This is a genomic window from Flavobacterium xinjiangense, from assembly GCF_900142885.1.
In the GTDB taxonomy this organism is placed as follows: domain Bacteria; phylum Bacteroidota; class Bacteroidia; order Flavobacteriales; family Flavobacteriaceae; genus Flavobacterium; species Flavobacterium xinjiangense.
The window spans coordinates 1-56,665 of record NZ_FRCL01000016.1 but is presented as its reverse complement, the minus strand read 5'-3'; the positions used below and the strand labels follow the sequence as shown (position 1 = coordinate 56,665).

The following is a 56,665-nucleotide window of genomic DNA, read 5'->3' as shown; positions in this document are numbered from 1 at the left end:
ATGGCGCAAATATAATTTCGCAGGTTGCAGTAACCACTGCCTTGAATGAATGCGATTACTGGCTTAAAAATTTTCTTTCCCATTTACACCGTATGCGAGATCTGGTTGTGACCGAAATAAATACAACTCCTGGTTTTAAAAGCAATTCTCCTGACGGATGTTATGTCGCTTTTACTGATATTACAAATACCGGAAAATCAAGCCAGGAAATTCATAATTTATTATTAAAAAATGCTAAAGTTGCAATAGTTCCTGGGCTGAAAGAATGGTTTGGTGAAGGTGCGAATGGTCATATCCGAATGAGTTTTGCTACTTCAGAAGAGATCCTAAAGGAAGCTTTTTTTAGAATTAAAAATACAATAGACGGTTTATGAAAGTAGTTATTATAGGAGGTGGAATTGCAGGGTTAACACTTGGTATTTTTTTAAATAAAAACAATAGTGAAGTCGTAATCTGTGAAAGAACATGGATACCCACAAATGGGCATGCTTTTTTAATGCATAGTGATGCAATAGCTATCCTAAATGAACTGAAATTGGCCGCCGAGCCAGAAGTAAAACATAAATCCATTAATTCCTACAGTCTAAAAAGACCGAAAGGAAATGAAATAAAGCATTTGAAACTCAGCAACTGGAATTGCATCAAGAGAGTTGACCTGATAAAGTATCTCTACGATTTGTTTCCAAAAAACCGCATTAAACTCGGAAGAGATTTTTCGCATTTTATTTATGAAAATGAGAAAGTTACCGCTGCCGTTTTTAAAAATGGTGACGTTGAATATGGTGATGTATTTGTGGGTGCCGATGGTGGAAATTCAATCGTACGGGAAGCTATTTTTGACAGTATCGAAACGACTCCAGTTGAAGTAAAAGAAATTGTAGGTGTTTGTAAATGCACCACTATTGAAACTAATTTTTTAAGCAATTTTAATAAATTCCAGCATAAGAATAAAGGATTGGCTTTTGGATTTATACCTACTTGTGAGGAAAATGAATACGTATGGTTTATACAGTATGACACTGCTATTACTGACTACAACGGAAATACTGCTGAGGAATTAAAACTATTTTCTAAAGATTTACTCGCTGATTTTTCGCAGGAAGCAAAAGCTATTCTGGATTCCAATACTTTTGAAACGAGTTACATCTGGAAAACACGCGACTTTAATTTATTACCTGCTTTCCATAAAAAAAATGTTGTTTTAATTGGTGACGCGGCACATCAGGCATTGCCATTTACCAGCGCCGGAACAACAAATGCTATCCTCGATGCCAAAGTACTTGCTGCTACTCTTTCTGAAAATTTAACTATTGAAAAAGCATTTACTTCCTTTTATGAAATCAGGAAAGACGACGTATTGCAGCACATCCAGTTAGGGCGCGATTTGAAAAATGAATTTATAAATCCAAGCAATAAAAGTGATGATGATATTACCGTTCCTCTAATCAAAAAAAGAGAAGTTGGAAGCATACCGGGGAAATCAAAACCCATTCAAGTCTTGTACTTTACGGATCCCATTTGTTCCACTTGCTGGGTAATACAACCCGTGCTTAGAAAATTGGAACTAGAATACGGAGATCAAATAAATATAAAATATTGCATGGGTGGATTGCTCCCTTCGTGGCAGGAATACAATAAACCCAAAAAGAAAAAATTGATTTCTACAGTGTCTGAAGCAGCCAAACATTGGGATGAAGTGTGCGCCTTTTATGAAATGCCAGGTGATGGTACTATTTGGAATGAAGACCCAATGACTTCTTCCTATCCTCCATCAATAGCATTCAAAGCTGCTCAAATGCAAAATGCAGATAAGGCTATTCTATTTTTGAGAAGCATCAAAGAGAAAGTATTTCTTGAAAAAAAGAATATTATAAAATGGAAACACCTGGAAAATGCGGCTTTTGATACCGGATTGGACTCAGCTAGATTATTAAAAGATTTTGAAGGGAAAGCTCCTGCGCTCTTTGAGGAGGATTTAAAATTAGCGCAACGTTTAGGGATTACAGGGTTCCCAACACTAATTTTTTACACCAGTGATTTTGATAATCAGCACGTAATTAAAGGCTATCAATCTTACGAAGCATTTGAAGAGATCATTAAACAATTAGTTCCCGATATTCAAAAAAATATAGTTGAAACAAACCCTTTGCATTTGTTTTCACGATTTTCAACGATGACTACTAAGGAGCTTTCTATAATTTATAATATAACGATGGAAAAAGCCGAAATGATCCTTGATGAGTTATATCAAAAAGGAGCCATTGACAGGTATCAAAATAAAAATGGAAATATATGGCTCAGCAAGGAAAAGCAGGAATATTAGTGTAGTACCATTGTTATTTATTTTTCCAATTTCATGAAATTTGTCACCTCTTCAAAACGGTCGCTCCAAGGCCAGAAATACTGCAGCACCATAGGAATGTGCTTTTTATTTAATGCAATTGGAGTTACTTGCGGTTGAAAAGAATGCAGTGCGTTCAAAAAACGGCTATTCCCTACTTTAATAGAAGTATATGTTTTATCCCCTACATAAATTAAAAAAGGAGGCGTGTTTTTATTTAGAAAATAAATTGGAGAGGCATCTTTCCATTTTGCAGGAGTTGTTGTCCAGGTTGCTATGTAATCATCTGTGGCAGTAGGGGGATTTTCTTCTAAATATTTTTTCATATCTAGCCCGGCTGCATCGTTTAGTATTATTCCGGATATCGTCGCTGAATCAATTCCGTATTTAGGATTCATTGCCGCCAGAGCCACAAGATGACCCCCTGCTGAATGCCCTGTCAGGTAAATCGCATTTGGATTCCCATTGTACTTACTACTATTGTTTTTTGTCCATTGTATAGCTTGAGCTACTTCCTGCGCCATAGCATCATAATTTGCATTAGGGCTCAAAGTATAATCAGGAATAACAGTAATAACGCCTTTGCGTGCAAAATTCCTCCCTAACAAATCATAAGTCCCTTTTCTTCCGCTATTCCAGTTTCCTCCGTGTACAAAAATTAAGACCGGAAGTTGTTTTGATTTAGAATTTCGAGGTACAAAAACATTCAATTTAGGAGTAGGTACAACAGTAGCAGCAGTCGATGTCTTCAAATAAGAAACATCAGTAAACTTTTTACTAGCACAACCCACAAACAAAAAACCAGATAATAAAACTATTACAGTACAAGATAAACGCATTTTCTTTTTTTACGAATATAAGATTTTAAAAAATCGCGAAAGTTAATTTATATTTAAAAAGCTGTTTTAGTGAGTAAAATGATTTCATATCCTTTAATTCCCCTACATTTACTTTTAAATTTCCATTTACCAATGCTGTTAAAGTTTTTTCTTTAGCAAATAATCACATAGTTTTTCTCCTATTTATTTTCAAAAAAAAATTAATTTAAATGAACATTACCAACACCCAAAGTCCGGTTAAAACGAGTTTAGCTCAAAACATAAGTCGTTTTATATTAGGAATATTCCTTACAACGGCTGGTATTAGTCACCTCACATGGAGTCGCACTGAGTTTTTAGCACAAGTACCTCCTTGGGTGCCTGTAAATGCAGATTTAGTCGTTTTACTATCTGGAGCTGTCGAAATTTCTCTGGGTTTATCGCTAATTCTATTATTTAAATATCGCACACAAATGGGTTGGATTGTCGCCACTTTTTTCATCCTTGTCTTTCCAGGAAATATTGCGCAATTGGTCGAACATAGAAATGCTTTCGGACTCAATTCAGACTTGGCCAGATGGCTCAGGCTTCCGCTTCAACCACTTCTCATTATACTGGTATTATGGTCAACTGGAGCCTGGCATTCCTGGAGATCAAATAAATAATAATAATAATAATACAGTTCGCATTCTAAACTAATACAACACCCTAAACATAAATGTATAATCTAAAAGATAAAAAAGTACTTATCACTGGTGGCGCTTCCGGTATAGGTAAATTAATGGGTGAAATCGTATTGAAACGGGGCGCACAATTAATAATTTGGGATATCAATCCTGCAGGAGTAAGTGCCACTACCAATGAGCTTTCAAGACTGGGAAAAGTAACCAGTTATGTAATCGATGTTTCTAATGCAAGCCAAATTAAAGAAACCGCAAAGCTCGTCAAAAAGGATTGTGGGGTTGTAGATGTAGTAATCAATAATGCTGGTATAGTGGTAGGGAAATATTTTCACGAACATACAAGTGAGGACATTAATAGAACAATGGACATCAATGCCAATGCGCCGATGCAAATTACCCTTGAATTTCTTATGGATATGATGCACCAAAACTCGGGTCATATATGTAATATCGCCTCATCGGCAGGATTAATTTCAAATCCAAAGATGTCCGTTTATGCTGCCAGCAAATGGTCCGTCATTGGATGGTCAGACAGTTTACGACTGGAAATGAAACAACTCAACAAGAACATTGGCGTGACGACCGTTACTCCTTATTATATCAACACAGGAATGTTTGACGGTATAAAATCAGTAGTACCCATTTTAAATCCTGATAAAGTTGCCCGAAAAATTATTGCTGCAATTGAGCACCAACGCATTTTTTTAAGTATGCCATGGAGCGTAGGTTTTGTCCGATTTTTTCAAGGTGTATTCCCTATTTGGTTTTTTGATTGGTTTGTAGGCAAAGTCATGGGCGTATATTCGACAATGGATCATTTCAAAGGAAGACAATAATGTGCTTCCAATTTTTATTTTTAAACCAAAACATATAAGAAAGCACGCCTTACACTGAAAAGATAATTATTTACTGAAGAACATTTTTGTCAAATAAACATAAAAAAAGCTGCATTATACTATTAATGCAGCTTTTCGTTTATATCTAAAAAAATTAATTGAATTGTGCCGTCACATATTCAATCAAACTTTCATCACTCATTTTACTAGCAGTACTTTCTTTTGCTTCAACATTTTTGTACTGTGGTGTCTCGTGTAAATATTTAACAAATTGTTCTTGTGCAACTCCAGGTCCGGTTACATGCAGTTCATCTACATTTTGCATGTGAGCAGCAATGTTTTTGAATAACTTGTGAAGTGAATCTCTTTCTGCATTATTCGCTGCATTTTCGCTTGAATTACGCACTTGAGGATCTACTTTTTCATGGGCTAAAATTACGAAATCGCCTGTATCCACATTTTCCCTACCTACAATAGATGCATGTTCGGAATCCATCCAAACACCAAACTGTTTTTTGTTTTTTTCTGACATAATATTTATTTTTTTTATTAATACTTTTATTTTTAAAGGTTCATAAAGCGCATTATAGAAGAAATTCCTATGGACAAAATCAGGCAAAAATCTCTAAAAATACGCAAAGCTGAATGACAGTCTTTAGGATTACAAAACCAATTAACTTATAGCAATGTAGTGGATTATATCGAAACAGTTGATTAATAAAAAGTTAATTGGCAGTATTTTGGGTTATTTTTTAATCGACTGACACCAGACATTCCCAAAAAATATAGCTTTCGATGGCAAAAAAAAGTCGTCTAGTGTAACAAAAGTTACTGACACCTGCTTCTCATTATACTACTTTTGCGTTATAAAATTTAAATTACATAATTTTATAACTAGTGAATTAAAAAAAGACATAAAAATGAAAATAGAAAGTATCATCAAAGAAAAAGAAGGCACCATCGTAGATGTGCGCTCCCATGAAGAATTTATGGGCGGTCATGTAGCAGATTCCATTAATATACCACTGAATGAAATTCCGAAACGAGTAGAAGAATTACGAAATCTTAAGGCACCACTGGTACTTTGTTGCGCATCCGGAAACCGCAGCGGGCAGGCACAGCTTTTTCTGACGGAACATGGAATCGAATGTTACAATGGCGGTTCCTGGTTAGATGTAAATTATATGCAATCAAAAAACAGTTAACAAAATGATCAACACACTCAAACAATTATTTGGTTTCGGACCAAAAACAGATTATGCCGATTTAGTAAAACAAGGCGCTATTATTCTGGATGTACGAAGTAAAGGGGAATACGCGGGCGGACACATCAGCAGTTCCATAAATATTCCGGTAGATACCTTAAGTAAAAACTTGGCTAAACTAAAAGATAAAAATCAGACTATTATTACGTGTTGTGCCTCGGGAATGAGAAGTGCCTCGGCTAAAAATATTTTAAAATCAAATGGCTACTCACAAGTGTATAATGGTGGCGGCTGGAGCAGTTTAAGAAACAAAATTGGAAGTTAACAACCCAGTTATTTTTTAAAAAATCATACTATTCGTATTTACAATTAGTTAATTAACAGTTGATTAAAACATAGTTTGTTTAATTTTATAGTATTAGAAAAGTAAGTGATGAGTTTGTAAGATAAAGTATCGAATTTAGTATTACTTACAAAATTAATCTTTAAAAAAAACAATCATGAGACCCGAAATTAGTAAAAACGAACCTTTTAAAGGAGCTGTACAAGCAAAATCAAATGCATCACATGGATTGAGAGATTTATTTGAAGTTGGATTAAAAGACATTTATTGGGCAGAAAAAGTATTGACTAAAACATTGCCAAAAATGGTGAAAAATGCATCATCCCCAGAATTAGTTAACTCCCTAAAAAACCAATTAACTGAGACGCACGAACACGTATCACGTTTGGAAAAAATATTTGAAGCAACTGGTATTGCGCCAACAGCAAAAAAATGTGATGCCATGCAAGGTATATTGAAAGAGACTAATAATCTGATTAAAGAGACTGATATTGGTATGGTACGTGATGCAGGGATTATTGCAGCGGATCAAAAGGTAAAACATTATGAAATTGCAACCTATGGAACTTTACATGCTTTTGCTAAAACTATAGGTGAAAATAAAGCGGCAGAATTGCTGGCTATGAATCTTAATGAAGAGAAAAAAACGGATGCTGCATTAACTGGAATAGCTATGTCTGCTATTAACAGACAAGCTTTTAAAGCGGATTCAATTACAAATACTTAAAACAAAATTTAACTGGAGAGACGTATTTATTACAGCTTCTGTATTTGCTAAAAAGCCTGCGCAAGCAGGCTTTTTTTTTAGATACTTACCATTTAAATTCGGAATTCAACCAATCCAAAGCGGTAACTTATTGTGCATTAAATATTGAAAAAACGTTTGCGGTAACCCTAAATAAAAATTACATTTGCAGCAGTTTAACTTTTACACACAAAATGAAGCCTAACACACAACAATTAAACGATTTAACTATCCAAGTCAGAAGAGACATTCTTCGAATGGTTCACGCTGTCAATTCAGGTCACCCAGGAGGTTCTCTAGGTTGTACTGAATTTCTTGTAACCTTGTACCAAAATGTAATGGAACGCAAAGAAGGATTTGATATGGACGGTATTGGAGAAGATCTTTTCTTCCTTTCAAACGGGCATATTTCTCCAGTTTTCTATAGCGTTTTAGCGAGAAGCGGTTATTTTCCGGTTTCGGAACTATCGACTTTCCGTTTGATTAATTCAAGATTACAAGGACACCCAACTACTCATGACAGTTTACCTGGAGTAAGAATTGCGTCTGGTTCGCTTGGACAAGGATTATCAGTAGGAATTGGAGCTGCTCAAGCAAAAAAATTAAATGGTGACAACCATATTATTTACACGCTTCATGGTGATGGTGAATTACAAGAAGGTCAAAACTGGGAAGCAATCATGTATGCTTCTGCAAAAAAAGTAGACAATCTTATTGCGACAATCGATTTAAACGGAAAACAAATTGACGGTACTACTGATGAAGTTTTAGCAATGGGAAGCATTCGTGCGAAATTTGAAGCATTTGATTGGGATGTTTTGGAAATTGAAAAAGGAAACGACCTGGAAGCTATTATTGCAGGTATGACAGATGCCAAATCAAGAACCGGAAAAGGAAAACCGGTTTGTGTATTGTTACATACTGAAATGGGTAACGGAGTAGATTTTATGATGAACACTCACGCTTGGCACGGTAAAGCACCAAATGATGCGCAACTTGACAATGCTTTAGGACAAAATTATAATACTGGAGGCAATTCAGACTACTAAAAATAATTATGAATTTTGAATTATAAATTAGTAGTGGTGAAACACATAATTTTTAAATTCTTAAATCATTTCAATCTTTAAATTGAAAAATGAAAAAATATACAAATACAGGAAGTAAAGATACTCGTTCGGGTTTTGGAGCGGGAATGACTGAATTAGGTCAAACCAATGAAAATGTTGTGGCACTCTGTGCTGATTTAATTGGTTCATTGAAATTTGACGATTTCAAGAAAAATCATCCAGAGCGTTTTTTCCAAATTGGAATTGCTGAAGCAAACATGATTGGAATCGCAGCAGGTTTAACTATTGGAGGAAAAATTCCTTTCACTGGAACTTTCGCTAACTTTTCTACAGGAAGAGTTTACGATCAAATCCGTCAATCCGTTGCTTACTCTGAGAAAAACGTGAAAATTTGTGCTTCACATGCCGGATTAACTCTTGGTGAAGATGGTGCAACACACCAAATCCTTGAAGACATAGGATTAATGAAAATGTTACCGGGAATGACTGTAATCAACACTTGTGATTACAATCAAACTAAAGCGGCTACATTAGCTTTAGCGGATCATCATGGTCCTGCTTACTTGCGTTTTGGTCGTCCGGTTGTTCCTAATTTTATGCCAGCTGACGAGCCTTTCGTAATTGGAAAAGCGATACTTTTAAGCGAAGGTACTGATGTAACTATTGTTGCTACAGGACATTTGGTTTGGGAAGCTTTAATCGCTGCAGAAGCCTTGGAAGCAAAAGGTATTTCGGCTGAAGTAATCAACATCCATACGATCAAACCTCTTGACGAAGAAGCAATTTTGAAATCATTGGCTAAAACAAAATGTATTGTTACTGCTGAAGAGCATAACATTCTTGGTGGTCTTGGCGAAAGCGTCTCTAGAGTATTAGCATTAAACACGCCTGCTCCACAAGAGTTCGTGGCTGTAAATGACAGTTTTGGAGAATCTGGTACACCAGAACAATTGATGGAGAAATACAAATTGAACAATCAAGCGATTGTTGAAGCAGTAGAAAGAGTTATCAAAAGAAAATAATCTTTCTCTTTATAAATATGAATCCCATTCGTTGCGACGAATGGGATTTTTTTTTGTAGTTTTTTTTGTAGTTTGAAGCTTCTGTTCTCTCAAAGACGAGTCTACAGTTTTTCTGATATAATAATTTAATGTCCTTATAATTCAATTTCATAATACAAAAAAAATCCAGTTCAATTGAACTGGATTACTAATTTAAACCTCATTTTTATTAATGACAATTTTTATCTAAATGCTTTTTAATTCTTGCAGCATCAGTTGTATTTCCATCACAACTTGGTATACTAGCAAATGGATAAGACAATCCAGTCGCAGGGTTTTTAATTTCTATTTTTGTACCATAGCCATCGCCATCATCATCAACATCCAAGAAATTAGGAATACCATCGCCATCTGTATCATCAGGATTCACAACACCAGTTGCTAGAATTCTCATAAAGCCATCACCATTCACATCCTCTTGATACGAAGGAATTCCATCACCATCTTGATCTGTTCGTTGAATTTCATATAATTTAAATCCAAATACAAGCGGAGCGTAAGATGGAATTGAGCCCTGACCAGAAGCAAAGTATGCCAAACCTGACGGAATAAACATGACACCAGCTCCAAAATCATTATAAGATACAGTTCCGTCGCTATTTGATGCATAAGTACCTGTTTTGAATTGTGGGAAAATTTCGCTCCAGGCTCTAAGTGGAATATCCAATGTAGTAAATAAACTAAAAAATTGTTGTGGATATTTAACTTCTTCAAACGGAGTTGCTGTTAATGTAGTAACGCCTGATGCCGTTATGCGTTCCAGATACTCCCCTTTATATGACGTTAACACACCATCTGCATTACACGGTGCAATTCCGGTTCCAGTTCTTAATACCAAATAATATAACTTATAAGTAATATCGTGTAGACTAACATTTCTAATCTTTAACTCGTATGTAGTTTGATCCCAAATTGATTTTTGAGTTCCTCCAGCGGGAATTTTTACAATCGAAATATCCTGATCATCTATAAATCCTGGATGATTAACAACTGTTATATAATTTGTTTTTAAATATTCTTCAATGTCGGTATTATCAGTAGCATTTTGTACTGCATAATCTCTAAGAGGCTCAATTGTAGGAGTATCATTCTTTGAACACGAAAATAAAGAGATTGTTGTAATTGATAAAATAAAATAATACTTAAATTTGTTCATTATAGCTAATTTTTTAAGTGCGCAAGATACAATATTGATTGATTTTTGTAAACTATTTAACTCCGATTTTAGAAAATTTATGAGAATAGATAAATATTTATGGTGTGTCCGATATTATAAGACTCGGAATATGGTTACCGAAGCTTGTAAAAAGAACCACATCACGGTAAATGGGCTGGTTGCCAAGCCTTCAAAGGAAGTTTTTCCTACAGATAAAATCACCTTCAGAAAAGACCAAATTACACAAATAATTACCGTTCTTGATATTCCAGAAAATCGTGTCGGGGCTAAACTCGTTGACATCTATCGAAGAAATGATACTCCTGCCGAAGTTTATCAGCATTTAGAACTTTTAAAACTCTCTAAAGAGCATTACCGTAAAAATGGCACTGGGAGACCTACCAAAAAAGATCGAAGAGATATTGACGAATTTGGGAATGAAATCGTGAATGAAGAAGATGCGGATTAGCAAATACATTTTTAAAACTTTAAACTAAAACAATGAACAAAAATATCATCTTAACGAATCAAGAAATTGAGCATAAAATAAAAAGAATTGCTTACCAAATCTACGAAACATTTGTAGACGAAGAAGAAATTGTCATTGCGGGAATTGCGACTAACGGTTTTACTTTTGCAAAAAAGATTGCCCAGGCACTAGAAACCATTTCTTCGCTTAAAGTCTCGCTTTGCGAAGTTCAAATCAACAAACAAAATCCGGAATTACCCATTCACACCTCTTTGTCAAAAGAAAACTATTCAAATAAAGGTTTGGTTCTTGTTGATGATGTGTTAAACTCCGGCACCACATTAATCTACGCAGTGAGACATTTTATAGACGTTCCTTTGAAAAAATTCAAAACCGCAGTTCTGGTAGACAGAAACCACAAGAAGTATCCGGTAAAAGCGGATTTTAAAGGAATATCCCTTTCTACATCCTTATTAGAGCATGTCCAAGTCGTTTTTGATGAAGATGGTACTAGCTACGCGTATTTAAGCTAAAATACTAACAATGTCAAGAACAACCTGATCAATGGTTTTATTATCTACATTCACTTTATACTGCGCCTGATTGTAATAAAAACTTCTTTCGAAAAGATGCATTGCAATAAACTCCTTCATTTCCTCATCATTTTTGTTGGCGATAAGGGGTCTTTTGCTTTTATTGGCAGACAATCTGTTGAATAAAGTTTCTATTGATGCTCTCAAATATACAGACACCACATTTTCTCCTTTTAATAACTCATGATTATTGGCATAACAAGGCGTTCCTCCTCCAAGACCAATAATCATTTCCTCCGAAGAATTTAATAATTCAAGAAAAGCTTCGTGCTCTACTTTGCGAAAATAAATTTCGCCATGCTTTTCAAAAATGCTATTTATGGACAAATTTGTTTTTTCTTCGATATATTCATCCAAATCTACAAACGGTATTCTGATGATTCTTGATAGTGTTTTGGCAATAGTCGACTTCCCACAACCCATATAGCCTAATAATATAATTTTTCTCATGGAATAAAACCTTATAAATTAAGGCGTTAAGATTTATTGTTAAAAAAAGACAAATTTATAATAAAATTGCTTGCAAAACTCCAAATAAAGTCCTTATATTTGCACCCGCATTCAAGGAAAGAATATGACTCGATAGCTCAGTTGGTAGAGCACATCACTTTTAATGATGGGGTCCTGGGTTCGAGCCCCAGTCGGGTCACAAATCTGTGATCAACACATAATTTCCTTGAAGCATTGACTCGATAGCTCAGTTGGTAGAGCACATCACTTTTAATGATGGGGTCCTGGGTTCGAGCCCCAGTCGGGTCACAAAAAGGTTGAGTAATTTATTACTTGACCTTTTCTTTTTTTAGGCCACGTGGAGAAACGGTAGACTTGCCAGCTTGAGGGGCTGGTGCTCGCAAGGGCGTGTGGGTTCAAATCCCACCGTGGTCACAAAAAAAAAATCCCATTTCTATAACGAAATGGGATTTTTTTTCTTTTTAAGTGTATTCAACAAACTTTTGCTGGATCAGGTGTAAAAGCTCACTTGTACTTCTGCAATAGCAAACTTATTTTATCAGTACTCTTTTATATTTAGGTATATTTTTTAAGACAGTACCAGTACCTCTAACCACCGCTCTTAAAGGATCTTCAGCAATAAAGACTGGTAAATCCGTCTTCAACGAAATCCTTTTATCAAGACCGCGAAGTAATGCACCTCCTCCTGCTAGATACAAACCCGTATTATAAATGTCCGCAGCCAGTTCCGGTGGTGTCAATGCAAGTGTTACCATAATCGCGTCTTCAATTCTCTGTATTGATTTATCCAAAGCTCTTGCAATTTCTCTAAAGGCAATCTTAACTTCCTTAGGTTTCCCGGTAAGCAAATCCCGTCCACGAACCATTATGTCATCAGGAGCATCCTCAAGTTCTTCCATTGCGGCACCAACATCAATTTTTATTCTCTCAGCAGAAGCGTCTCCAACATACAAATTATGCTGCGTTCGCATATAAAACAATATATCATTAGTAAAAACATCGCCAGCAATTTTTATGGATTTGTCACAAACTATTCCTCCGAGAGCAATAACTGCAATTTCAGTAGTCCCTCCTCCAATATCAACGATGAGATTGCCCTTGGGCTCCATAACATCTAAACCAATTCCAATAGCAGCTGCCATTGGCTCATGAATTAAATACACTTCTTTCCCGTTTACCCGTTCGCAAGACTCTTTTACTGCTCTCATTTCTACCTCGGTGATACCACTAGGGATACAGACAACCATTCGCAGCGCGGGAGTAAAGAAACTTTTCTTTATTTCAGGTATATTTTTTATAAACCAGCTGATCATTTTCTCTGAGGCATCAAAATCAGCAATAACTCCGTCTTTAAGTGGCCGTATTGTTTTAATATTCTCATGTGTCTTACCCTGCATTAAGCTGGCCTCTTTACCTACAGCAATAATTTTCCCATTTCTAATGTCCCTGGCCACCATAGAAGGACTATCCACTACTATTTTTCCGTCATAAATTATTAAAGTATTTGCCGTCCCTAAATCCATAGCTATCTCCACTATCATAAAATCAAATAAGCCCATAATATAGTTTTGTTCTTAAAAACGTTTTTATTGCTGTTTTATTCTCTATCATGATGAGATTCCATGAAGAAGATGAATGAAACCTCAGGTAAAAGCCAGCAGTTGTGCACTATTCAAGTGCGCGTTCAGCACGTCAAAAGCAATTATAAAGAATGTTTGACAGATGAGGCACATCGCGAAGCTTTTCGATTTACTCTTCTTTCCCATATATAACTTATTCGCCAAGAGATGAATATGTTTTACGATCTAAAATTCCTAATTCAATAGTCTGTTCCAATCCGTTTTATCAAATCAGAAAATAATGATTCGAAAATTGTCCCGTCAAAGCCTATCATAAATAAAAATGCTTCAAAAATAATCAAGTTTACTTGAAATTATTTTTGAAGCATTTTTATTTTAATACCAACTATTCTGGAAGGAGCTTTACTTTGTCAGAAGAACAACACGCTATAATTTTATTATCAGGTGATGCATCTCAATAAGTCCCATCTAGCCTTCCTAAAAATAGCAATAAAATTAAAACCCCAATTGATAAACCTGCAGCTGTAATAAAAAAAGTCCCTAAATATAAAAACATCCTGTTTTTATGTGCTCTTCTAATTAGCTCCATATCTCCTGTTCTAAATTTAATTTCAGTCATTTTTTTTCGAGATTAAAGTTACAAATATTCTAATAATAGAAATTTATTTTATACAAAGTAACAAGGATTGTATTGTTTTCACAATACCAACTTCTAGTGATATTTGCTTTATTTGTTATATTATTTTGCAAAAATACCTATCAGTGATGGAAAAAAATTGAGGTTTTCCTCATTCGAACGACTTTTTTTTACCTTTTTTCAAAATTAGTAGAGTACCACAGCCACCTGAATTGAATTGACAATTTCATAATATCTAACCCACTCACTAGCCATGTGATAAAACTTTTAAGTGGCTCTTATATTATGCCTAAATGAGATTTAATATCTACCAAAAATTCATAAAAAAAACGCCTTGGTAAACTACCAAGGCGCTTATAATTAAGAGTATTTAATTTTATTTTTTGAACATTTCCTGCAAAGGTTTTAACTGCTCTAAATCGACTTTAGATTCTTTCAAAACTGAAAGCATCGTCATGATATTATTGGGATTCATATCTTTTCCCAGAATTCTGACTACTGCAAAACCAGTTTCTTTTTTATTGGCGAAAAGCACAAACTCTTCGATGTGTTCATCCGAACCTACATAACTCACAGAAGCTCCTTCTTTGCCCGAACCAAACTTCATCAGCTGTTGGTACTTTTTATCCTTTAGAATCAAATTAACTTTTGCTCGTTCCAGTTCAAATTGCGCTTTATTCGTTCCATTGAGTTTAAAAGCCAATACATTCATCTTCTCAAAGGATTGTAAAGCTTCATTTTGTTGCAATGACAATTTAGCTTTATCCACATTCAATATACTTGGAGAAACATCTAAAGCAATAAAATTCTTGTTTTCTGTATTTTCTACAAAGTATTTCTGCAAAGTTGGTTCTGAGTTGCAACTAATCAAAAACAGACTAAAGAGAAGTGCAATACTATAAACGGCTTTCATTTTACTTTTTACCTTTTGTTGCTTTCTTCAAATCGTCTCCACCAGGAATTCTCATTTTATCAGTAAGAATAGAAATCTCACTCAAATCGAAATCACCCGTTAACGACATTAAAACCGTGTCATCGTTTTTAGCACCCTCAATAAACATAAGCAACTCTCTTATTTGAGAATCTTTCGCTCCTGATTTTACCAGAATTTTGATGTTTTTTCCGCTGTCATTCACACGCATCAACTCTTCCAGACCTCCTGATTTAATGTACTTTTCAGCCGAAGCTTTCATTTCATTTTCTACTCTGGTACTTTTAGTGGTAAAAACTTTCAAATTGTCTAACTTTTTTATCAGGTTCAAGTATTGTTGTGTTTCCTTATCAGAAGCATCTACTTTTACTTTGCTCATTAAGTCAAACATTTTTTTGTTGACTATAATTGACGTAACATCATCCTGACCATCGAATTTATCGAAGGCCGCTTGAGCGAAAAATGGACTTGAAACTAATACTACTACTAATGTTAATATAAACTTTTTCATTTTTTGATTGATTATTTTATTGTTTAAAAATTAATTCTTTTGATTCTTGGTATTCTTCAATGTACTTAACACTTTCTATGCCAACATTTACATGATTTGACAATAATGCTAATGCTTTTTGAGTTTGTCTAAAGGCAACTTCAGGATCATCATACGTTCCTAAATCTTGTTTCCCCTTTTCATCCTCGTAATTGTAATACACATACGTTCCTATTCCCATCAAAACGACAACTGAAGCAGCAATAGACAACCATGCTACATTTCGTTTTTTAAATTCGTTCGGAAAGTTCTGCTTAGAATGCAGTGCGATTTCTGGCGCAAACTTTTGGTCTGCCGCAAGAGACAAATAACCAAACAAAGGCTTGTACTGTTCTAAATGCTGCGCAACATTTAGTGAAGAAAAATAAGTACGTAATTCATTTTCTTCAGCAATACTGGTTTCCCCTTGAAAGTATTTTTCTATTAGTAATTCTATTTTATCTAATTCCATAATTATGCGTTTTTGTCATGCTTTCTCTTATCGTTTTTCTTGCTCTCGAAAGCGCTACACGAATAGCCGTTTCATTCATTTCTGTTATTTTTGCGATTTCAGCAAATTCATATTGTTCAATATCCCGCATCTGAATTAGCAGTCGCTGTTGTTCGGGTAACTGATTAATTATCCTCTCGACCCAATTTAAACTATCACTATCTTCTACTTTTTTATCTACACTTGGTTCTCTATCGGTAAAATTAGTATGAACAATTTTCAGATTTCCTGCTCTTTTTGATTTTAACTGATCCAAACAATAATTTTTTGTCAGAGTCATCGCAAAAGCTTCTACACTATTAAACCCATGCAAACTTCCATTTTTACTCCAAAGCTTTACCAAAACTTCCTGGGTAGCATCTTCGGCTTCCTCCGTGCTTGTCAACAATCGCTTTGCCAGCCGAAAGACTTTGTCTTTGAATGGAGTGGTTAGCTGCACAAACTCATTTTGGTTCATAAAGAGTAGTTATTAAATCGGTTATACAATCAAGACGATACATGTTTCTTTTTGTTACAAATAATAGAAAATAAAAACTAAAGTTACTATTTTTACGTTCATAATAGTTATTGAACCTACTAACATGAAAAAAACATTTCAATTTACGCTTATATTAATTGTAGCACTTTTTAGTTTCCAAGGTTGCCAGGATATGGACGATGTTGCTGCGCCAATGGATCTTGCAATCAAAGATTTTATTTGGAAAGGCCTAAACCAATACTATTTATGGCAAGCTGACGTGCCTAATTTATCAGACGACCGTTTTGCTTCTCAGGCAGAATTAAATACTTTTTTGTCAGGTTATTCTACTCCTGAAAGTTTATTTGATGCACTACGCGTAGATAAATCCGTTGATAGATTCAGTTGGATTGTAAGTGATTACTTAGAACTTGAGGGCGCACTTCAAGGAACAACAAAAAATGACGGAGTCGACTACGGTTTACGATATAAATCAGGAAGCACTACTGAAATATTTGGCTGGGTACGCTATGTTATCCCCGGTTCGGATGCATCAACAAAGGACATCAAGCGTGGAGCCATTTTTTACGGAGTAAATGGAACTCAATTAACCGCTAGTAACTATCAAACTTTGCTCGCAGCAGAAAGTTATACGCTAAATCTAGCGGATTATAATAATGGAGCCATTACCCCAAACGGAAAAACGGTTGCTTTAACGAAAACAATACTATCAGAAAATCCAATTCTATTAAATACCGTGATCACATCGGGCACTCACAAAATAGGGTATTTAATCTACAACGGTTTTTATGCCGATTATGACAACAAATTGAATGAAGCTTTTGGCACGCTAAAAACGCAAGGCATAACTGATTTAGTACTTGATTTACGTTATAATTCAGGAGGTTCTGTTCTTACGGCTACACGTTTAGCAAGTATGATTACGGGACAATATACCGGGCAAATATTTGCAAAGCAACAATGGAATAACAAAATCAACAGTTATTTTGAAACAAATAATCCGGATGCGTTAAAAAATAACTTTACAGATAAAATTGGCGCTACGCCAATCAACAGCTTGAATTTGACTAAAATTTACATTTTAACCACCAAAAGTACGGCTTCAGCAAGTGAATTGGTGATTAATGGATTGAAACCATATATGGATGTTGTTCAAATTGGCGATGTAACTACTGGAAAAAATGTTGGTTCCGTTACTTTATATGATTCACCTACTTTTGGTAAAGACAACAGAAACCCGAACCATCGCTACGCGATGCAACCAATTGTTCTAAAAATTGTAAATGCAGCTGGTTTTGGAGATTATTTCAGCGGATTAGTACCTACTTATGAGTTGAAAGAAAACCTGGGTAATTTAGATATTTTGGGTAACACAACAGAGCCTTTACTAAGCACTGCAATTGGTAAAATTACCGGAACAGCAAAAATGTTAAAACTGAGTCCTGAAAAAGATTTCAAATATTTTAATGACATAAAATCAATAAATGGTTTGCAAAATCAAATGTATATTGACAAAGCTCCGGAAGGGCTTTTGAAAGCATTGAAATAACTTTACGAGCATTATACTAAAACACCATTTTACAAGTTAATACTTAATAATCAATATTTTACATCACAACGTAATGAAAAACACAAGTAAATTAGTTTTGGCTTTGACTGTAATTGTTTCTTTTGCATTTATAAAGCCAAAGCATTCAGAACCAAAAAAAATAAATATTGTTATTGATGCAGGTCACGGTGGAACTGATTTTGGTGCGACATCAGATGCAATCACTGAAAAGAAAATTGTGGAACAAGTCACTAAAAAAATAAAATCTTTAAATAGTAATGTGGTAATTCACTTCACTAGAAATGAAGATAATTTTTTATCCTTGAACGATAGAACTGCTTTTATAAACAAACTTAAACCGGATTTAGTTTTGTCCCTACATGTAAATACCAGTTTAAATAATAAAACATCAGGCTTGGAGTTTTATGTGGCAAAAGAGACTGAATTTTTTGAAAAGTCAAGTAAGATTGCAGGAGAACTCATAAATAAATTCGCAACGAATAAAAATTTAAAAGTATCCAATGTAAAAACTGGTCCTTTTTACATTCTTAAAAAATCAGAAGTTCCAGCAGTAATTGTGGAACTTGGATATTTAACCAATGAAAATGACAAAAAATACTTGGTTGATGACAATGAACAAAATAAAATAGCGCAGTCAATTTCAGAATTCATTTCAGAAATGAAATAGAAAAAATACTAGATCTACAAAAAAAGGCTTTCAGTGATGAAAGCCTTTCTTATATACAAATTTTTCAATCGAAAGATTGAATTTGTGCTAACAAAAAACCCGTTCCTAATTATGGAACGGGAATTAAGAACTAACACTAAATATTTATTTTTTAGAACAAGAAATTCAAACCTAATTTAAAATTTCTACCTCTAGTACTGTATCCTCTGCTTTCAACAAAATCTTTATCAAAAATATTGTCAACTGCGCCAAAAATATTCAATCTGTTTTTGATTAAATCATAACGAACATTACCATTAACTAATTGATAGTCTTTCAAAATTTCTGAATTCAAAACAGGATTATAAGTTGGGGCTGGATAAGTGGTATATTCTAAATATCTGTCAGACACAAATTGGTATGCCACATTAAAAGCAAGGCGTGGCGTTGCTTGCACATCTACAGCAGCATTGACTTTATGTTTAGGATTCAAGATACGAGATTGTCTTTCTAATTCTGTAAAAGTATAATTGGCATTGAATTTTACTTTATCATTCAAAGCATAAGAAACCATTGTTTCAACACCTTTGGCTTTGTTTTTCCCATTTACATTAAAGTATTTGTAAGTCATCAAATCAAATCCTATAGCATCTTCCTCTTCCCTCTGAAAAGCTACTGCATTCAAAACTAATTTCTTATTCAATACGCTAACTTCAAAACCAACTTCGGCTGTAGCATCTTTCTCTGGAGATAAATTCAAATCACCATACGGAGAGTACAATTGGTACAAACTTGGCGTAATAAAAGCAGTGCTATAGGAAGCTATTACTTTTAAATTTTCAGAAAAAGTGTAAGAAGGATTAATATTATAAACTAAATTATTCCCGTATTTACTATGAATATTGTAACGTGCTCCTGCATTTAAGTTTAATCCAAAGTCTGAATTATAAACAGCAGTTACATAAGGATCAATCATATTGAATTTAGCCACTTCATTTGTAATCGCATCATACTGGCTCATGTTTGACATTTCGTGAAATTGAAATTGTGCTCCTGTTACTACAAATAATTGAGATGAAATTTCATATTTATTAAAGGCATCAACATTGACGCTTCTTGACTTTGCCTGGAATAAAGATCCGTAGCTAAAAATATCGCGATTGATTACATTGGCCCCAGAGTTAATTACAAATTCTCCTTTGTTGTATTTATATTTTGGAGAAAAACCAACTCTAAATTGCTCTGAAAGACTGAAATTTTTAAGATCATCTGCAAATGAACCTGCATCAAAATCGTTTTTCATTCGGTCATAATTAGCAAAGAAATCAAATGATAATTTTTTAGTTGGCGTAAAGCCAATTTTCACTAAAGAATTAACTCTTGAAAAAGCATCATTTTCAAATTTAGTATTTGAATTTAATGGTTTTGCTTCAGAAATCCCTGTAGTTTCAGTACTATTCAAAGAAGCAAAATAATTTACTTTTTCAAAACCACCGTTTACAGCAAAACCCTGATTGTAATCTTGCACACTATAATTTGCTTTTTTAGCAACTGTTTGTGTACCAATATTCATATATGCATTTCCAGCAATCGCTTTTTTACCTGCTTTTTTTAGTGTAATATTAATAACACCTGTCGCGGCTCCAGAACCGTATAAAGTGCTCGAAGCGCCTTTCATAATCTCAATACTTTCAATTTGCTCCACTGGAAGCAATCTCAAATCATACGATAAGCTAATCCCGGAAGCATCTGTTACCGGAACACCATCAATCAAAATTAAAACCTGATGATTTCTTCCTCCGCGAATGTAAAGTCCCAAATCCTTACCATTACGACTCTGATTTCCATTGATTTCAACACCTGCTACCGTACTTAAAACTGAAGCTACTGATTGTCCTGATTTTTTCTTCAAATCCTCAGAAGTAATTTTGACGATAACTTTCCCTGATTTTTCTTTTGACAAAGCAAATTTCGAATCGGAAACAACAACCTCATCAAGTTGTTTTGGCTCTTGATCTTGTGCATACGTGTTCATTGCAAATAACAATGCAATCGCACTAAAGCGAATGAATTTTTTGTTCATTTTTAAAATGTAAAATTTAATAAATTGGGGAGAAAAGCATAGAATGACCCATACCCAAACCTTTTTTCCCGAAAGTTTGATACTCGATGTAATAGGCAGGTCTCCTGGCTTGCGTCTTGTTGTTTACCTTCCCAAGAAACTGAAATAAATTCAGCTAACTCAGTGGTTTTGTAGATAACAACAAGCTTGATAGCTTACAGTTGCGGGTACAGCTCAGGATTTAGGATTCTTGATTTAGAATTCTTGATTTAGGATTTAAACCCTGAAATCTGAAATCTAAAACTTGAAATCTTTCACCTGATTCCCTTTTAATGGGGTTTGAAAATAAACAAACCTCAACCTCAATACGGCGGCAAAGATAAAATTATATTAAGTTAATAACCTAAATAATTCCGGATTTTATAATTCAATTTTAATTACAGCTCCAAAATCTACTTTATTCTGAAAAGCGTCTTTTAGTGGCAAATCCGAAATTTTACATAAAAAACTACGTATCACTCCTGCATGTGCCACAATAATAACTGGTTTTGAATTGGTTTTCTGAAGTTCATTATGCATAAAATCAATTACTCGATTGTGTAAATCCGTAAATGATTCGCCATTCGGCACGCGAACATTTACAAAATCAGTCATCCAAGGCGTAAAGTCATCCGGTGGAATTACATCCCAATTTTTCATTTCCCAATCGCCAAAATTCATTTCCATCAAACGAGAATCTTCATTTACAGCAGTAATTTCTGAATTGTCTTTGATGTAATTTGCCAAAAGAACACAGCGAAGTAAAGGACTGGAATACAGATTTGCATCTTGAGGCAATTGATTTAAAACAGATTGAAAAACAGCATCATAAGGCTCCATGATTTCCACATCGGATTGTCCATAACAAATTCCTTTTTCGCAAACCGTTTCTGTGTGACGTATTAAATAAACTTCCATAATGCAATAACTGATATATAAAAAACCACTTCGCAAACCTGTTGGGTTGCTCCCAAACAATCTCCGGTATACCCGTCAATCCATTTCTGAAAATAACGTGCTAAAAAGAATCGGGTCAGAAAAACAGGGATTAAAACCAACAGTATTTGCCACTGAAAATAGGACAAAATAACTAATGGAAGTAATCCAAAAAAGAAAGCTCCCACTACTTCTCTCCAAGAATAACTTTGTGCGATAGGTTTGCTTTTGCTGGAAGCATCCTCACGAGAATATTCATGGGTAAAAACAATCGATATCGCCGCTAATCGACTGATAGAATGCGCGGAAACAAAAAGTAACAGAATTATAAATTGTGGATTATAAATTATAAATTTAGGATTATCTGAGATATCAATTAATTGAGTCAATCCTTTAAATTTAAGGAATAACAACAGCACCATACCTATTGCTCCATACGCACCAATAGCACTGTCTTTCATAATTATCAGTATTTTTTCTTTGGTCCAACCGCCTCCAAAACCATCGCAAACATCAGCAAAACCATCTTCATGAAAAGCTCCGGTAACTAAAACGGAAGCAATCGTAGAGAAGATTACCGCAATTTCAGGTGCTACTAAATAATTAAAAATACAATATATCCCAAAAGCCACGCTACCTACAATCCAACCAATTAACGGAAAATAACGGGACGCTTTATTTAAATAATCTGGATTATGATCAATGGTTGCAGGACACGGAATCCTTGTATAAAACATTAATGCTGTAAAAAATATATGTAGTTCTTTTTTCATTTTTTTTATTTTGGCTAAAGCCAATTTATCTATTTACTAACAAATTAAATTTAAAGTTCCCGGCTACTCACACCCGCTGATTCGAAACTGGCCATATTATTTATGAATGCTACAGCCGACTCAATTATAGGAAAAGCAATCGCACAACCCGTGCCTTCACCCAACCTTAAATCGAGTTGCAATAGGGAACGAACTCCTAGACAATCTAATATTTTTTGGTGCCCTTGCTCCGCAGATGAATGGCAAAAAATAGCATTTTTAATAATGGACGGATTCTTTTTAAAGGCAATTAAAAAAGCAACACTACAGATAAAGCCGTCAACAAGAATCAACATATTGTCTTGTTTTGCCTGAAGCATTCCTCCTACCATTTGCATGATTTCAAAACCTCCGAAATAAGCTAACTTGCTGTCTAAATCATCTGAACCATCGTAATTAGCAATACATTTTTTAAGAATACTAATTTTTTGAATCAACTGTTCATCATTTACACCAGTACCTTTCCCTACGCAATCTTGAATTGGTAATTCTAAAATAATGCTCATCAAAACCGAAGCTGTAGCTGTGTTGCCAATGCCCATTTCGCCAAAACCAATACAATTACTGCCCGTTTTTGCAATAGAGGCAACAATTTCACTTCCTTTCATAAAACACAATTCAACTTCTGTTTTACTCATTGCGGCTCCATGCAAAAAAGAGTGTGTTCCCTTCCCTATTTTAGCCGAAATCAAATCCGTATTCATAGGGAAATCATAATTTACCCCAGCATCCACTATCGCCAATTGAATCTTATTTTGTTTACAAAACACATTGATTGCTGCGCCACCTATCAAAAAATTATTCACCATCTGTCTGGTTACATCTTGTGGATAGGTACTTACTCCATGATTTGCAATTCCGTGATCGGCTGCAAAAACAACCAGATTAGGTTTTATAATTTTAGGTTCTAAAGTTTGAAATACCATCCCAATTTGTTTGGCGAGCACTTCTAAAATTCCTAATGAACCTGTTGGTTTGGTTTTTTGGTCGATTTTATGTTGCAACACATTTGCAAAAGCAGCAGAATCTATCTCCTTTTTAGTATCAAAAAATACTTTCTCCACCTTACTTTCATGCAAAACAGTGATTTCCTCAACTAATGGAATTTCTTGCTTTTGTTTCCAATTCAGTTGTTGCAACATGGGTTGATTATCATAATCAGTGGCAGGTTTTCCCACACAAAAATACCCCAACGGCTCCATATTTTCGGGTAAACCCAATAATTGCTTGAACTGATAATAATTCAATATGGAAACCCATCCCATGGAATATCCTTGTTCCGTTAGGGAAAGCCAAATATTTTGTGCCGCACAGACAGAACTAAACTTTACTGCTTCATTACTGCCAACGGTTCCAATCGTAAAATTATTCAAAACGGAACGATCATAACAAATAACTAATCCCAATGGTGCTTCTTCTATTGCTTCCAGCTTAAGGGCTTTGTAGGCTTGTTTTTGTTGTTCGTCATCTGTTAGTGCAATTGCTTTTTCATCATAATCTAAAAACAAACCCTTTATGGCCTTCTTCATTTCAGCCGATCTGATCAGATAGTATTTTGTAGCATCAGTCAAACCCACAGAAGGAGCCCAATGTCCTGCTTGCAGTGCTTTTTCAAGAACAGCATCCGGTACTAGATCCTCCGTAAAATGACGGGTGTCGCGACGGGATTTTAAAATTTCATCTAAATAAGTCATCTTAAAAAAATTTTGTTTTTATATTTCTTCCCAAACGATGAAACAATAATTCTCATAGGTGATTTTAGTAAATTCAGGCAATTCAATCGCTCCTGAAAATAACGGACAATTAATTACCAAAGTATGAAACTCCCCGTTTTCACCACAAGGATCTATTCCTTTTTCGTGTAATTCTTGAGCTAGTTCTTTGTTCAAAATTTTCCCCAGATACTGTTCTCCCATTATTGTATTGCAAGAAACAATCATCGTTACAATGCCGTTTTCAAGCATTTGGTTTACCAAAACAATTCGGTCTTGTTGCCACAAAGGCAAAATTGCTTTTAGCGATGCGGCGGCACATACTTTATCTTCCCAATCTTTGTGCGGTTGCAAATCAATATCACCAAAAACGGCCGCTTCCAAATCATATTTAGCTTTTAGCATTTTTAAAACGGCAATAAATTTGGCTTCATAATCACCCCAAGTTGCCGGAATTCCTTCCAGAGGCAATCCCATTTTTTGGGCTTGCTGATTCAAAATAGACAAAGGCAATCCGTGAGAACGGGACACTTTCCCGTTCTCATTCATCATATTGAGTAACACTTTTGGAATAAATCCTTGCTGAATTGCTTGCATCATTGCATAACAACTGTCTTTTCCGCCACTCCAAGAAGTTACAAAATTCATATGTAGTTATTTATTGATTTTTAATTGAATATGTAATACGCTATCAGGCACTATTTTCGTTGAATTCAAATATTGTAAAATCATAGCTATTTCATTTTTTCCCTTTTATCGTTACAGGAATTCCAGAAACCATAAGCACAACGGTATCAGCCGTTGCAGCAATATATTGATTCATCCAACCTTGAAGTTCGGTGAATTTTCTACCAATGTGAGTATCGGCATGAACACCCATCCCTATTTCATTGGTTACAATAATAATAGTTGTATTTTCTTGATTGGCAATAGCGTCAAATTCAGCTTTAGCTTGTTCTAAGCACAAGGAAACATCGTTTTTAGTATCTACAAAAAAGTTCGTTAACCAAAGTGTGACACAATCGACAATCGCTACTTTACTTGAAAAATCAATTTCGCTCAAGTGTTTTTCTTTTTCGATATTAATCCATCGTTCGTCCCGATCTTTTTGATGGCGATCGATTCTCTTTTGGAAATCATCATCCCATTTTCGGGCTGTAGCCACATACGTTGGTTTAACCGATAGTTCTTTTGCTAAATTTTCGGCATAACTACTTTTACCGGAGCGTTCGCCGCCTGTTATTAAATATATCATTTTTATATTTTTTTAAATCCATACGGACAATGTCGACATCCATTGGTACAACAATGCCCTCTTTTTAGATGAAACCAAGCTTTAAAAACATAATTCCCATTTTCTAAATAATAGTCGATTCCTTCCACGAGATTAGTCGTTGTGGGTAAATCTTTAGCTTTATTATCCGTTGCTGATTCGGGCATTATTGTTGCAACATATTCGTCAATTTTAGTGGAGCAAGCAACTGTAAAGCAACTGGAACAGAGACAATCCACCATTTCTGACGGAGTAAAAATGGGCGGAAAATTGTTGCACCAGCATTTACTCCCTTCTGTTGTGTCACCACAATTAAAAGGAGTTCCGCAAGTAGAACAGTTTTTGACTTTAATGCTATTCATTTCGTAAAGATAGTATTTGTTCAATTTTTTACTGCTAAAAATAAACAAGAAATTTTATAAATTTGGTATACCTTTGTCCCTATCGAAAAATTAAACCATGAAATTCACCTTTAAATTAATCCTTTTTGTTTTCTTATTTTCAACTTTCGTTGGATGTAAAAAAAGCAAAAATCTTAACGTAAAAGAAAGCACAAATTCAAAAAATGCAATCGGATACGCCTCTAGCTTTTCTATAAATAAATATGAAGGATATTCAATAGTGACGGTTTCAAACCCTTGGCCTGAAGCAAATAAGGACTTCACTTATATACTAAAAGAAAAAAACGGCAGCATTCCTGATAACCTTCAAAAATACACAACAATTCCAATTCCTTTGGAATCTATTGTCGTTACCTCAACTACTAATATTCCTTTTTTGGAAATGCTTGGAGTTGAAAAATCACTGGTAGGTTTTCCTCACACCGATTACGTTTCCTCTGAAAAAACCAGAAAATTAATTGATGCAGGTGCTGTTAAAAACATAGGACAAAATGAGAAATTAAATATGGAGCAACTCATTGAATTGGCTCCTAACTTAATTATAACTTTTGGAGTTGACAATAACAATCCAATGATTGATAATTTACAGAAAAGCGGTCTTAAAGTACTCATTCAAGCTGACTGGATGGAGCAAACTCCACTAGGAAAAGCAGAATGGATTAAGCTTTACGGTGCTTTATTTGGAAAAGAAAAAGAAGCCAAAACGCTTTTTGACGAAATCGTTAAAAATTACAATGACGCCATACAATTGGTTGCAACCAAAAAACCTACAGCAACCGTTTTGTACGGATCTATGTATCAAGATCAATGGTATGTAGCACGAGGAAATAGCTGGGTAGCTCAATTTATGAAAGATGCAAAAGCCAATTATTTGTGGGCAAATGTTGCAGGAACAGGAAGTCTTAGTTTGCCTTTTGAAAAAATATTAGAGAAAGCAAAAACGGCGAAATATTGGATCGCAACAGGTTCTTTTAAAAGTATTACTGAATTCGAAAACAGTAATCCGCATTACAATCAGTTTGACGCTTTAAAATCTAAAAATGTGTATACTTTTGAAAGTAAATTAGGTGCATCGGGAGGAACGATTTATTATGAATTAGCACCAAGCCGACCAGATTTAGTATTGAAAGATTACATTAAAATCTTTCATCCTGAACTGCTTCCAAATTATACTTTTACTTTTGCACAAAAACTAAACTAAATTGGCGAATCAAAAACGAAATACGATTCTATTTTTATTGCTTGCTTTGGGACTAGTGCTATTGTTTTTTGTAAACATTAGTTTTGGTTCCATCACGATACCTTTTAAAGAAATTTATACTAGTTTAACTGGTGGTCAAGCGAGTAAATCCACTTGGGAATATATCATCATCAATTACCGTTTACCCAAAGCAATTACAGCAATTCTTGTCGGAATGGGTCTATCCATAAGTGGTTTACTGATGCAAACTTTATTTCGAAATCCACTGGCCGGGCCTTATGTTTTAGGATTGAGTTCGGGAGCGAGTTTAGGAGTAGCTTTTGTGATATTAGGTGCGAGCTTACTTCCTCATTTTTTAAGTAATATTTTGTTATCTTCTTATGGAGTGGTTTTAGCATCAACTATAGGAAGTTCCGTTGTATTACTCGCCGTTTTAATGGTTTCCCAAAAGCTTCGCGATACTATGGCCATCTTAATTGTTGGGTTAATGTTTGGTAGTTTTACCAGTGCAATAGTAGGCGTTCTTACGTATTTTAGTTCCGCTGAACAATTACAGAAATTTACGTTTTGGTCCATGGGAAATTTAGGCAACTTGTCTTGGTCTTCTATAGTAATTCTGACCGTTTGTGTGGGGATTGGTTTGTTATTAAGTCTGTTTAGCATCAAACCGCTAAACGCCTTATTATTGGGTGAAAATTACGCTCGCAGTTTAGGTTTGAATTTCAAGAAAACACGATTAATTATTATTTTTGCAACAAGCATTTTAGCAGGAAGTATTACGGCGTATGCAGGCCCAATTGCTTTTATAGGACTAGCAGTTCCTCATATAGCAAAATTAGTATTTCAAACCAGCAATCATTCGGTTTTATATTGGAGTACGTTACTTTTAGGCGCATCGATTATGCTTATTTGTGATGTACTTTCAGAATTGCCAGGATTAGAAATCACTTTACCTATCAATGCTGTGACTTCGATAATTGGAGCTCCGGTCGTAATTTGGTTATTGGTTAAAAAACGAAAAATGATTGCCTAATGGAAAACAAAATCATCTTACAAGCATCCCAAATCAGCATCGGTTATTCTCATAAAAAAGAGAAAATCGTAGTGGCTTCGGATATTTCTATTTCCTTAAAAAAAGGAAAACTGATTGCTTTAATTGGTGCCAATGGCATTGGAAAATCAACACTTTTAAAAACCATAACAGGAATCCAGAAACCGCTTTTGGGCGCCGTTTTCTTGAATGAAAAGAAAATCACTGATTACGAACCTTTGGATTTAGCTCAAAACCTAAGTATCGTTTTAACCGAAAAATTACCTCCAAGTAATTTAACCGTTTTTGAACTCATTGCTTTAGGAAGACAACCTTACACCAACTGGATGGGAACTTTATCTGACATTGATATTGTTAAAGTTAATGAAGCTATGGCATTGACACAAATTAGTCATTTAGCCACAAAAAAACATTATGAGATTAGTGACGGACAATTACAAAAAGTGTTGATTGCACGAGCTTTAGCACAGGATACTCCATTAATAATTTTGGATGAACCCACCACCCATTTGGATTTACTACATAAAGTAGCGTTATTCAAACTTTTGAAAAAACTTACTCATGAAACTGGAAAATGCATTTTATTTTCTACTCATGATATTGACATGGCGATACAATTGAGTGACGAAATGATTATTATGACTCCTGAAACAGTGCTTCAAGACGAGCCTTGTAATTTTATTTCAAAAGGAAGTTTTAATACCTTGTTCAAAGATGAGCATATTGTTTTTGACGCTGAAAAAGGAAAATTCATGATTGTTTAGTTTCAACATTTTATTCAGTCCAAAATCGTACTAACCATTCCCTTTCAATAAATTTATACTCACTGTTGCAAGATTTGAGTCCGGAAATCTTCTGAAAAAATTAGCATCCGGATATAATCCAGCTTCTGCAGCGATTTTGTGCAAAACAGGAATTTCTACTATATATTGATCCGAGAAACCATGCGTGGCATCATAAGCTGTAGCAGCGGTTTTACCTAAATTAGCAGCAGTCAAATTTGGAGCAATGGTATGCAATTCAATCATTAACAATCCAAATTTCCGAACATAAGGCGACCATTTATTCAAATGTTCCAATAGATTATCTTCAACTAAGCTATTACTGATTCGCTCTCCTCTATGCACAAATGCTCCTGTAGAATGACTTACTCTGTCTTTGGTAATCTGTTTTGGTATTTCCCAAATTCGGTTATGATCCAAGAAGGTTCTCACATTCAGTAAATCTTTCAAATCAATGTTATAATTTTCCAATAAGTCATTGGCTAACAAATCCGGTTGACCTATATCTCCCCAAATTACTTTGGCCCAAATATCGGCTTTAATTAAATTGGCTCGGGTTACTTTCAACGCTGCTTGATTATAATCAGCACCAACAAGGAATAAAGGATAATCATCCAGCATTTTTCCGCGACGGGTTTGTCTCTCGATTACAGTATAAATATGTTCTATAAATGCACCATTGCCACAACCCATATCTAGAATTCCTTTCGGCTGATCTTCTATTGGTAAATTGAATAATTTAATGATAATCTCATCCACAACTTTAAAATAAGTATCATGCGCGCCTCCGCTACCCCAAACATTCATTTCTCTGTCCACATGAATTTCCTCTCCTCCTTCTGCTATATCTCGCAAAAGATTTGGATTACCAAAAAGCAAATCATCCATTTTACTGAAGGTAGGTAAATAGGAAACCGTCACTCCGTAAGCCGTGGCTCTTTTGGCAAAAAATAAACCAGTTTCGGTAAACTGATAATTCCCTTTTTTTTGCGTAAACCAACCCAAATGAACAAAGAAATCAAGTATGATTTTAAAATTTTCGGGGGATTTATGAAATTCCTCGGGACGGAAGGAAATCTCCATAAAATATTTATGAAACATACCGCTCATGCCCAAGCGAACTAATGTTGGCCCAACTAAACATCCTTCAATATGCATTAAAATTTGACGCTGAATTGTATTTGTCAACGGATCATTCGAAAAAGAAATGGCGTAATTGCTTTTGTGTTTTTCGAAAATAACGCGCAACCTTTCAAAAGGAGCCTCTTCAAATAATCTAGGGTGAAATTGCATCGAAAAATGCAGTAAATCAATCACATCTTCGTATAAATGAAACATCGAAAAAGCGATTTTACTTTTGTCATTGATGCTAAATTTAATGGCATTTGTGGCGTTGTTGATATCATAATCCAGAAATCCCTGTGAACATAAATTTCGCAAACCCACATTCAGATAGCCTTCGTTTGCTTTAAAATTTGATGTAAGCTCCTCCAGCGTCACTTCTTTTTTATCAAGAATATAAGCAAGCACGCCACTTTTATATAAAGAAAAAGCAACCGGCGCAATAACCAACCCATCCAAATGTTTGAAAATGGTATTTCTAAGAATAACTTTATCTATCATAAAAGTAAATTTAAAGGAAGAAAAACAGAAATAAATCATGTGATGTCTTACTCAAATATATAAAATTTACTTCAAAATAGTATGCTTTACACCATCGTAACTTTTCAACTTAGCGTTTAGTGCTAATTTGTCTTTTCGCTTCGCCAATAACAAAAGCGACCGAATTTGCAATGTTAAAACTTCTAATTAATGGCGACATGGGAATTGTCAGATGATTTTCAAACAAGCCTAGAACTTCCTCGCTTAGCCCTTTACTTTCTTTACCAAAAACTAACCAGTCCCCATCCTGAAAATCAGTCTCCAAATACGATTTTTCGGCGTGCGAACTCATTAGAAAAACTCTTGATTTATCTTTAATGTGAGACATCCATTCGGCCACATTTTGATATTCCGTGACATCTAGATGTACCCAATAATCCAAACCGGAACGTTTCAGGTTTTTATCATTAATGACAAATCCAAAAGGATGAATCAAGTGCAAACGGCTTTCGGTTCCTACGCACAATCGGCCTATGTTTCCGGTGTTATTTGGTATTTCTGGTTCTACTAAAACGATGTTTAACATATTATACTTTATTAAAAGATTGAAAAATTAAAAGATTGAAAAATTCAGATCAAATCCGTTAAATCTCTATTTGAAAATTTTCTACTTCCTTAACTTCCCCAGCCTGTAAATCATTGAGATGTACGTTTCCAATTCGAACACGAACCAAGCGTAACGTGGGAAAACCTACAGCGGCCGTCATTTTACGCACTTGGCGAAATTTCCCTTCATTGACAGTAATCGAAGCCCAGGATGTTGGACCGTGGCGTTCATCCCGTATTTTTTTTCCTCTGGTTCCAAACGCAGGAATTTCACGGATCAAAGACGCTTTGCAGGGTTTTGTAATATACTTGGTTCCATTAAAACCAATTTCAACTCCTTTTTCCAATTGCTCAATGGCTTCCTGATGGATAATACCATCAACTTGAACGTAATATTCTTTGTCAACTTTTTTGCTTCGAATGATTTCGCTCATCATCCCATCCGTAGTCAATAACAACAATCCTTCTGAATCTTCATCAAGACGACCTATTGCCATTGTTCCTTTGGGAAAATCATGCAATTCACCCAACAGTTTCTTTTTACGCTTCAGCTCATAAATAAACTGACTTAAATAACCATAAGGCTTGTAAATGATGAAATGCGAATGAGTCATTATATTTTGTTTTAAAGATGGCAAAGATAGTTTTGTTTTAGCAGGATATAAAATTGAGCATTGACACATTTGTCTTTACAAACCAAAAGCTATGTTAAATGATTCAAATTCTTAATTTAAAAGACGTAACATTATAGAAGTTAAGAGTATTAACTTAAAAAATAAAGATTATGGAAAGCAACGATTTAGGTTCAAAAAAGACAAATAACAAGCAAAACACAAACGAAGGTTTCAGCGGCGAAAACTTGCCCGAAGATTATAATCCAGCAGCATCAATACTTAAAGAAGAAGTGGAAACTGATGCTAATGGCGATCAAAAAATTGTTCAAAGAGCCCGCAATGTAGATGGATCTATTGCTTCTATTCCGGAAACGGAAGAGAGAAGCTGGAATGAAAATGAGAGTTTAAGTAGAGGTGTTTCTACTGAAAAGGAAGCAATGAAAACTGTTGAAAACGAAGACCATAACTCGGATATTACAGCGCACCGTTATCCAAATTCACATCCTGACAATCACGAAGACAGAGGAAATATAAAACTTGATGAATAACCAATTGTTTTGTTTGTAAAAAGCCAATAGGAATGTAAATTCTTATTGGCTTTTTTTTATTTTTACGCCCAACAAAACATAAAAATAAAAAACACAATACTAGCTAAAAGCACCAAATCTATAAATACTAAAACTTGTCGTAGTATTTATGTTTCCAAAACAAAAAAAGGAAACTTTTGCTTACTTTTACTTCACAAACAAAAATACTTCTATGTCAAATATGTTTCCGTTTTTATTAATTTTTATTATTGCCCTCGCCATTGGTGTTTTCATTGGCAAACTTATTTTCTCTGCCCGATTCCAATCGGAAAAAGTAAGTCTCGAGGAGAAATTAATCGCTTTAAATTCCCAATTCAATCAACAAAAAGAACAAATCTCTCTTGACAAAACAACTTTTGAAAAACAACTAGAAAATACTATTGCCGAGAAAGAAACCATTCGTAACGAAAAAGACAGTCTGGCCATTCAGCTTTCGAAAAAAGAAGTGGATTTTGAGAATCTTTGGGAACGCAACAAGGAACAAAAAGAGGAAGTTGAAAAACTACAGGAAAAATTCACAAAAGAATTCGAGAATTTGGCCAACAAAATATTAGAAGAGAAATCCAATAAATTCACGGAACAGAACAAGGAAAATATGAAAAACATCTTGACCCCTTTGCAAGATAAAATTCACTTGTTCGAAAAGAAAGTCGAAGACACGCACAAAGAAAGTATTGATTATCATGCCGCTTTGCGCCAACAAATTTTAGGATTACGCGAAATGAATATCCAAATGAGCAAGGAAACCATTAACCTGACCAAAGCTTTAAAAGGCGACAGTAAGATGCAGGGAAATTGGGGCGAATTAGTTTTGGAACGTGTTTTAGAAAAATCAGGCTTAGAGAAAGGACGCGAGTACGAAGTGCAACAAGCCTTTACTACTGAGGATGGAAATCGTGTTTTCCCTGACGTCGTAATCAATTTGCCTGACGGCAAAAAGATGATTGTCGATTCTAAAGTTTCTTTGACTGCTTATGAAAAATACATCAATGAGGAAGATGATGATGTGAAAATTAGTTTTCTAAAAGAACATGTAAACTCTATCAAACGTCACGTAGAACAACTTGGTAATAAAAATTACCAGGATCTTTATCAAATAGAAAGCCCTGATTTCGTACTGCTTTTTATCCCTATCGAACCCGCTTTTGCAATGGCATTAAACGAAGACACTACTTTATACAACAAAGCATTCGAGAAAAATATCGTTATTGTTACGCCTGCTACCTTATTAGCTACTTTGCGAACAATTGACAGTATGTGGACCAACCAAAAACAACAGGAAAACGCGCTCGAAATTGCCCGTCAGGCTGGAGCACTGTATGATAAATTTGAAGGTTTTGTTGGTGATTTGATCAAAATTGGAAAGAAGATCGACGAAAGTAAAACAGAATACAGCGGAGCCATGAATAAACTCGTAGAAGGAAAAGGAAACTTAATCGTCAGCGTGGAAAAATTGAAAAAAATGGGAGCAAAAGCGAAAAAAGCGCTGCCGGAAAGCATATTGAACAGAGCCGAAAAAGACGAAAACCAATTATTAAACTAAATAGGATATGAGAAAAATACTAGGAATTATTGCAGGTGTTATTTTATTTTCGATCGTATGTTATTTTACTTTTTTATACTATGCAACCTATAGCGAAGGAGTTCGATCCGGACAATTAATTAAATTTAGCCATAAAGGGGTGGCATTCAAAACATGGGAAGGAGAATTGAGCCAGGGACTCTCAGGTGCTCAAATCTTTTCTTTTTCGGTAATGGATAAAGACAAAAAAGTAGTTTCTGATTTGAAGGAACTGGAAGGTCAATATGTAAAATTATCCTATGTTGAGCGCTATAAAACTTTTCCTTGGTGGGGAGATACAAAATACTTCATCCTTGAGGTTAAAAAAGAAAATTCTCCTTATATCAGTAAATAAGCTAGTATGAATACTACTTTTAAAACAGTGGCGTCCTCAAATATTAGCATTTCAGAATTGATGCTGCCGTCACACACCAATTTTAGTGGTAAAATTCACGGCGGCTATATTTTATCCTTATTGGACCAAATCGCTTTTGCCTGTGCCTCAAAATTTTCAGGAAATTACTGTGTAACAGCTTCTGTAGACACGGTAAATTTCTTAAAACCTATTGAAGTGGGTGAGCTGGTAACTATGAAAGCTAGCGTGAATTATGTAGGCAACAGTTCTATGATTATTGGTATTCGAGTAGAAGCCGAAAACATTCAAACCGGAAAAATAAAACATTGCAATTCCTCTTATTTCACAATGGTTGCCAAAAACAAAGAAGGCAAAAGTGTAGCTGTTCCCGGTTTAATTATTTCCAATCTTAATGAAGTAAGACGATTCTATAATTCTCTGAAGCAAATAGCTTTAAAAAAGGAGAGAGATTATCACGAGGAAGTCTTTGATTACAGCTCCGAAGAAAGCCTGACGAATATAAAAAAATATAATGTTCAGCTGGAGTTAAAAAAGAGTAAATAGTAAGGAACCAAATAAAGGAATATAAAGCGATTTATTTTAATAAAAATGAGGCTTCAAGCTAACATTCTCTGCTCATTTGATTAGTTTTTAATTCATTTTTTTTGTAACTTTAAGTAGTTTAATTCATAAACGATCATGAAAAAAATTACGCTCCTTTTCCTGATTATTATCACCTATACCGCTTCTGCACAAGAAAAAATGGGCACTGACAGAGGGATTATAATTTTTGAAGCATCTGTACCATTTTTTGAAGAAGTAAAGGCCATAAATCAAAAAACTGCCTGTATTTTGGTTACAAAAACAGGTGCAATAACTTGTATGGTTTATATCAAAAAATTTCTGTTTGAAAGAAGTTTGATGCAAGAACATTTCAATAAAAATTATTTAGAAAGTGACCGTTATCCTAAAGCAATATTCAAAGGTATAATTGAAAAATTTGACCTGAAAAATATTGATTCAGACTCTAAAGAATATATGATAAATGGAAAGATGACCATTCATGGTAAATCAAAAAAAATTATAATCTACGGAACCATCAAAAAAGTAGGTGAAGGAATTCAACTTGTTTCCACTTTTCCTTTAAACACAGATGATTTCGGTATTGAAATTCCTTTTATAGTACGCAGTAAAATAGCGAAAAACGTCAATACGCAAATCACTTGTGTTTTACAATAGTTTTATTTTCTTAAACAATCTCTAAGCGCTTCTTCCAAATTTTTGAATTTAAATGTAAAGCCTGCACGTTCGATTTTTTCAGATGAAATTCTTCTTCCTGTCAAAACAATTTTCGACATTTCTCCCATTGCCAATTTTATTAAAAAAGCAGGAACATTGGGTAACCAAAGAGAATATCCAAGAACTTTTGCCAGAGTTTTAGAGAAAAGCAAATTGTTCGTATTGTCATTTACAGCTGCATTATAAGGACCAGCCATCATAGGATTAACCAGAGCATGAACATACATATTACATAAGTCATCAACATGTATCCAAGGCATATATTGCTTGCCTGACCCTAGGGCCGCGCCTAATCTCCACCTAAAAATAGGCAATAGTTTTCTCAGAAAACCATCTTCTTTACCCAATACTAAGCCCGTACGGATTTTAACAGTGCGGATGCGCAAATATTCAATAAAATCAATAGATTCTTCCCATTTGTAACAGGTAAACCCAAGAAAATCATTAGCATTAGGTGTTTCCTCTGTACAAATCTTCTTTCCGTTTACTGCTCCATAAATCCCTATTGCTGATGCCGAAACAAAGGCTTCAAGTACCTTATTATTTTTCTTCAGAACGGAATAGATCAGTTGTGTTGATTGTTCACGACTATTAAGTATTTCATCCTTCCTTTTTTTGGTCCATCTTTTCTCCGCAATATTCTCCCCCGCCAGATGTATTATAAAATCTGCTTTTAGAACAGCATCCTCTTCAATATATTGGGTGGCGACATCCCATTTGTAATAAGAAATTTCTGCAGTATTCTGTTTTTTGCTTCTGCTTAAAATGGAAACACTATATCCCTTTTCGATAAGCAAACTAGTTAAATGTCTACCTATAAATCCGGATCCGCCGCTTATTAATACATTTCTTTTTATCATACTGTAAAGCTAAGCATTTATGGGGAATCTAAAATATATATTAAATTTTGTTTAACAATATAATTATTTAGTTAAACATTTTGTACCTTTATACTCTAATTACAAATTCAAAAAAAATGGCTGCTAAAAAATCAATACCGACAAAAGAGAAAATAGTTTCGATGTACATGGATTATGTACTTGAGAATAGTGAAAAACCAAAATCTGTTTATCATTTCACAAAATTAAACAACTTCAGTGAAACCGAGTTTTATTCCTTTTTCGGAACTATCGAAAGTATAGAAAAAGAAATTTTTAAAATATTTTTAGACAAAACAGTTGAATTACTGAATAAGAACCCTGACTACGAGAACTACGATATGAAAAGTAAAATGCTGAGCTTTTACTTTACTTTTTTCGAGATTTTAACCGCTAACAGAAGTTACGTAGTTATGGTTTTGAATGAAAATAACAATCAATTAAAGAAACTAACACAGTTATCTGGTCTAAGAAGCAGTTTCAAAAAATACATAACTGACATCATTTCTGATGATTACAGGGTTCAACAAGAGAAGCTTCAAAATTTTCAGGAAAAAGCAATACAGGAAACTTCATGGGTACAACTTTTACTGACACTAAAATTTTGGCTAGACGATTCCTCTCCTTCTTTTGAAAAAACGGATATATATATCGAAAAATCCGTTAAAGCAACGTTTGAATTAATGAATATAGCACCCTTAGAAAGTTTAATCGATTTTGGAAAATTTATTTTCAAAGAAAAAATATACAACAAATAATGAAAACGATAGATTATATTCCAACATCAAAAATTGAAAGAGCAACAAAACTAGTACAAACCGGTGCGAAAGTTGGTGTTAACTACCTCAAATATTACGGTGAAAAAATAGTTAATTCTGATTTGACCCGAGATAAACTCAATGAAAACAATGCAGAGGACATTTATGACGGATTAAAAAGTCTCAAAGGAAGTGCGCTGAAAGTAGCTCAAATGCTCAGTATGGACAAAAGCTTTTTACCACAAGCTTACGTGGAGAAATTCTCATTGTCACAGTTCTCCGTTCCGCCACTTTCTGCTCCATTGGTATTGAAAACATTTAAAACCAATTTCGGAAAAACACCCTACGAAGTTTTTGATGAATTCAATGCCAATTCTGTCAATGCGGCAAGTATTGGTCAGGTTCATGTGGCTGTAAAAAACGGTAAAAAACTAGCTGTAAAAATTCAGTATCCAGGCGTTGCCAATAGTATTTCCTCTGATTTGTCGATGGTGAAACCTATTGCGATCCGAATGTTTAACCTGCAAGGAAAAGATTCCGATAAATATTTTAAAGAAGTCGAAGATAAACTTATTGAGGAAACCAATTATCTATTGGAACTGGAGCAAAGCCAAGAAGTTGTTAAGGCCTGCAAAAAAATAGAAAATTTAGTTTTCCCAGAATATTATTCTGAGTATTCATCCGAGAAGATTATTACGATGGATTGGATGACAGGAATTCACCTTTCAGAATTTACCAAAACGAATACAAATCAAGAAACTGCAAATCAAATTGGTCAGGCGCTATGGGATTTTTATATGTATCAGATTCACATTCTGAAAAAAGTCCATGCTGATCCGCATCCCGGTAACTTTTTGGTAAACAAAGAAAATCAACTGGTAGCATTGGATTTTGGGTGCATGAAGCAGATTCCAAATGACTTTTATACTCCTTATTTTGAGTTGATTGACAAAAAAGTCATTAATAGCCCCAAAATATTCAATGCAAAATTATTTGAATTAGAAATTCTTCGAAGAGATGATTCGAAAGAAGAAGTGGAATATTTCACTGAAATGTTCCATGACTTACTGTCCTTGTTCACAAAACCGTTTCAAGCGGAAACGTTCGATTTCTCTGACGAAAGTTTTTTTGAAAGTATTGCACAATTAGGAGAACGATTTTCAAAAGACACCAACCTGCGCAAAATGAACGGCAATCGAGGGTCTAAACATTTCATTTATATGAACAGAACCTTTTTTGGATTGTACAATTTGATGTTTGATTTGAAAGCGACAATTGTGGTCAATGAATATGAAAAATACAAATAGTGAAAAAGGAAAATCTGCCTTCAAAAATATGTCTGGTTTGCAACCGGCCTTTTAGTTGGCGGAAAAAATGGGAAAAGGTTTGGAAGGAAGTCAAATATTGTAGCGAAAAATGCAAGAGAAACAAAAAGGATTAGTTTGGTTTAGAAACGATTTGAGAGTTCAAGATAATGAATCTTTGACAAATGCTATACAAGAAAATAAAACGGTAATCGCGGTTTATTGTTTTGATCCAAGGCATTTTGAAAAAACGAGTTTCGGCTTTAAAAAAACAGAAAAATTCCGGGCCAAGTTTCTCATTGAATCAGTAAGTACATTGAAACAAAATCTGGAAAAGATGAATATTTCGCTTTTAGTTTATCATCAAAAACCTGAAGATGTTATACCGGAAATTGTTGCTAAAAATGAAATCGATTATATTTATTTTCAAAAAGAATGGACAAGAGAGGAAATGGACGATTTAGAGAATCTAAAATCTAAAGTTCCAGATTCGACAAAGTTTAAAAGCACATACAATCAGTTCTTATTTCATCCTGAAGACATTCCATTTGAAATTCAATCGATTCCAAATGTTTTTACACAATACAGGATTCAGTGTGAAAAATCAACTACAGTCAGACCAGAATTTTCGGTTCAGTCGCTCTCTGAAGAAAACTGCATACAAAACGAAACAGTAATTCCAACGATGGAAACTTTGGGCTTTACTGATTTTGAAATCGATTCCAGAACAGCATTTCCTTTTCGTGGTGGTGAAAACGAAGCAATGAACAGATTGGAGAATTATTTTTGGAAATCAAAAAAACTGAGTGTTTATAAATTGACTCGCAACGGATTATTGGGCACAGATTTTAGTTCAAAATTTTCTCCATGGTTGGCTAATGGCTCTATTTCGGCAAAAACTATCTATTGGGAAATCATTAAATATGAAAAAGAAATCGAGAAAAATGATTCGACTTACTGGTTGATTTTTGAATTGATTTGGAGGGACTATTTCAAATATGTTTCGCTGAAAAATGGGAATTCAATTTTTAAAATTGGAGGGATTTTAGATAAAAAATACGATTGGATAACCAATCAATCAGCTATAAATCATTGGATAAACGGCACAACAGAAGAGCCTTTTGTCAATGCCAATATGATTGAATTGCAACAAACAGGTTGGATGAGTAATCGCGGCAGACAAAATGTGGGTTCCTATTTTGCAAAGAATCTTCTGTTAGATTGGCGCATAGGAGCCGCTTATTTTGAGGCCATGCTACTTGATTATGACGTACACAGTAATTATGGAAATTGGATGTACGTTTCAGGTGTTGGAAACGACCCACGAGATCGCAAATTCAATATTTCGTTACAAGCTAAAAACTATGACGGTGAGTCAAAATTTCAAAACTTGTGGTTGCAACAAAAATTATTCTAAAAATTATGAATACTAATAAAAAACATATCAATGTAGTTTGGCTCAAAAGAGATCTTCGTTTAAACGATAACGAAGCGATTTTTAATGCGACTCAAAACAAAATTCCAACATTGCTGCTGTATGTATTTGAAAAATCTTTAGAGAATGATGCACACTACAGCCCCAGACATTGGAACTTCATTAAACAATCAATCGCAGACATAAACAACGAACTCAAAAATTCCAATACTCATGTGTTAGCTGTTACCTCAGAGGTATTGCAGGTGTTTAATACTATTCAGGAAACATACAAAATAGATTCTGTTTTTTCACATCAGGAAACAGGGTTGAAAATTACCTACGAAAGAGATAAAACATTTAAAAGATTCTGTAAAAACAATCAAATAAGCTGGATTGAAAATATAAATAACGGCATCTTTAGAGCATTGCGTAACCGAACAAATTGGGTCTCAAAATGGGAAAGTTATATGAATGAACCCCAATTTATATTTGATTCCGCGGCAGAGAATTATTTAGATACAGCGTCTATATCCGAACTTGAAAAAACATTAGAAAAAACAAATTTAGAAACAGTTCCAGATGCCATTTTTCAGAAAGGTGGAACTACAATGGCGGGTAAATATCTCCAAACATTTTTTGACGAGCGTTACCATTATTACAGCTCCAATATTTCAAAACCATTATTAGCCAGAAAAAGTTGCAGCAGGTTATCCCCTTATATTGCTTGGGGAAATATTTCCTCCAGACAAGTTTTACAAAAAGCAGCTGCCTTCAGACTGACCTGCACACACAAGAAACAAATTGACTCTTTTGTTTCCAGGCTGACATGGCAGGCTCATTTTATTCAAAAATTTGAAATGGAAGAAATTATGGAATTCGAAAGTGTCAATAAAGGTTTCCATTCACTGAAAAAGAAAATAAATAAGCAATATATAAACGCTTGGAAAATGGGTCAAACAGGATTTCCCTTAATCGATGCTTCGATGCGTTGCTTGAATGAAACGGGTTACTTGAATTTTAGGATGAGAGCCATGTTAGTTTCATTTTTTACGCACAATTTATGGCAACCTTGGCAAGAAGCAACGCATCATTTATCACAAATGTTTCTGGATTTTGAGCCCGGAATACATTTTCCGCAGTTGCAAATGCAGGCGGGTGAAACCGGAATCAATATGTTACGTATATATAATCCGATAAAGAACAGTTACGAACACGATCCTGATGGTGGATTTATAAAAAAATGGGTGCCGGAATTACGCAATTTGCCTCGTGCATTTGTACATGAACCATACAAAATGACCTATTTAGACCAGCAGTTTAATGACTTCGAAATAGGAATCAGTTATCCGAAACCAATAGTAAATATAGAAAGAACGAGAAAATTTGCTAGTGATTTTTTATGGAAAATGAAGAAAAACCCATTGGTGAAAGAAGAAAGTTCACGGATATTAAAACTTCACACTATGGCTGATATTGGAGATAGTGAGTAATATATTAATGGTAATAAAAATATAATTTATGAATACAAAAAAAGAACTTACCGATTTAGACAAAGACCGAATTATAGAAATGGCTTGGGAAGACCGAACCACTTTTGATGCGATTTTGATGCAATTTGGATTAAAAGAACAAGAAGTCATTGATTTGATGCGAATTGAAATGAAGCCTTCCAGTTTTAGGATGTGGCGCGAACGCGTTCAAGGCCGCAAAACAAAACATGAAAAACTGAGAGATTTCAGAGAAGGAAGGTTCAAATGCACAATGCAAAGACAGATTAACAACAATAAGATTTCGAAAAGATAGCAGCGTCAAGATAAAATATTTTAAATAACCGATTGAATAAAAAACATGAAAAACATAGTAATCGTTGGAGGCAGCAAAGGAATAGGAAGCGCCATTTTGCTGCAACAATTAGAGACAAACATAGTTTACAACATTAGTAGAAATGCTCCGGCCATCACACATCCAAACCTTAAACATTTTGCCGTAGATGTATTGCAGGATTCACTTCCGGATATAGAAAGTGTCGATACGCTGATTTACTGCCCGGGCTCTATCAATTTGAAACCTATAGCAAGTTTGAGTATCGATGATTTCAGAAATGATTTTGAAATTAATGTTATTGGAGCTGTAAAAACTATTCAGAAATATTTACCTGTATTAAAAAAAGGAACTGATCCATCCATTATTTTGTTCAGTACAGTAGCCGCAAAACTGGGGATGCCCTTTCATGCGAGTATTGCTACTGCAAAAGCAGGTGTGGAAGGATTAGTAAAATCGCTGGGAGCAGAGTTGGCATCGGTAGTACGCATCAATGCCATTGCTCCCACGATTACCGAAACATCACTTTCGGCAAATATTTTAAGAAATGATCGTATGAAAGAAAATATGGTAGAACGTCATCCCATGAAAGGATACTTAAAACCGGAAGAAGTAGCTAATATGGTAAACTTCCTCATTTCTGAAAATGCAAAATCGATCTCCGGTCAGGTATTTGAAATGGATTACGGAATTGTGACATTCAAAATTTAAAAATTATAAAAAACACATCTATAACTTTAAAAAAAAATCGAAAATGATACTTAGCAAAATGAAAAGCTACGAGAAAATCGAGCAATATGATACGGAACTAACGGAATCATTAGCTGAAAATTACAAAACAATAATTGAAAATTTAGGCGAAGACGTAAATCGAGAAGGTCTTGAAAAAACGCCTGAAAGAGTAGCTAAAGCTATGCAGTATTTGACACATGGTTATGAATTAAATCCATTAGAAATTCTAAAATCGGCCCTGTTCACTGAAGACCATCAACAAATGATTGTGGTAAAAGACATTGAAGTGTATTCAATGTGTGAACATCATATGTTACCGTTTTTTGGAAAAGCACACGTGGCTTACATTCCCAATGGTAAAATTGTAGGCTTGAGCAAAATCCCAAGGATAGTTGATGCCTTTGCCAGAAGAATGCAAGTACAGGAAAGACTGACAGATCAGATCAAGAATTGTATTCAGGAAGCCTTAAATCCGCTAGGTGTTGCAGTCGTCATTGAAGCGCAACATATGTGCATGCAAATGCGAGGGATTCAAAAACAAAATTCAGTTACAACAACCTCTTCTTTTACCGGTGCGTTTGAAAAAGACAAAACCAGAAAAGAATTTATTAGCTTAGTTTCCAATAAATTGAGTTAAATTTAAATATTATTCGCCGTATTAAATAGTGGCTAAAAATAGAATAAATCAATTATACGAATTGACACTGATTTTTTGAGCAGCAACTGAAATTTGAGCTAATTCGTATAATTTATTGAAAAAAGTAAGCGTTTTTGAACAAGTGCAATAATTTAAATTCAAAACCATGAAAATTCTCTTAACAGGTGCAACAGGGTATATCGGGAAGCGACTTTTACCAATTTTGGTGGCGCAAGGTCACGAAATCGTATGTTGTGTCAGAGACAAAAACAGGTTTTACATTCCAAAAGAATTTGAAAAAAATATTGCAGTTATAGAAATCGATTTTCTTAAAGCAGAAACGCTTTCTGCCATACCGGAAGACATCGACGCAGCGTACTACTTAATGCATTCTATGTCTACTTCTTCTGATAACTTTGATGATTTAGAAAGTATTTCTGCTACAAATTTTGTGCAACGATTAAATCATACGAATGCGAAACAAGTCATTTATCTGAGCGGAATTGTAAATGACAAATCACTATCTAAACATTTATCTTCACGGAAAAAAGTAGAAGATATCTTGAATACAGGCAAGTTTGCGGCCACGACGCTTAGAGCCGGGATAATTGTAGGTTCTGGAAGTGCGTCATTTGAAATCATTAGGGATTTAGTAAATAAACTTCCCGTTATGATTACTCCAAAATGGCTCAATACAAGATGCCAGCCCATAGCAATTCCAGATGTGCTGGAGTTTCTCTCTAAATCATTGCTAAATCCTTTGACTTACAATCAAAATTTTGATATTGGCGGACCCGATATTCTTACTTATAAGCAAATGTTATTGGGCTATGCCAAAGCAAAACACCTAAAAAGATGGATTTTCACCATTCCTGTGATGACTCCAAAATTGTCTTCTTATTGGTTGTATTTTGTAACCTCAACCTCTTATAAACTAGCTTCAGCTCTTGTAAGCAGTATGAAAGTCGAAGTAATATGCAGAGATCATCGAATTAATGAAATCTTGAATGTAAAACCCATGACGTATGAGCAAGCTTTGTCTCGGGCGCTGGTAAAAGTGGATGAAGATAAAGTGGCGTCCAGCTGGAAAGACTCCTTAGTCAGCGGACGTTTTAGCAGCAATATATCTGAATATCTCAAAGTTCCTAAAAAAGATTGCTTCATTGATCGCCGAAAAATGGAAATAGTAGACAAAGACTACACCATCAATAAAATCTGGTCCATTGGTGGCGATTCCGGTTGGTATTATGGTGACTGGCTTTGGGGATTACGCGGATTCATTGATAAATTATACGGAGGAGTTGGTTCACGAAGAGGACGAACGAACCGTCATGACATACATTCTGGTGATGCATTGGACTTTTGGCGTGTCTTGTATGCCAATAAAGACGAGGGAAAGCTAATTTTATTTGCCGAAATGAAATTACCGGGAGAAGCTTGGCTCGAATTCAAAATTATCGGAAACACTTTGTATCAATCCGCTACTTTCAGACCTAGAGGGATTTGGGGTAAACTATATTGGTATTCCGTTTTACCTTTTCACGGGTTTATTTTTAATGGAATGCTGAACAAATTGATTAACTAATTTTCTTTTTTAAAACATATAAGTCATTTAAGTTAATCTCTAATTACAGCTTGTCATTCCGAGGAACGAAGAATCTCAACCGTAATTTTTCATTCCTGATCAAACTCCCACTAGGTCCGAATAAAAATACTAAAGCAAAATATTTTCAACCATATAAGAAATATAAGTTCATTGCAGTTTCCCTTCTCAATTGAACAATTTATCATTCACTGGAATGACAAAAAAATGGCAATGCTTTTTTAGTAATCAATATTGTCCGGTAAAAATAGGGTATAGTCCCCCTACGGGACAAATTTTATATTTCGAGCTATCTTACTACCAACATATAACCTCTACGAGGTACGCTCCGTTAGGAGCAAAATATCGGTAGCAAATTAAATAAGCAAGACCCTAAAAAATGTCCCGTAGGGACTATGTCTACTAGGTTTTCTCAATTTAAAAAAGTTTTTATCGGACAACAATGTTTAGTAATGGAAATAAAAAATAATTTTACTTCAAAATTCCAGCTTTATAAGTGGCAATCGCTCTGTCTCTAGCCATAGCGTGCTCTACCATTGGTTCTCCATATCCTAAATCGAATTCTTTGATCCATTTGCGGATATACATTCCTTTCTCATCAAACTTTTTTTGTTGAATCTCCGGATTAAAAACTCGGAAATAAGGTGCAGCATCGCAACCTGTTCCTGCTGCCCACTGCCAGTTTCCAACATTGGCAGACAAATCGTAATCCAATAATTTTTCAGCAAAATAGGCCTCTCCCCATTGCCATTGAATCAATAAATGCTTGCAAAGAAAACTCGCCACAACCATTCGCACTCTGTTGTGCATGTATCCAGTTTCATTGAGCTGACGCATTCCCGCATCAACCATAGGGTAACCAGTTGTGCCCGAACACCACCGTTTGAAATCGGCTTCGTCATTACGCCATTGAATCCCGTCATACGCTGATTTAAAGTTTTGGGTAACGACTTTTGGAAAACTGAATAATATTTGCATGAAGAATTCTCTCCAAATCAGTTCACTCAAAAAGACATCGTTTTTATGAAAAGCCCAATTAACTAATTTCCGTATGCTTACAGTTCCGAAACGCAGATGCGGCGACAGATAAGAGGTTTGATCCAAGGCTGGAAAATCCCGAATATCTTGGTAATTTGAAATAAAATTTAAGTTGTGCGGTTTTACCTTTATAGGACTTTCTTCGAAGCCGATTTGTTCCAAAGTTGGAAAAGCAAAACTGTTTTTATGGAAGCCGGAAAAATAGGCTTCGGTATCATATTCCTGAACTGGAGCCATTGATTTGTATTTCTCTAACCATTTATTTTTAAAAGGAGTATAAACGGTGTACGGCAATCCATCTGCTTTTGTGATTTCTTTTTCTTCGAAAATGACTTGGTCTTTAAAAGAATAGGAGATTGCATTGTTTGCCTCCAATATTTCACAAATGGCACTATCCCTCTTTATGGCATATGGTTCATAATCTTTATTGAAAAAAACTTCCTTTACATCAAATTCTTGTAAAAGTGATTGCCAAACTTCAGTAGTTTTTCCTTTTTTTATCAAAATAGAACTTCCTATTTCTTGTAATCGGTTATTTATTTTCGAAAGGCTTTCATGAATAAATCCTACTCTGGTATCGTTTTTTGGCAAACTGTCTAAAATGGAATCATCAAAAATAAACAACGGAATTACAGGCTGTTTAGATTTTAAAGCATGAAATAATCCAACATTATCTTCGAGACGCAAATCGCGTCTGAACCAAAAAATAGAAACTTCTTGTTTGCTCATTACTTTGCATTAAACATTTCGTCCACCTTAGTCACGCGGTAAGCAAAAATGGATTTCAATTTATTTTTAACCACCAATGTATTCATGATTCGGCCCAGAAAGCCAAGTGGCAGTCCGTAATGCACCACATCCGTCATTTTGGTTCCGTTTGGTGTTGCTTCAAAGAAATGTTTGTGGTGCCAGAAACTGTATGGACCAAAACGCTGTTCGTCTATAAAATAACTATTTTCCTTTACTTGGGTTATTACAGTCATCCACGACAAAGTAATCCCAAAAAGTGGCGTTACTTTATATTGAATGATTTGTCCCGGATACATGGACTTATGGTCAAAATCCGTGATTTGAAAACCCATTCCCTCCGGCGTGATTTTCTGAAGGTTCTTTGGGCTTGAAAAAAAAGCCCAACATTCTTCTACACTTGCATTTACATGTTGAACGGTTTCTTGTTTGTATATTTTCATGATTGCTGATTAAGAAAAAATTCTTGATTGGTTCACCTGAGTTGCGTGAGGGATAAAAGTGGAGCTCTTTTTATAGCTGGTCTCGTTTTTTTGAACGAGACCAGGGATAAAAAAGCGGGAACGGATAGCCCGACCCCGCTGTATCGTTAGTGAAAGCGGGGTCACGCCCCAATTGAACTTTACATTTTATAGTATTTGAACGGCACAAATAACATCCCAAAACACTCTCCATGCTCTTTTCCCAAATGCTTATGATGTATTTTATGTGCTTTACGCAAGCCTATCAAATATTTATTATTGGTGTTTTTGAACCACTTGAAACGTTGATGTATCAAGACATCGTGTATCATGAAATAACAAAATCCGTAGAATGTGATTCCGAGTCCAATGAAGAACAGGTAATTCATGCCGCCTTGTACACCAAAGTAAAAAAGTACGATGCTGGGTACGGCAAAGATCACAAAAAAGATATCGTTTCGTTCGAATACATTTGCATATTTGGGCTGGTGATGATCAGCATGAAAATACCACATCAATCCGTGCATCACATACTTATGTGTCATCCAGGTCACGCATTCCATAAAAAGGAAAACACCTAAAAAGATTAAAAAGGAAATCATTATTTTTATTTATTTAGAATATACATTTTAAAAATATGCGCTGTTTTTTATACTAATCGTAACTTGTAAGTTACGAAAGATTGTGCCAGTAATCCGGCTTTGGTATAATTAGAAACCCGAATTCTTGCATTCCCTATTTCATGACAAGGCGTGTTTTCGAGTTTTTTCAAGAGCTTTTTATAATAGACAAATGCGGTGTAAACTCCAAATTTAGCTTCAATCGGTAATTTCAAAATTCCTTGATAAGCAACTCTGAAATCTTCTTCTATTTCGTTTATTATAGTCCTTTTTGCATTCTCATCAAATGAGTTTAAATCTACTCCTGGGAAATAATTCCTGTTTAAGATTAAATTATCATCCTTAAGATCTCGCAAAAAATTAACTTTCTGAAAGGCTGAACCTAAACGCATGGCTTCTCCTTTTAACAAATTGTATTTTTCATCATTTCCATCGACAAAAACCTTGAGACACATTAAACCCACCACATCAGCTGATCCATAAATATAATCGTCATACTCCGCTTTGCTATTGTAATCTGATTTAATCAAATCTAATTTCATACTCTTGAGAAAAGCCTGAATCAATTCATCAGAAATATTATATTTTTTTACCGTTTGCTGGAAAGAATTCAAAACTGGGTTTAAACTTATACCTCTGTCAATACCTTTGTAGTACTCCTTTTCGAAATCATTGATCAAATCTTCTTTGTCGTATCCATGAAATGAATCTACTATTTCATCAGCAAAACGCACGAAGCCGTAGACACTGTAAATAGCATCCCTAATACTTGGCGACAGCATATATACTGCCAATGAAAATGAAGTACTGTAGTTTTTTGTAACTAACTTGCTGCATTTGAAAGATACATCATCAAATATTTTTTTCATATTTATTGATCTGAAAATTGCTTATTAATTAATTCTGATACTAATTTTCCTGAGATTAGAGCTGGCGGAACTCCAGGTCCAGGAACGGTCAACTGACCGGTGAAATATAAATTCTTTACTTTTTTACTTTTAAGTTTTGGTCTCAAAAAGGCGGTTTGTAATAACGTATTTGCCATTCCATAAGCATTCCCTTTATATGAATTGTATTCTGAAACAAAATCATTTTTACAGAACGACTGCTTAAAGATAATATTATTTTTAACGCTTTGCTGTGTTAAAGCTTCAAAACGGTTTATTATTTTGTCAAAATACTCTTCCCTTAGCTCCTCAGTATCATTGATTCCAGGTGCCAACGGAACTAGGAAAAAACCCGATTCCATTCCTTCCGGCGCGGCCGTTTTATCCGTCAAAGATGGAAAATTGGCATAAAACAAGGGATCTTTAGGCCACTGTGGCTCATCGTAAATATCCTTTGCATGCTGATAAAAATCAACATCAAAAAACAAGGCATGATGTGATATATTTTCTATTTTTTTATTGAAACCCACATAGAACAATAAAGATGACGGAGCAAAAACTCTGCTATCCCAATATTTCTCTGAATATGCACGATGTTCCTGATCTAATAATGTTTCCGTGTGATGATAATCCGCACCGCTTAAAATCAAATCTGATTCAATCGTTTCACCATTTACAATTATCGCTTTGGCCGTTTTATTATCAACAATTATTTTTTCGATATTTGCGTTGGTATGAAAAGTCACTCCTAACTCACGCGCTAAACTTTCCATTGCACGAATGACATCGAACATTCCTGTTTTAGGATGCCAAGTTCCAAGACCAAAATCAGCATAATTCATAAAACTATAGAACGATGGCGTATCTGATGGTTTTGCTCCAAGGAACAGCACAGGGAATTCGAGAATTTGAATTAATCGTTCGTTTTTAAATTTCTTACGAACGTCTTTGCTGATGTTACTAAAAAACTGCCCCACTTTTTTAGCGGTTTCCACAGTCACCAATTCCAAAGGTGAAATCCCTGGCCGGTACACTAAATCTTTAATTGCGATATCATAATTGCTTTTGGCTTCAGCAATAAATTCACTCAAAATCTTCCCGCTTCCTTTTTCAATTTCTTCAAAAGCGAATATGATATCTGTTAAATTATCTGCAATGGTAATAAAATCATCGATTCCGTAATACACTCGATATGCCGGTGATAACTTTATGAGCTCATAATAATCGCTTGTTTTCTTTCCAAAATCGGCAAAAAAACGATCAAAGACATCCGGCATCCAATACCAGCTTGGTCCCATATCAAAAGTAAAACCGTCTTTCTTTAATTGTCTTGCTCTACCGCCTACTGACGCATTTTTTTCAAAAACTTCAACCTGATGCCCGCTTTTTGCCAAATAACAAGAAGCAGCCAAAGCTGAAAATCCGGAACCTATAATTGTAATTTTATTTTTCATTTGTTTAGCAAATATACGAAATGTTTAAACAAAAACAATTAAATTTTAGCTACTAATTCTGAAATCGAATCAAAAATAGATATTTTATCCGAAAGTCCTTCCTTTTTTATAAACTCAACCAATCGACCTGTTAGCCATAACTCAGTGGTATCATCTATCAATTCATCTGTCATTTTAGCCACATATTCATTTACAGAATCTCTCTCTGGCTGAACGGTAAAATAAGAAATGAAAACAATGGAATTAAAATGCTTTTTTAAATCTTTTAAATTCTCAATAGGCATACTTTCACCCAGGTAAATCGCTTTGTAGCCATGCAATAAAATTTCATAATGCAAATACATTAATCCCAACTCATGTATTTCATTCATTGGAAGGGAAAGAACAAAAACTTTATCCAATTTCGTTTGCTTTAAAACTTGCAGTTTCTCAGTATTCACCAATAGTTTTTGCTTGATTAGATAGCTGATAAAATGTTCGTGAGCAGGCGTTATTGTATCCGATTGCCAAAGCAAACCAAGTTCATTCATCAAAGGGATGAAGACTTCGTGAAACACTTCTTTGAATGATTTATCTGCAATTAACCAATTGTAGGTGTTGAAAAATAATTCTTGGTCAAAGTTCATCATTGCCATCTTAAAAGCACTGATAGCATGACTTTTTGCCGTTTTACTAGAAATTATTTCTCGAACTAGGGAAGGTATTTTGTCTTGTGGATAGGTGGCAATTTTTGATATCTTGTATCCATAATCATGTAACAAAGTAATATTTAGCAGCTTTTGCAAACTGGCCAAATCGTACAACCTAATGTTAGTATCCGTACGCATGGGTTGGAGTATATCATATCTTTTTTCCCAAATTCGTATCGTATGCGCTTTTATCCCTGACAGGTTTTCAAGATCTTTAATACTGAATACATTTTTAACATTGTTCATCGTTTATCAAAATTTAATAAACAAATGTAAAATAATAATTTAACATTCTGCTCAAAATAAATAAAAACTATGCGTAATACTATAAATCAACGTTGTTGTAAACATTTAACTTATCCAAATTAAGAATTGTTCGTGAATTATCAGCACTTCTAGTGTACATCGGTTCAAATTTGGCACCGTAAACAACCTCGTCAAAAGTATACGAGGTACGAGCGGCAACAGTATTACTAAACATATCGTCAAAGGTTTTTATAAAGACGAGTATCTCACCACTAGTATTTTTAAAATCGGCTGCGGTGAAATTATAAAGCGGACTGTCTTCTGTAATTGGATGCACTAAGGTCCAACTTAAAGTCAATGCATTTATCTTGTCCAATTCTAATTCCAAAGCAAAAAATTTATTGGTTCTTTTCCCATTTTCCTCCACGCTCATCCCAAGAGTCATTTTGGCTTCAGCATCCGTAAAATTTGTATTTTTAAATGGTGTGGTTCTAATCATCAAACCGGTAATTTCTCCATATGGCGCAATTACAGCGTTATGAGAAAACTTCAAAAAAGCGGTAGGCTTACTAAATCGACCAAAAAATAAACCCGTAGCAATGGCAAAACTCAATAACCCTATTAGTGCTTCGGCTGCAGAAAGTGCACTGGTTAAAAACCCAGAGGGACTAATATGTCCGTAACCCACTGTGGTAAAGGTTTGCGCACTGAAAAAATAAGCCTGTCCAAATTTGACCCATTCACTATCTGTAGTTGAAATCCCATTCAGATGTTCGATTCCAATTCCGTAATAAACAGAGGCAAATACAAAATTGATCGCCACGTAAAACGAGAGAATGATCAGTATAAATTTCCACCCTGACATATCAATCATGGTGTGATACCAACTGATACGATGCAAAAAATGCATTCCCTGCTTCTCTACATTAGCCGTACCATTTTTATTAACGAAACGGCCGCCATAACTATTGGCGTTAGTTCCAAAACCAGTATTCTTGTCGGCTTTTGCTTTGGCATTTATTGTATTCAAGGGAAGATCTTTTTAATAATTATTTGATAGTAAATTTAGGTAAAATCCCGTTCAAAAAAAAGATGCTTTTTCTGCTTAAATTAAATTCTAAATATACCCGTTACTCCATTTTTTTATTGGCAAATAAAACTGAAAATAATCGAAGACCTTTCACGGCTTAATTTCAATTGTAAATATGAGAAAATCAAACATAAAAAACACTCAAAATAACTGAAAATCAGTACCTTTATGTGTATTTTTTTTAATTTATTTAAAACAAAAGGTTATGTATAACGAGATGCTAAAAGATAGAATTGAGGCAGGTTTATTACTTTCAGAAAAATTAAAAAAATATAAAAATAGCAACACCATTGTTCTTGCAGTTCCAAGAGGCGGAGTACCTGTAGCAGCTGTAATTGCCAAAAGTTTGCAACTTCCATTGGATATTGTACTGTCCAAAAAAATTGGACATCCTTATAATAAAGAATTTGCTATTGGTGCCGTCTCCATGGATTCTATGATTATTGATGAGCATCCTGATGTTCCCCAAGAATATATAGAAACAGAAATTGTGAGACTCCGAAAATTGATGCGAGAAAAATATGAAATCTATATGGGTAATCGTACCCCTCTTGATATAAAAGGCAAAAATGTAATTGTGGTAGATGACGGCATAGCAACTGGTAACACGGCATTGGTTAGTATAAATATGCTCCGAAAAAGAAATTCCGCAAAAATTATTGTTGCAGTCCCCGTGATACCCTATGATACGGTGCCCGTATTTGAAAAAAATACCGACGAGTTTGTTTACCTAATTGCGTCCAAAAATTTTAGAGGAGTTGGTGGATTTTACGAAGACTTCAATCAGGTCGCAGACGACGAAGTGATTAAGTTGTTGAGCGTTGAAAGCCCCATTGAATAGCATTTTTAAATCTATTATTGTTCCAATTAAATACAATCGATTATGAAAAAATTAGAGATCGATATCCCTCTATCTTCTGTAATCCTTAAAGGGGATTTAGTCATTCCTGAAAACCCCATCGGAATTGTTATTTTTTCCCATGGAAGCGGCAGCAGCAGGTTCAGTTCCAGAAACAGAATGGTGGCAGAACTGATTCAGAAACATAATATTGCTACATTTTTGTTTGATCTGCTTACCGAAAAAGAAGATCAAAATTATGAAAACCGCTTTAATATTGATTTACTGACCAGTCGATTGATAGAAACAACTGATTGGCTTGTGGAAAACAAAAACGTAAAAGATTTACCTGTAGGCTTCTTCGGGGCAAGCACAGGAGCGGCATCTGCATTAAGAGCAGCAGCCTATTTTGGAAAAACTGCAAAAGCGGTAGTTTCCCGTGGTGGCCGTCCTGATATGGCAATAACAGAATTATCTATGGTGACTGCCCCTACTCTGTTAATAGTTGGCGGACTCGATGTTCCTGTAATCGGAATGAATAAAATGGCCTTTGACGAGTTACAATCAGTAAAAGAAATGAAAATTATTCCGGGAGCCACGCATCTTTTTGAAGAACCCGGGAAGTTGTTAGAAGTTGCCGATTTGGCGATAGCATGGTACAAAAGATATTTGACAAAAAAAGACGATTGATAGCGATTCTAAATTTGGAAAAAATATATTAAAAAATAGAGAACAATGGCAACAGTAAATTTAGATTTAGTTTTTAATGGCAATTGTAAAGAAGCTTTTGATTTTTACAAATCTGTATTTGGCGGCGAGTATTCCTATTTTGGAAAATATAAAGACATGCCTACGTATGATAGCACCAAAATTCCTGTTGAAGATGCCGAAAAAATAATGCATATTTCTCTACCTATAAGTAAAGAGACCAGCTTGATGGGCAATGACCATATTGAATATTTTGGACGTAATACTGTTTTCGGGAATAATTTTTCGCTTTCCATAAATACCGAAAGTAAAGAAGAAGCTGACCGGCTGTATAATTCACTTTCAGCTGGTGGAGATTTAGTTATGCCGATGGGAGATACTTTTTGGGATGCTTATTTCGGTATGCTTACCGATAAATTTGGCGTGAATTGGATGGTAAGTTTTGAACACAATTAAGGAAAATAAAATTTTAGTACACTACTAATAAAGTCCTGTGATTGAGCTGTAATCGCTTTTATTCCTATCTTAGTTATCTGAAATAAAAAACATGAAAAAACTAACCAAAGAAGACATCAGTCAAGAAGTATTTGACTTATACGATGACTATGCCCACAATAAAATTGAAAGAAGGCAATTCATTGAAAAACTATCCATTTTTGCGGTAGGAAGCCTAACCTTGCCATCGCTTCTAAGTTTTATGACACCCAATTATATTGATTCTATCTTGATAAAACCCGGTGATCCAAGGCTGAAATCAGAATACATCACTTACGATTCTCCCAAAGGCGGAGGAAAAATCAAAGGACTTTTATCCCAGCCTACGGGAACCAAAAAGAAACTACCTGGAATCATCGTAGTACATGAAAACCGCGGACTGAATCCTTATATTGAAGATGTAGGCCGAAGAGCCGCCGTGGAAGGATTCATCACTTTGGCACCCGATGCTTTGTCGCCACTGGGCGGTTATCCCGGAAATGATGATGCGGGAAGAGAATTACAAAAAAAGCGTACCCGTGAAGAAATGCTCGAAGACTTCATTGCAGCCTACGAATACCTAAAATCACACAAAGATTGTAATGGACATATTGGTGTGGTGGGATTTTGTTTTGGAGGTTGGATTGCCAATATGATGGTGGTAAAAATCCCAAAATTATGCGCCGCAGTTCCGTATTACGGGGGACAACCCACTGCAACTGAAGCCGAAAAAATAAAAACGCCCATCATTGCGCATTACGCCGGTTTAGATACCAAAGTAAATGAAGGCTGGCCTGCATTTGAAGCCATCCTTAAAAAGAACAAAGTAGAACATATAGCTTATTTCTATCCCGGAGTGAATCATGGTTTTCATAACAATACCACGCCCAGATACGATGAAAAAGCCGCCACTTTATCGTGGACAAGAACGATTGATTTTTTTAAGGAGAAATTGAAGAAGAAATAATTTAATTTATTAAAAGTCCCGTGATTGGGGCTTTTTTTGTGTTTAATTTTTTTACGAAAATACTGCAAAAATCAAATGAAACACAAGAATTTATTATATTTGAAAATCAATAAAATCCGACGTTTATCAGACAAAGCAAACCAAAAAATGGTCTCTATACCAGTAAGAGAAAGGACAAAATCGATAATCTAAAAGGAACGACTTGTAAAAAAAGTTGTCATAAAAAGTAAAATCTAGTACCTATGAGAAATATTTTAAGCCTACTATTGTTTATTTTCATGGGAACAGTTTCCGGACAATCCCTAAAAATAAAAAATCTTGAACGAAGTCTTTCTGAAGCAAATTCAGATGCTGGTAAGTTAGCTCTGTTGGTGAAAATTTCTTCAGCCTATATCGACCATAATCCGATAAAGTCAGTCCATTTTGCAGAAGAAGCTTTGATAATCTCCAAAAAAAATCATTATAAAGAAGCTGAAATGCGTAGTCTGAATAGTTTAGCCTTCTCATTATTTGTTGTTGGCAATTACTCAAGGGGATTGAAAGCTTCCTTAGAAGCACTAAAATTAGCTCAAAAACTGAAGAATAAAAGAGGCCAGGTTATGGCTTACAATACAATAGGAAATATTTACAGAAGACAAGGTGCTCACAAAAGCGCTGTTACAAATCTTTTGCTTGCCAAAGACATTTGTGATGCCGATAAAAGTATTCCATGCGATCATATTATATCTACGTTAGGAATATGTTATTTGGAGACCGGCAGAACCGATTTAGCCATAGATTTCCTGCAAAAGGTTTATCAACAAAATATTAAATCAAAAAGCGAAGGCATATCAATTACCTATAATCGTCTGGGAGATTTACAATATAAGTTGAATAATATTCCGCTCTCCTTGGAATATTACCGTATGGGTGTCAAGAGTGCCACAGAGTATAATAATCCTCGATGGTTGTGCTTTAATTATGTTTCGTTGGAAGAACTTTATTTCAATGAGCATCAAACAGATTCCAGCATTGTATATGGTAAAAAGGCCCTTGCGCTGGGAGAAAATAAATTCCTGCATCAATCGCAAAAGGCTGCAATAATACTATCTGATAATTATAACCGGCTAAAAGAGTCGGACAGCTGCCTCAAATATTTAAGGCTGGCCATAGTTATCAAAGATACTATTCAAAACAACAAGGAAGAATCCCAAATTCAGAATCTTGTATTTGAAGAACGTTTACAAAAAATTGAAACCGCTGAAAATGAACTCAAACTTAAAGAAGAAAGGTCGCATAATCTACAGTATTTTGCTATTGCTGCCACGTTAGTTCTTTTCATCATAATATTTCTGATATTGAGTCATTCGATATTAGTCAATGAGTCGATTATCCGATTTTTAGGAATTCTATCTTTATTAATCGTATTTGAATTTATCAATTTGTTCCTGCATCCATACTTGGGTGAATTTGTACATCACTCACCAATACTAATATTGTGTATGATGGTATTTATTGCAGCACTTTTAATTCCTTTACATCACAAATTAGAGCAGTGGATAACAAATAAACTAGTAGATAAAAATACTCAAATAAGATTGGCTGCTGCGAAAAGAACGATAGAAGCATTAGAAAAACCCTATAACGCTGATATAACACAATCGTTAGCGCATTCTATGATAAAAAACAAGTGAAAATTTAAAAATTAACAGGCAAATTTATATGTATTTATGTAGGGAGTTTGTCTGTTA

At 34.8% G+C, this 56,665-nt stretch carries 63 protein-coding genes, 3 tRNA genes and 1 riboswitch (1 of these 67 cut by a window edge); of the genes, 38 read left to right on the top strand and 28 right to left on the bottom strand.

Features of this window, described 5'->3' with window-relative positions; translation table 11 throughout:
- Positions 1-374: the 3' end of a pyridoxal phosphate-dependent aminotransferase gene (locus BUC23_RS15475; protein ID WP_073211022.1), read on the top strand. It extends 796 nt beyond the left edge of the window; the window shows 374 of its 1,170 coding nt (coding positions 797-1,170); its start codon lies off the left edge, out of view; its stop codon occupies positions 372-374.
- Entirely contained in the window at positions 371-2,323 is a 1,953-nt protein-coding gene (locus BUC23_RS17235; RefSeq protein WP_084538374.1) for a DsbA family protein, read from the top strand. The genes BUC23_RS15475 and BUC23_RS17235 overlap by 4 nt, the downstream gene beginning before the upstream one ends.
- Positions 2,324-2,340: 17 nt before the next feature.
- Here the strand turns inward: BUC23_RS17235 and BUC23_RS15460 are convergent, their stop codons facing one another.
- On the bottom strand, positions 2,341-3,180 hold the full coding sequence (locus tag BUC23_RS15460) for an alpha/beta hydrolase (RefSeq protein ID WP_073211020.1): 840 nt from the start codon (positions 3,178-3,180) through the stop codon (positions 2,341-2,343).
- A gap of 209 nt (positions 3,181-3,389) precedes the next feature.
- On the opposite strand from BUC23_RS15460, the gene BUC23_RS15455 reads away from it, so the two are divergent.
- The gene (locus tag BUC23_RS15455; RefSeq protein ID WP_073211018.1) at positions 3,390-3,824 is read left to right on the top strand and encodes a DoxX family protein; all 435 of its coding nucleotides are present in this window, start codon (positions 3,390-3,392) and stop codon (positions 3,822-3,824) included.
- A gap of 53 nt (positions 3,825-3,877) precedes the next feature.
- Positions 3,878-4,678, top strand: a complete 801-nt coding sequence (locus tag BUC23_RS15450; RefSeq protein ID WP_073211016.1) for an SDR family oxidoreductase — start codon at positions 3,878-3,880, stop codon at positions 4,676-4,678.
- 154 nt (positions 4,679-4,832) lie between these two features.
- Here the strand turns inward: BUC23_RS15450 and BUC23_RS15445 are convergent, their stop codons facing one another.
- Complete coding sequence (locus BUC23_RS15445) at positions 4,833-5,210, bottom strand: hypothetical protein (RefSeq protein WP_073211076.1); 378 nt, start codon at positions 5,208-5,210, stop codon at positions 4,833-4,835.
- 388 nt (positions 5,211-5,598) lie between these two features.
- On the opposite strand from BUC23_RS15445, the gene BUC23_RS15440 reads away from it, so the two are divergent.
- The 5 genes from BUC23_RS15440 to BUC23_RS15420 all read left to right on the top strand — a co-directional run bounded on the left by BUC23_RS15440 (position 5,599) and on the right by BUC23_RS15420 (position 9,063).
- Positions 5,599-5,883, top strand: a complete 285-nt coding sequence (locus tag BUC23_RS15440) for a rhodanese-like domain-containing protein (RefSeq protein WP_073211013.1) — start codon at positions 5,599-5,601, stop codon at positions 5,881-5,883.
- Between the two features lie 4 nt (positions 5,884-5,887).
- Positions 5,888-6,208 carry a rhodanese-like domain-containing protein gene (locus BUC23_RS15435; RefSeq protein ID WP_073211006.1) on the top strand — a complete coding sequence of 107 codons (321 nt, stop codon included), beginning with the start codon at positions 5,888-5,890 and terminating at the stop codon, positions 6,206-6,208.
- Positions 6,209-6,383: 175 nt separating this feature from the next.
- Entirely contained in the window at positions 6,384-6,953 is a 570-nt protein-coding gene (locus tag BUC23_RS15430) for a YciE/YciF ferroxidase family protein (RefSeq protein ID WP_073211004.1), read from the top strand.
- 212 nt (positions 6,954-7,165) lie between these two features.
- Positions 7,166-8,020 (top strand): transketolase, encoded by an 855-nt coding sequence (locus BUC23_RS15425; protein WP_073211073.1) that lies wholly within the window; start codon positions 7,166-7,168, stop codon positions 8,018-8,020.
- Between the two features lie 89 nt (positions 8,021-8,109).
- Positions 8,110-9,063, top strand: a complete 954-nt coding sequence (locus tag BUC23_RS15420; protein WP_073211002.1) for a transketolase family protein — start codon at positions 8,110-8,112, stop codon at positions 9,061-9,063.
- Between the two features lie 208 nt (positions 9,064-9,271).
- Here BUC23_RS15420 and BUC23_RS15415 read toward each other — a convergent pair whose 3' ends face one another.
- Complete coding sequence (locus BUC23_RS15415) at positions 9,272-10,258, bottom strand: BamM family beta-barrel-assembly machinery protein (protein WP_073211000.1); 987 nt, start codon at positions 10,256-10,258, stop codon at positions 9,272-9,274.
- 79 nt (positions 10,259-10,337) lie between these two features.
- On the opposite strand from BUC23_RS15415, the gene BUC23_RS15410 reads away from it, so the two are divergent.
- Together BUC23_RS15410 and BUC23_RS15405 are read left to right on the top strand one after the other, a co-directional pair.
- Complete coding sequence (locus BUC23_RS15410) at positions 10,338-10,727, top strand: RNA-binding S4 domain-containing protein (protein WP_073210999.1); 390 nt, start codon at positions 10,338-10,340, stop codon at positions 10,725-10,727.
- Positions 10,728-10,759: 32 nt separating this feature from the next.
- Complete coding sequence (locus BUC23_RS15405) at positions 10,760-11,260, top strand: phosphoribosyltransferase family protein (protein ID WP_073210996.1); 501 nt, start codon at positions 10,760-10,762, stop codon at positions 11,258-11,260.
- Here the strand turns inward: BUC23_RS15405 and BUC23_RS15400 are convergent.
- Positions 11,252-11,770, bottom strand: a complete 519-nt coding sequence (locus BUC23_RS15400) for a shikimate kinase (RefSeq protein ID WP_073210994.1) — start codon at positions 11,768-11,770, stop codon at positions 11,252-11,254. The genes BUC23_RS15405 and BUC23_RS15400 overlap by 9 nt on opposite strands.
- Before the next feature lie 126 nt (positions 11,771-11,896).
- Here BUC23_RS15400 and BUC23_RS15395 point away from each other — a divergent pair.
- From BUC23_RS15395 to BUC23_RS15385, 3 genes are all read left to right on the top strand, one after another.
- A tRNA-Lys gene (locus BUC23_RS15395) sits at positions 11,897-11,969 on the top strand.
- A gap of 37 nt (positions 11,970-12,006) precedes the next feature.
- Positions 12,007-12,079: transfer RNA gene (locus BUC23_RS15390), tRNA-Lys, on the top strand.
- A 43-nt stretch (positions 12,080-12,122) separates the two neighbouring features.
- A tRNA-Leu gene (locus BUC23_RS15385) sits at positions 12,123-12,205 on the top strand.
- A gap of 116 nt (positions 12,206-12,321) precedes the next feature.
- Here the strand turns inward: BUC23_RS15385 and BUC23_RS15380 are convergent.
- The 6 genes from BUC23_RS15380 to BUC23_RS15360 all read right to left on the bottom strand — a co-directional run bounded on the left by BUC23_RS15380 (position 12,322) and on the right by BUC23_RS15360 (position 16,436).
- On the bottom strand, positions 12,322-13,350 hold the full coding sequence (locus BUC23_RS15380) for a rod shape-determining protein (protein WP_073210992.1): 1,029 nt from the start codon (positions 13,348-13,350) through the stop codon (positions 12,322-12,324).
- Positions 13,351-13,825: 475 nt separating this feature from the next.
- Positions 13,826-13,990: a hypothetical protein gene (locus tag BUC23_RS17555; RefSeq protein ID WP_167365590.1), complete on the bottom strand. Its 165-nt coding sequence runs from the start codon at positions 13,988-13,990 to the stop codon at positions 13,826-13,828.
- A gap of 394 nt (positions 13,991-14,384) precedes the next feature.
- Positions 14,385-14,921 (bottom strand): DUF4252 domain-containing protein, encoded by a 537-nt coding sequence (locus tag BUC23_RS15375; RefSeq protein ID WP_073210991.1) that lies wholly within the window; start codon positions 14,919-14,921, stop codon positions 14,385-14,387.
- Between the two features lies 1 nt (position 14,922).
- Positions 14,923-15,450, bottom strand: coding sequence for a DUF4252 domain-containing protein (locus BUC23_RS15370; protein WP_073210989.1), 528 nt, complete (start codon positions 15,448-15,450; stop codon positions 14,923-14,925).
- A gap of 16 nt (positions 15,451-15,466) precedes the next feature.
- Positions 15,467-15,940, bottom strand: a complete 474-nt coding sequence (locus BUC23_RS15365) for a hypothetical protein (RefSeq protein ID WP_073210986.1) — start codon at positions 15,938-15,940, stop codon at positions 15,467-15,469.
- Entirely contained in the window at positions 15,927-16,436 is a 510-nt protein-coding gene (locus tag BUC23_RS15360; protein ID WP_073210985.1) for an RNA polymerase sigma factor, read from the bottom strand. Before BUC23_RS15360 ends, BUC23_RS15365 begins: the two co-directional genes overlap by 14 nt.
- 124 nt (positions 16,437-16,560) lie before the next feature.
- On the opposite strand from BUC23_RS15360, the gene BUC23_RS15355 reads away from it, so the two are divergent.
- Positions 16,561-18,006, top strand: a complete 1,446-nt coding sequence (locus BUC23_RS15355) for a S41 family peptidase (RefSeq protein WP_073210984.1) — start codon at positions 16,561-16,563, stop codon at positions 18,004-18,006.
- 73 nt (positions 18,007-18,079) lie between these two features.
- Positions 18,080-18,694, top strand: a complete 615-nt coding sequence (locus tag BUC23_RS15350) for an N-acetylmuramoyl-L-alanine amidase (protein ID WP_073210982.1) — start codon at positions 18,080-18,082, stop codon at positions 18,692-18,694.
- A gap of 151 nt (positions 18,695-18,845) precedes the next feature.
- Here the strand turns inward: BUC23_RS15350 and BUC23_RS15345 are convergent, their stop codons facing one another.
- From BUC23_RS15345 to BUC23_RS15315, 7 genes are all read right to left on the bottom strand, one after another.
- On the bottom strand, positions 18,846-20,756 hold the full coding sequence (locus BUC23_RS15345; protein ID WP_073210981.1) for a TonB-dependent receptor plug domain-containing protein: 1,911 nt from the start codon (positions 20,754-20,756) through the stop codon (positions 18,846-18,848).
- Positions 20,757-20,833: 77 nt separating this feature from the next.
- Positions 20,834-21,116, bottom strand: a riboswitch (cobalamin riboswitch).
- 39 nt (positions 21,117-21,155) lie between these two features.
- Positions 21,156-21,692, bottom strand: coding sequence for an alpha-ribazole phosphatase (gene cobC, locus BUC23_RS15340; RefSeq protein WP_073210980.1), 537 nt, complete (start codon positions 21,690-21,692; stop codon positions 21,156-21,158).
- Entirely contained in the window at positions 21,677-22,483 is an 807-nt protein-coding gene (locus BUC23_RS15335) for an adenosylcobinamide-GDP ribazoletransferase (RefSeq protein WP_073211070.1), read from the bottom strand. The genes cobC and BUC23_RS15335 overlap by 16 nt, the downstream gene beginning before the upstream one ends.
- 50 nt (positions 22,484-22,533) lie before the next feature.
- Positions 22,534-24,216 (bottom strand): nicotinate-nucleotide--dimethylbenzimidazole phosphoribosyltransferase, encoded by a 1,683-nt coding sequence (gene cobT, locus BUC23_RS15330; protein WP_073210976.1) that lies wholly within the window; start codon positions 24,214-24,216, stop codon positions 22,534-22,536.
- A gap of 18 nt (positions 24,217-24,234) precedes the next feature.
- A complete protein-coding gene (locus BUC23_RS15325) occupies positions 24,235-24,882 on the bottom strand; it encodes a Dph6-related ATP pyrophosphatase (RefSeq protein ID WP_073210970.1) in 648 nt (215 codons plus the stop codon).
- Positions 24,883-24,973: 91 nt separating this feature from the next.
- Complete coding sequence (cobU, locus tag BUC23_RS15320; protein ID WP_073210969.1) at positions 24,974-25,489, bottom strand: bifunctional adenosylcobinamide kinase/adenosylcobinamide-phosphate guanylyltransferase; 516 nt, start codon at positions 25,487-25,489, stop codon at positions 24,974-24,976.
- A gap of 2 nt (positions 25,490-25,491) precedes the next feature.
- Positions 25,492-25,869: a C1orf53 family protein gene (locus BUC23_RS15315; RefSeq protein ID WP_073210968.1), complete on the bottom strand. Its 378-nt coding sequence runs from the start codon at positions 25,867-25,869 to the stop codon at positions 25,492-25,494.
- A gap of 97 nt (positions 25,870-25,966) precedes the next feature.
- Between BUC23_RS15315 and BUC23_RS15310 the strand changes: the two genes are divergently transcribed.
- Genes BUC23_RS15310 through BUC23_RS15300 form a run of 3 tightly spaced genes read left to right on the top strand, consistent with a single transcriptional unit; the run spans position 25,967 to position 28,924 of the window.
- Positions 25,967-27,109, top strand: a complete 1,143-nt coding sequence (locus BUC23_RS15310) for an ABC transporter substrate-binding protein (protein WP_073210966.1) — start codon at positions 25,967-25,969, stop codon at positions 27,107-27,109.
- A gap of 1 nt (position 27,110) precedes the next feature.
- Entirely contained in the window at positions 27,111-28,142 is a 1,032-nt protein-coding gene (locus BUC23_RS15305; protein WP_073210963.1) for an iron ABC transporter permease, read from the top strand.
- Positions 28,142-28,924: an ABC transporter ATP-binding protein gene (locus tag BUC23_RS15300; RefSeq protein ID WP_073210962.1), complete on the top strand. Its 783-nt coding sequence runs from the start codon at positions 28,142-28,144 to the stop codon at positions 28,922-28,924. Before BUC23_RS15305 ends, BUC23_RS15300 begins: the two co-directional genes overlap by 1 nt.
- Before the next feature lie 30 nt (positions 28,925-28,954).
- Here BUC23_RS15300 and BUC23_RS15295 read toward each other — a convergent pair whose 3' ends face one another.
- The 3 genes from BUC23_RS15295 to BUC23_RS15285 all read right to left on the bottom strand — a co-directional run bounded on the left by BUC23_RS15295 (position 28,955) and on the right by BUC23_RS15285 (position 31,764).
- On the bottom strand, positions 28,955-30,565 hold the full coding sequence (locus BUC23_RS15295; protein WP_073211066.1) for a class I SAM-dependent methyltransferase: 1,611 nt from the start codon (positions 30,563-30,565) through the stop codon (positions 28,955-28,957).
- A gap of 109 nt (positions 30,566-30,674) precedes the next feature.
- Positions 30,675-31,130: a tRNA (cytidine(34)-2'-O)-methyltransferase gene (locus BUC23_RS15290; protein WP_073210961.1), complete on the bottom strand. Its 456-nt coding sequence runs from the start codon at positions 31,128-31,130 to the stop codon at positions 30,675-30,677.
- 58 nt (positions 31,131-31,188) lie between these two features.
- Entirely contained in the window at positions 31,189-31,764 is a 576-nt protein-coding gene (locus BUC23_RS15285; protein ID WP_073211063.1) for a pseudouridine synthase, read from the bottom strand.
- A 170-nt stretch (positions 31,765-31,934) separates the two neighbouring features.
- Between BUC23_RS15285 and BUC23_RS15280 the strand changes: the two genes are divergently transcribed.
- The 5 genes from BUC23_RS15280 to BUC23_RS15260 all read left to right on the top strand — a co-directional run bounded on the left by BUC23_RS15280 (position 31,935) and on the right by BUC23_RS15260 (position 35,506).
- Positions 31,935-32,312: a hypothetical protein gene (locus tag BUC23_RS15280; RefSeq protein ID WP_073210960.1), complete on the top strand. Its 378-nt coding sequence runs from the start codon at positions 31,935-31,937 to the stop codon at positions 32,310-32,312.
- Positions 32,313-32,523: 211 nt separating this feature from the next.
- Positions 32,524-33,894, top strand: coding sequence for a DNA recombination protein RmuC (rmuC, locus tag BUC23_RS15275; protein ID WP_073211059.1), 1,371 nt, complete (start codon positions 32,524-32,526; stop codon positions 33,892-33,894).
- A 7-nt stretch (positions 33,895-33,901) separates the two neighbouring features.
- Complete coding sequence (locus tag BUC23_RS15270; RefSeq protein ID WP_073210958.1) at positions 33,902-34,267, top strand: 6-phosphogluconate dehydrogenase; 366 nt, start codon at positions 33,902-33,904, stop codon at positions 34,265-34,267.
- Between the two features lie 6 nt (positions 34,268-34,273).
- Positions 34,274-34,831, top strand: coding sequence for an acyl-CoA thioesterase (locus BUC23_RS15265; RefSeq protein ID WP_073210956.1), 558 nt, complete (start codon positions 34,274-34,276; stop codon positions 34,829-34,831).
- A 135-nt stretch (positions 34,832-34,966) separates the two neighbouring features.
- Positions 34,967-35,506 (top strand): YceI family protein, encoded by a 540-nt coding sequence (locus tag BUC23_RS15260; RefSeq protein WP_073210954.1) that lies wholly within the window; start codon positions 34,967-34,969, stop codon positions 35,504-35,506.
- 2 nt (positions 35,507-35,508) lie between these two features.
- Here BUC23_RS15260 and BUC23_RS15255 read toward each other — a convergent pair whose 3' ends face one another.
- Positions 35,509-36,426 (bottom strand): TIGR01777 family oxidoreductase, encoded by a 918-nt coding sequence (locus BUC23_RS15255; RefSeq protein ID WP_244153829.1) that lies wholly within the window; start codon positions 36,424-36,426, stop codon positions 35,509-35,511.
- Positions 36,427-36,542: 116 nt separating this feature from the next.
- Here BUC23_RS15255 and BUC23_RS15250 point away from each other — a divergent pair, with 116 nt between their 5' ends.
- The 9 genes from BUC23_RS15250 to BUC23_RS15210 all read left to right on the top strand — a co-directional run bounded on the left by BUC23_RS15250 (position 36,543) and on the right by BUC23_RS15210 (position 44,698).
- On the top strand, positions 36,543-37,202 hold the full coding sequence (locus BUC23_RS15250; protein WP_073210952.1) for a TetR family transcriptional regulator C-terminal domain-containing protein: 660 nt from the start codon (positions 36,543-36,545) through the stop codon (positions 37,200-37,202).
- Positions 37,202-38,509, top strand: coding sequence for an ABC1 kinase family protein (locus tag BUC23_RS15245; protein ID WP_073210950.1), 1,308 nt, complete (start codon positions 37,202-37,204; stop codon positions 38,507-38,509). The genes BUC23_RS15250 and BUC23_RS15245 overlap by 1 nt, the downstream gene beginning before the upstream one ends.
- Entirely contained in the window at positions 38,509-38,643 is a 135-nt protein-coding gene (locus BUC23_RS15240; RefSeq protein ID WP_073210948.1) for a DUF2256 domain-containing protein, read from the top strand. The genes BUC23_RS15245 and BUC23_RS15240 overlap by 1 nt, the downstream gene beginning before the upstream one ends.
- The gene (locus BUC23_RS15235) at positions 38,619-39,923 is read left to right on the top strand and encodes a DASH family cryptochrome (protein WP_073210946.1); all 1,305 of its coding nucleotides are present in this window, start codon (positions 38,619-38,621) and stop codon (positions 39,921-39,923) included. The genes BUC23_RS15240 and BUC23_RS15235 overlap by 25 nt, the downstream gene beginning before the upstream one ends.
- Positions 39,924-39,928: 5 nt before the next feature.
- On the top strand, positions 39,929-41,413 hold the full coding sequence (locus BUC23_RS15230) for a cryptochrome/deoxyribodipyrimidine photo-lyase family protein (protein WP_073210944.1): 1,485 nt from the start codon (positions 39,929-39,931) through the stop codon (positions 41,411-41,413).
- 28 nt (positions 41,414-41,441) lie between these two features.
- Positions 41,442-41,726, top strand: coding sequence for a TIGR03643 family protein (locus tag BUC23_RS15225; protein WP_073210942.1), 285 nt, complete (start codon positions 41,442-41,444; stop codon positions 41,724-41,726).
- Between the two features lie 45 nt (positions 41,727-41,771).
- A complete protein-coding gene (locus BUC23_RS15220) occupies positions 41,772-42,455 on the top strand; it encodes an SDR family NAD(P)-dependent oxidoreductase (RefSeq protein WP_073210941.1) in 684 nt (227 codons plus the stop codon).
- A gap of 43 nt (positions 42,456-42,498) precedes the next feature.
- Positions 42,499-43,113: a GTP cyclohydrolase I FolE gene (folE, locus tag BUC23_RS15215; RefSeq protein WP_073210939.1), complete on the top strand. Its 615-nt coding sequence runs from the start codon at positions 42,499-42,501 to the stop codon at positions 43,111-43,113.
- Positions 43,114-43,279: 166 nt separating this feature from the next.
- On the top strand, positions 43,280-44,698 hold the full coding sequence (locus BUC23_RS15210; protein ID WP_073210937.1) for an SDR family oxidoreductase: 1,419 nt from the start codon (positions 43,280-43,282) through the stop codon (positions 44,696-44,698).
- A gap of 489 nt (positions 44,699-45,187) precedes the next feature.
- Here the strand turns inward: BUC23_RS15210 and BUC23_RS15205 are convergent, their stop codons facing one another.
- The 7 genes from BUC23_RS15205 to BUC23_RS15175 all read right to left on the bottom strand — a co-directional run bounded on the left by BUC23_RS15205 (position 45,188) and on the right by BUC23_RS15175 (position 51,888).
- Positions 45,188-46,483, bottom strand: coding sequence for a cryptochrome/photolyase family protein (locus BUC23_RS15205; RefSeq protein WP_073210935.1), 1,296 nt, complete (start codon positions 46,481-46,483; stop codon positions 45,188-45,190).
- Positions 46,483-46,944 (bottom strand): SRPBCC family protein, encoded by a 462-nt coding sequence (locus tag BUC23_RS15200; RefSeq protein ID WP_073210933.1) that lies wholly within the window; start codon positions 46,942-46,944, stop codon positions 46,483-46,485. The genes BUC23_RS15205 and BUC23_RS15200 overlap by 1 nt, the downstream gene beginning before the upstream one ends.
- Positions 46,945-47,123: 179 nt before the next feature.
- Positions 47,124-47,564 (bottom strand): sterol desaturase family protein, encoded by a 441-nt coding sequence (locus BUC23_RS15195; RefSeq protein ID WP_073210931.1) that lies wholly within the window; start codon positions 47,562-47,564, stop codon positions 47,124-47,126.
- A gap of 47 nt (positions 47,565-47,611) precedes the next feature.
- Complete coding sequence (locus BUC23_RS15190) at positions 47,612-48,451, bottom strand: phytoene/squalene synthase family protein (RefSeq protein ID WP_073210929.1); 840 nt, start codon at positions 48,449-48,451, stop codon at positions 47,612-47,614.
- A 2-nt stretch (positions 48,452-48,453) separates the two neighbouring features.
- Positions 48,454-49,923, bottom strand: coding sequence for a phytoene desaturase family protein (locus BUC23_RS15185; protein WP_073210927.1), 1,470 nt, complete (start codon positions 49,921-49,923; stop codon positions 48,454-48,456).
- A 38-nt stretch (positions 49,924-49,961) separates the two neighbouring features.
- Entirely contained in the window at positions 49,962-50,858 is an 897-nt protein-coding gene (locus BUC23_RS15180) for a MerR family transcriptional regulator (RefSeq protein ID WP_073210925.1), read from the bottom strand.
- Between the two features lie 79 nt (positions 50,859-50,937).
- Positions 50,938-51,888 carry an ion channel gene (locus BUC23_RS15175; protein ID WP_073210923.1) on the bottom strand — a complete coding sequence of 317 codons (951 nt, stop codon included), beginning with the start codon at positions 51,886-51,888 and terminating at the stop codon, positions 50,938-50,940.
- A 265-nt stretch (positions 51,889-52,153) separates the two neighbouring features.
- On the opposite strand from BUC23_RS15175, the gene BUC23_RS15170 reads away from it, so the two are divergent.
- The 5 genes from BUC23_RS15170 to BUC23_RS15150 all read left to right on the top strand — a co-directional run bounded on the left by BUC23_RS15170 (position 52,154) and on the right by BUC23_RS15150 (position 56,608).
- Positions 52,154-52,789 (top strand): phosphoribosyltransferase, encoded by a 636-nt coding sequence (locus tag BUC23_RS15170; protein ID WP_084538373.1) that lies wholly within the window; start codon positions 52,154-52,156, stop codon positions 52,787-52,789.
- A 42-nt stretch (positions 52,790-52,831) separates the two neighbouring features.
- Positions 52,832-53,476, top strand: a complete 645-nt coding sequence (locus BUC23_RS15165; RefSeq protein ID WP_073210919.1) for a dienelactone hydrolase family protein — start codon at positions 52,832-52,834, stop codon at positions 53,474-53,476.
- A 45-nt stretch (positions 53,477-53,521) separates the two neighbouring features.
- Positions 53,522-53,950 carry a VOC family protein gene (locus tag BUC23_RS15160; protein ID WP_073210918.1) on the top strand — a complete coding sequence of 143 codons (429 nt, stop codon included), beginning with the start codon at positions 53,522-53,524 and terminating at the stop codon, positions 53,948-53,950.
- A 91-nt stretch (positions 53,951-54,041) separates the two neighbouring features.
- Positions 54,042-54,935, top strand: a complete 894-nt coding sequence (locus BUC23_RS15155) for a dienelactone hydrolase family protein (RefSeq protein WP_073210916.1) — start codon at positions 54,042-54,044, stop codon at positions 54,933-54,935.
- A 242-nt stretch (positions 54,936-55,177) separates the two neighbouring features.
- Positions 55,178-56,608, top strand: coding sequence for a tetratricopeptide repeat protein (locus BUC23_RS15150; RefSeq protein WP_139259915.1), 1,431 nt, complete (start codon positions 55,178-55,180; stop codon positions 56,606-56,608).
- Positions 56,609-56,665 lie beyond the last annotated feature (57 nt).

Coding starts and splice junctions, on each gene's coding strand:
- BUC23_RS15210 (WP_073210937.1), top strand. CDS start 43,280: ATGAAAATTCTCTTAACAGGTGCAACAGGGTATATCGGGAAGCGACTT.
- BUC23_RS15430 (WP_073211004.1), top strand. CDS start 6,384: ATGAGACCCGAAATTAGTAAAAACGAACCTTTTAAAGGAGCTGTACAA.
- BUC23_RS15235 (WP_073210946.1), top strand. CDS start 38,619: ATGCAAGAGAAACAAAAAGGATTAGTTTGGTTTAGAAACGATTTGAGA.
- BUC23_RS17235 (WP_084538374.1), top strand. CDS start 371: ATGAAAGTAGTTATTATAGGAGGTGGAATTGCAGGGTTAACACTTGGT.
- BUC23_RS15380 (WP_073210992.1), bottom strand. CDS start 13,350: ATGGGCTTATTTGATTTTATGATAGTGGAGATAGCTATGGATTTAGGG.
- BUC23_RS17555 (WP_167365590.1), bottom strand. CDS start 13,990: ATGACTGAAATTAAATTTAGAACAGGAGATATGGAGCTAATTAGAAGA.
- BUC23_RS15415 (WP_073211000.1), bottom strand. CDS start 10,258: ATGAACAAATTTAAGTATTATTTTATTTTATCAATTACAACAATCTCT.
- BUC23_RS15360 (WP_073210985.1), bottom strand. CDS start 16,436: ATGAACCAAAATGAGTTTGTGCAGCTAACCACTCCATTCAAAGACAAA.
- BUC23_RS15165 (WP_073210919.1), top strand. CDS start 52,832: ATGAAAAAATTAGAGATCGATATCCCTCTATCTTCTGTAATCCTTAAA.
- BUC23_RS15345 (WP_073210981.1), bottom strand. CDS start 20,756: ATGAACAAAAAATTCATTCGCTTTAGTGCGATTGCATTGTTATTTGCA.
- BUC23_RS15155 (WP_073210916.1), top strand. CDS start 54,042: ATGAAAAAACTAACCAAAGAAGACATCAGTCAAGAAGTATTTGACTTA.
- BUC23_RS15405 (WP_073210996.1), top strand. CDS start 10,760: ATGAACAAAAATATCATCTTAACGAATCAAGAAATTGAGCATAAAATA.
- BUC23_RS15270 (WP_073210958.1), top strand. CDS start 33,902: ATGAGAAAAATACTAGGAATTATTGCAGGTGTTATTTTATTTTCGATC.
- BUC23_RS15315 (WP_073210968.1), bottom strand. CDS start 25,869: ATGAATAGCATTAAAGTCAAAAACTGTTCTACTTGCGGAACTCCTTTT.
- BUC23_RS15185 (WP_073210927.1), bottom strand. CDS start 49,923: ATGAAAAATAAAATTACAATTATAGGTTCCGGATTTTCAGCTTTGGCT.
- BUC23_RS15440 (WP_073211013.1), top strand. CDS start 5,599: ATGAAAATAGAAAGTATCATCAAAGAAAAAGAAGGCACCATCGTAGAT.
- BUC23_RS15285 (WP_073211063.1), bottom strand. CDS start 31,764: ATGACTCATTCGCATTTCATCATTTACAAGCCTTATGGTTATTTAAGT.
- BUC23_RS15400 (WP_073210994.1), bottom strand. CDS start 11,770: ATGAGAAAAATTATATTATTAGGCTATATGGGTTGTGGGAAGTCGACT.
- cobC (WP_073210980.1), bottom strand. CDS start 21,692: ATGGAAGTTTATTTAATACGTCACACAGAAACGGTTTGCGAAAAAGGA.
- BUC23_RS15445 (WP_073211076.1), bottom strand. CDS start 5,210: ATGTCAGAAAAAAACAAAAAACAGTTTGGTGTTTGGATGGATTCCGAA.
- BUC23_RS15420 (WP_073211002.1), top strand. CDS start 8,110: ATGAAAAAATATACAAATACAGGAAGTAAAGATACTCGTTCGGGTTTT.
- BUC23_RS15225 (WP_073210942.1), top strand. CDS start 41,442: ATGAATACAAAAAAAGAACTTACCGATTTAGACAAAGACCGAATTATA.
- BUC23_RS15280 (WP_073210960.1), top strand. CDS start 31,935: ATGGAAAGCAACGATTTAGGTTCAAAAAAGACAAATAACAAGCAAAAC.
- BUC23_RS15425 (WP_073211073.1), top strand. CDS start 7,166: ATGAAGCCTAACACACAACAATTAAACGATTTAACTATCCAAGTCAGA.
- BUC23_RS15190 (WP_073210929.1), bottom strand. CDS start 48,451: ATGAAAAAAATATTTGATGATGTATCTTTCAAATGCAGCAAGTTAGTT.
- BUC23_RS15230 (WP_073210944.1), top strand. CDS start 39,929: ATGAATACTAATAAAAAACATATCAATGTAGTTTGGCTCAAAAGAGAT.
- BUC23_RS15295 (WP_073211066.1), bottom strand. CDS start 30,565: ATGATAGATAAAGTTATTCTTAGAAATACCATTTTCAAACATTTGGAT.
- BUC23_RS15195 (WP_073210931.1), bottom strand. CDS start 47,564: ATGATTTCCTTTTTAATCTTTTTAGGTGTTTTCCTTTTTATGGAATGC.
- BUC23_RS15435 (WP_073211006.1), top strand. CDS start 5,888: ATGATCAACACACTCAAACAATTATTTGGTTTCGGACCAAAAACAGAT.
- BUC23_RS15410 (WP_073210999.1), top strand. CDS start 10,338: ATGAGAATAGATAAATATTTATGGTGTGTCCGATATTATAAGACTCGG.
- BUC23_RS15170 (WP_084538373.1), top strand. CDS start 52,154: ATGTATAACGAGATGCTAAAAGATAGAATTGAGGCAGGTTTATTACTT.
- BUC23_RS15375 (WP_073210991.1), bottom strand. CDS start 14,921: ATGAAAGCCGTTTATAGTATTGCACTTCTCTTTAGTCTGTTTTTGATT.
- BUC23_RS15300 (WP_073210962.1), top strand. CDS start 28,142: ATGGAAAACAAAATCATCTTACAAGCATCCCAAATCAGCATCGGTTAT.
- folE (WP_073210939.1), top strand. CDS start 42,499: ATGATACTTAGCAAAATGAAAAGCTACGAGAAAATCGAGCAATATGAT.
- BUC23_RS15460 (WP_073211020.1), bottom strand. CDS start 3,180: ATGCGTTTATCTTGTACTGTAATAGTTTTATTATCTGGTTTTTTGTTT.
- BUC23_RS15335 (WP_073211070.1), bottom strand. CDS start 22,483: ATGAAAAAAGAACTACATATATTTTTTACAGCATTAATGTTTTATACA.
- BUC23_RS15290 (WP_073210961.1), bottom strand. CDS start 31,130: ATGTTAAACATCGTTTTAGTAGAACCAGAAATACCAAATAACACCGGA.
- BUC23_RS15150 (WP_139259915.1), top strand. CDS start 55,178: ATGAGAAATATTTTAAGCCTACTATTGTTTATTTTCATGGGAACAGTT.
- BUC23_RS15260 (WP_073210954.1), top strand. CDS start 34,967: ATGAAAAAAATTACGCTCCTTTTCCTGATTATTATCACCTATACCGCT.
- BUC23_RS15220 (WP_073210941.1), top strand. CDS start 41,772: ATGAAAAACATAGTAATCGTTGGAGGCAGCAAAGGAATAGGAAGCGCC.
- cobT (WP_073210976.1), bottom strand. CDS start 24,216: ATGACTTATTTAGATGAAATTTTAAAATCCCGTCGCGACACCCGTCAT.
- BUC23_RS15365 (WP_073210986.1), bottom strand. CDS start 15,940: ATGGAATTAGATAAAATAGAATTACTAATAGAAAAATACTTTCAAGGG.
- BUC23_RS15180 (WP_073210925.1), bottom strand. CDS start 50,858: ATGAACAATGTTAAAAATGTATTCAGTATTAAAGATCTTGAAAACCTG.
- BUC23_RS15205 (WP_073210935.1), bottom strand. CDS start 46,483: ATGAGCAAACAAGAAGTTTCTATTTTTTGGTTCAGACGCGATTTGCGT.
- BUC23_RS15160 (WP_073210918.1), top strand. CDS start 53,522: ATGGCAACAGTAAATTTAGATTTAGTTTTTAATGGCAATTGTAAAGAA.
- BUC23_RS15255 (WP_244153829.1), bottom strand. CDS start 36,426: ATGATAAAAAGAAATGTATTAATAAGCGGCGGATCCGGATTTATAGGT.
- BUC23_RS15450 (WP_073211016.1), top strand. CDS start 3,878: ATGTATAATCTAAAAGATAAAAAAGTACTTATCACTGGTGGCGCTTCC.
- BUC23_RS15265 (WP_073210956.1), top strand. CDS start 34,274: ATGAATACTACTTTTAAAACAGTGGCGTCCTCAAATATTAGCATTTCA.
- BUC23_RS15350 (WP_073210982.1), top strand. CDS start 18,080: ATGAAAAACACAAGTAAATTAGTTTTGGCTTTGACTGTAATTGTTTCT.
- BUC23_RS15370 (WP_073210989.1), bottom strand. CDS start 15,450: ATGAAAAAGTTTATATTAACATTAGTAGTAGTATTAGTTTCAAGTCCA.
- BUC23_RS15455 (WP_073211018.1), top strand. CDS start 3,390: ATGAACATTACCAACACCCAAAGTCCGGTTAAAACGAGTTTAGCTCAA.
- BUC23_RS15310 (WP_073210966.1), top strand. CDS start 25,967: ATGAAATTCACCTTTAAATTAATCCTTTTTGTTTTCTTATTTTCAACT.
- BUC23_RS15250 (WP_073210952.1), top strand. CDS start 36,543: ATGGCTGCTAAAAAATCAATACCGACAAAAGAGAAAATAGTTTCGATG.
- BUC23_RS15245 (WP_073210950.1), top strand. CDS start 37,202: ATGAAAACGATAGATTATATTCCAACATCAAAAATTGAAAGAGCAACA.
- cobU (WP_073210969.1), bottom strand. CDS start 25,489: ATGATATATTTAATAACAGGCGGCGAACGCTCCGGTAAAAGTAGTTAT.
- BUC23_RS15325 (WP_073210970.1), bottom strand. CDS start 24,882: ATGAATTTTGTAACTTCTTGGAGTGGCGGAAAAGACAGTTGTTATGCA.
- rmuC (WP_073211059.1), top strand. CDS start 32,524: ATGTCAAATATGTTTCCGTTTTTATTAATTTTTATTATTGCCCTCGCC.
- BUC23_RS15200 (WP_073210933.1), bottom strand. CDS start 46,944: ATGAAAATATACAAACAAGAAACCGTTCAACATGTAAATGCAAGTGTA.
- BUC23_RS15355 (WP_073210984.1), top strand. CDS start 16,561: ATGAAAAAAACATTTCAATTTACGCTTATATTAATTGTAGCACTTTTT.